This is a genomic window from Paenibacillus massiliensis subsp. panacisoli DSM 21345, from assembly GCF_000426545.1.
Taxonomy (GTDB): Bacteria; Bacillota; Bacilli; order Paenibacillales; family Paenibacillaceae; genus Paenibacillus; species Paenibacillus panacisoli.
In genome coordinates this window covers 115,344-164,162 of record NZ_KE384536.1, presented here as the reverse complement: position 1 = coordinate 164,162, position 48,819 = coordinate 115,344, and the positions used below count along the sequence as shown (strand labels likewise).

The 48,819-nt window shown below is 50.1% G+C and carries 39 protein-coding genes and 1 pseudogene (1 of these 40 cut by a window edge); 22 read left to right on the top strand and 18 right to left on the bottom strand.

The window, feature by feature from the left end:
- Positions 1-376: pseudogene (locus K331_RS32905) on the top strand (pectate lyase); the annotation flags it as partial.
- A 184-nt stretch (positions 377-560) separates the two neighbouring features.
- On the opposite strand, the gene K331_RS0127790 reads toward K331_RS32905, so the two are convergent.
- Together K331_RS0127790 and K331_RS0127785 are read right to left on the bottom strand one after the other, a co-directional pair.
- Positions 561-1,709, bottom strand: coding sequence for a glycosyltransferase family 2 protein (locus K331_RS0127790; protein WP_028592858.1), 1,149 nt, complete (start codon positions 1,707-1,709; stop codon positions 561-563).
- A gap of 211 nt (positions 1,710-1,920) precedes the next feature.
- Positions 1,921-3,921: a methyl-accepting chemotaxis protein gene (locus tag K331_RS0127785; RefSeq protein ID WP_028592857.1), complete on the bottom strand. Its 2,001-nt coding sequence runs from the start codon at positions 3,919-3,921 to the stop codon at positions 1,921-1,923.
- 269 nt (positions 3,922-4,190) lie between these two features.
- On the opposite strand from K331_RS0127785, the gene K331_RS0127780 reads away from it, so the two are divergent.
- Complete coding sequence (locus K331_RS0127780; RefSeq protein ID WP_028592856.1) at positions 4,191-4,412, top strand: hypothetical protein; 222 nt, start codon at positions 4,191-4,193, stop codon at positions 4,410-4,412.
- 143 nt (positions 4,413-4,555) lie between these two features.
- On the opposite strand, the gene K331_RS0127775 is transcribed toward K331_RS0127780, so the two are convergent.
- Both K331_RS0127775 and K331_RS0127770 read right to left on the bottom strand, forming a co-directional pair.
- Entirely contained in the window at positions 4,556-5,215 is a 660-nt protein-coding gene (locus K331_RS0127775) for a L,D-transpeptidase family protein (protein ID WP_028592855.1), read from the bottom strand.
- Between the two features lie 170 nt (positions 5,216-5,385).
- On the bottom strand, positions 5,386-5,784 hold the full coding sequence (locus K331_RS0127770; RefSeq protein ID WP_028592854.1) for a DoxX family protein: 399 nt from the start codon (positions 5,782-5,784) through the stop codon (positions 5,386-5,388).
- Between the two features lie 606 nt (positions 5,785-6,390).
- On the opposite strand from K331_RS0127770, the gene K331_RS0127765 reads away from it, so the two are divergent.
- From K331_RS0127765 to K331_RS0127750, 4 genes are all read left to right on the top strand, one after another.
- Positions 6,391-7,266 carry a GGDEF domain-containing protein gene (locus tag K331_RS0127765; RefSeq protein ID WP_028592853.1) on the top strand — a complete coding sequence of 292 codons (876 nt, stop codon included), beginning with the start codon at positions 6,391-6,393 and terminating at the stop codon, positions 7,264-7,266.
- A gap of 18 nt (positions 7,267-7,284) precedes the next feature.
- Positions 7,285-7,431, top strand: coding sequence for a hypothetical protein (locus K331_RS32405; protein WP_018887032.1), 147 nt, complete (start codon positions 7,285-7,287; stop codon positions 7,429-7,431).
- The gene (locus tag K331_RS0127755; protein WP_028592852.1) at positions 7,424-8,722 is read left to right on the top strand and encodes a glycosyltransferase family 2 protein; all 1,299 of its coding nucleotides are present in this window, start codon (positions 7,424-7,426) and stop codon (positions 8,720-8,722) included. Before K331_RS32405 ends, K331_RS0127755 begins: the two co-directional genes overlap by 8 nt.
- Before the next feature lie 253 nt (positions 8,723-8,975).
- Positions 8,976-11,813 (top strand): glycoside hydrolase family 3 C-terminal domain-containing protein, encoded by a 2,838-nt coding sequence (locus K331_RS0127750; RefSeq protein ID WP_028592851.1) that lies wholly within the window; start codon positions 8,976-8,978, stop codon positions 11,811-11,813.
- A 123-nt stretch (positions 11,814-11,936) separates the two neighbouring features.
- On the opposite strand, the gene K331_RS30765 is transcribed toward K331_RS0127750, so the two are convergent.
- The 3 genes from K331_RS30765 to K331_RS0127735 all read right to left on the bottom strand — a co-directional run bounded on the left by K331_RS30765 (position 11,937) and on the right by K331_RS0127735 (position 14,156).
- Entirely contained in the window at positions 11,937-12,785 is an 849-nt protein-coding gene (locus tag K331_RS30765; RefSeq protein ID WP_051290082.1) for a M12 family metallopeptidase, read from the bottom strand.
- A 33-nt stretch (positions 12,786-12,818) separates the two neighbouring features.
- Positions 12,819-13,445: a hypothetical protein gene (locus K331_RS0127740; protein WP_028592850.1), complete on the bottom strand. Its 627-nt coding sequence runs from the start codon at positions 13,443-13,445 to the stop codon at positions 12,819-12,821.
- 87 nt (positions 13,446-13,532) lie between these two features.
- The gene (locus K331_RS0127735) at positions 13,533-14,156 is read right to left on the bottom strand and encodes a hypothetical protein (RefSeq protein WP_028592849.1); all 624 of its coding nucleotides are present in this window, start codon (positions 14,154-14,156) and stop codon (positions 13,533-13,535) included.
- 285 nt (positions 14,157-14,441) lie between these two features.
- Between K331_RS0127735 and K331_RS0127730 the strand changes: the two genes are divergently transcribed.
- The 4 genes from K331_RS0127730 to K331_RS0127715 all read left to right on the top strand — a co-directional run bounded on the left by K331_RS0127730 (position 14,442) and on the right by K331_RS0127715 (position 20,320).
- Complete coding sequence (locus K331_RS0127730) at positions 14,442-15,089, top strand: hypothetical protein (RefSeq protein WP_028592848.1); 648 nt, start codon at positions 14,442-14,444, stop codon at positions 15,087-15,089.
- Between the two features lie 154 nt (positions 15,090-15,243).
- Complete coding sequence (locus K331_RS30760) at positions 15,244-18,360, top strand: ATP-binding protein (protein ID WP_211237368.1); 3,117 nt, start codon at positions 15,244-15,246, stop codon at positions 18,358-18,360.
- Position 18,361: 1 nt separating this feature from the next.
- Positions 18,362-19,033, top strand: coding sequence for a response regulator transcription factor (locus K331_RS0127720; protein WP_018887024.1), 672 nt, complete (start codon positions 18,362-18,364; stop codon positions 19,031-19,033).
- 339 nt (positions 19,034-19,372) lie between these two features.
- Positions 19,373-20,320, top strand: a complete 948-nt coding sequence (locus tag K331_RS0127715) for a ring-cleaving dioxygenase (protein ID WP_018887023.1) — start codon at positions 19,373-19,375, stop codon at positions 20,318-20,320.
- Between the two features lie 136 nt (positions 20,321-20,456).
- Here the strand turns inward: K331_RS0127715 and K331_RS0127710 are convergent, their stop codons facing one another.
- The gene (locus K331_RS0127710; RefSeq protein ID WP_028592847.1) at positions 20,457-21,356 is read right to left on the bottom strand and encodes a glucose 1-dehydrogenase; all 900 of its coding nucleotides are present in this window, start codon (positions 21,354-21,356) and stop codon (positions 20,457-20,459) included.
- Between the two features lie 152 nt (positions 21,357-21,508).
- On the opposite strand from K331_RS0127710, the gene K331_RS0127705 reads away from it, so the two are divergent.
- From K331_RS0127705 to K331_RS0127675, 7 genes are all read left to right on the top strand, one after another.
- A complete protein-coding gene (locus K331_RS0127705; RefSeq protein WP_028592846.1) occupies positions 21,509-22,240 on the top strand; it encodes a PspA/IM30 family protein in 732 nt (243 codons plus the stop codon).
- A gap of 110 nt (positions 22,241-22,350) precedes the next feature.
- Positions 22,351-23,382 carry a hypothetical protein gene (locus tag K331_RS0127700; RefSeq protein ID WP_028592845.1) on the top strand — a complete coding sequence of 344 codons (1,032 nt, stop codon included), beginning with the start codon at positions 22,351-22,353 and terminating at the stop codon, positions 23,380-23,382.
- Positions 23,382-24,179: a TPM domain-containing protein gene (locus tag K331_RS0127695; RefSeq protein ID WP_028592844.1), complete on the top strand. Its 798-nt coding sequence runs from the start codon at positions 23,382-23,384 to the stop codon at positions 24,177-24,179. The genes K331_RS0127700 and K331_RS0127695 overlap by 1 nt, the downstream gene beginning before the upstream one ends.
- 57 nt (positions 24,180-24,236) lie before the next feature.
- On the top strand, positions 24,237-25,322 hold the full coding sequence (locus tag K331_RS0127690) for an SPFH domain-containing protein (RefSeq protein WP_028592843.1): 1,086 nt from the start codon (positions 24,237-24,239) through the stop codon (positions 25,320-25,322).
- Between the two features lie 177 nt (positions 25,323-25,499).
- Entirely contained in the window at positions 25,500-26,339 is an 840-nt protein-coding gene (gene licT, locus K331_RS0127685) for a BglG family transcription antiterminator LicT (protein ID WP_028592842.1), read from the top strand.
- Between the two features lie 164 nt (positions 26,340-26,503).
- A complete protein-coding gene (locus K331_RS0127680; RefSeq protein ID WP_028592841.1) occupies positions 26,504-28,420 on the top strand; it encodes a beta-glucoside-specific PTS transporter subunit IIABC in 1,917 nt (638 codons plus the stop codon).
- Positions 28,421-28,868: 448 nt separating this feature from the next.
- Positions 28,869-29,654, top strand: a complete 786-nt coding sequence (locus tag K331_RS0127675) for a methyl-accepting chemotaxis protein (RefSeq protein ID WP_051290090.1) — start codon at positions 28,869-28,871, stop codon at positions 29,652-29,654.
- Between the two features lie 230 nt (positions 29,655-29,884).
- Here the strand turns inward: K331_RS0127675 and hxlB are convergent, their stop codons facing one another.
- From hxlB to K331_RS0127660, 3 genes are all read right to left on the bottom strand, one after another.
- Positions 29,885-30,442, bottom strand: coding sequence for a 6-phospho-3-hexuloisomerase (gene hxlB / locus K331_RS0127670; protein ID WP_028592839.1), 558 nt, complete (start codon positions 30,440-30,442; stop codon positions 29,885-29,887).
- A gap of 4 nt (positions 30,443-30,446) precedes the next feature.
- The gene (hxlA, locus tag K331_RS0127665; RefSeq protein ID WP_028592838.1) at positions 30,447-31,082 is read right to left on the bottom strand and encodes a 3-hexulose-6-phosphate synthase; all 636 of its coding nucleotides are present in this window, start codon (positions 31,080-31,082) and stop codon (positions 30,447-30,449) included.
- Between the two features lie 448 nt (positions 31,083-31,530).
- Positions 31,531-31,863 carry a winged helix-turn-helix transcriptional regulator gene (locus K331_RS0127660; protein WP_018887012.1) on the bottom strand — a complete coding sequence of 111 codons (333 nt, stop codon included), beginning with the start codon at positions 31,861-31,863 and terminating at the stop codon, positions 31,531-31,533.
- A gap of 216 nt (positions 31,864-32,079) precedes the next feature.
- Here K331_RS0127660 and K331_RS0127655 point away from each other — a divergent pair, with 216 nt between their 5' ends.
- Positions 32,080-33,147, top strand: coding sequence for a chymotrypsin family serine protease (locus K331_RS0127655; RefSeq protein ID WP_028592837.1), 1,068 nt, complete (start codon positions 32,080-32,082; stop codon positions 33,145-33,147).
- A 311-nt stretch (positions 33,148-33,458) separates the two neighbouring features.
- On the top strand, positions 33,459-34,877 hold the full coding sequence (locus K331_RS0127650; protein ID WP_028592836.1) for a flavin-containing monooxygenase: 1,419 nt from the start codon (positions 33,459-33,461) through the stop codon (positions 34,875-34,877).
- 5 nt (positions 34,878-34,882) lie between these two features.
- On the opposite strand, the gene K331_RS0127645 is transcribed toward K331_RS0127650, so the two are convergent.
- The 5 genes from K331_RS0127645 to K331_RS0127625 form a co-directional block, all read right to left on the bottom strand.
- Positions 34,883-36,481 carry a helix-turn-helix domain-containing protein gene (locus K331_RS0127645; RefSeq protein ID WP_028592835.1) on the bottom strand — a complete coding sequence of 533 codons (1,599 nt, stop codon included), beginning with the start codon at positions 36,479-36,481 and terminating at the stop codon, positions 34,883-34,885.
- Entirely contained in the window at positions 36,459-38,249 is a 1,791-nt protein-coding gene (locus tag K331_RS0127640; protein ID WP_028592834.1) for a sensor histidine kinase, read from the bottom strand. The genes K331_RS0127645 and K331_RS0127640 overlap by 23 nt, the downstream gene beginning before the upstream one ends.
- Before the next feature lie 283 nt (positions 38,250-38,532).
- A complete protein-coding gene (locus K331_RS0127635; RefSeq protein WP_036636059.1) occupies positions 38,533-39,873 on the bottom strand; it encodes an ABC transporter substrate-binding protein in 1,341 nt (446 codons plus the stop codon).
- Between the two features lie 152 nt (positions 39,874-40,025).
- Entirely contained in the window at positions 40,026-40,865 is an 840-nt protein-coding gene (locus tag K331_RS0127630) for a carbohydrate ABC transporter permease (protein WP_028592832.1), read from the bottom strand.
- Positions 40,866-40,892: 27 nt separating this feature from the next.
- A complete protein-coding gene (locus tag K331_RS0127625) occupies positions 40,893-41,846 on the bottom strand; it encodes a carbohydrate ABC transporter permease (protein ID WP_028592831.1) in 954 nt (317 codons plus the stop codon).
- A gap of 417 nt (positions 41,847-42,263) precedes the next feature.
- On the opposite strand from K331_RS0127625, the gene K331_RS30755 reads away from it, so the two are divergent.
- From K331_RS30755 to K331_RS0127610, 3 genes are all read left to right on the top strand, one after another.
- Positions 42,264-44,249, top strand: a complete 1,986-nt coding sequence (locus K331_RS30755) for a heparinase II/III family protein (protein ID WP_051290080.1) — start codon at positions 42,264-42,266, stop codon at positions 44,247-44,249.
- A 273-nt stretch (positions 44,250-44,522) separates the two neighbouring features.
- Positions 44,523-46,421 carry a glycosyl hydrolase gene (locus tag K331_RS0127615; RefSeq protein WP_156897732.1) on the top strand — a complete coding sequence of 633 codons (1,899 nt, stop codon included), beginning with the start codon at positions 44,523-44,525 and terminating at the stop codon, positions 46,419-46,421.
- Positions 46,422-46,505: 84 nt separating this feature from the next.
- Complete coding sequence (locus K331_RS0127610) at positions 46,506-47,621, top strand: glycoside hydrolase family 88 protein (protein WP_028592829.1); 1,116 nt, start codon at positions 46,506-46,508, stop codon at positions 47,619-47,621.
- A 293-nt stretch (positions 47,622-47,914) separates the two neighbouring features.
- On the opposite strand, the gene udk is transcribed toward K331_RS0127610, so the two are convergent.
- Positions 47,915-48,547, bottom strand: coding sequence for a uridine kinase (udk, locus tag K331_RS0127605; RefSeq protein WP_028592828.1), 633 nt, complete (start codon positions 48,545-48,547; stop codon positions 47,915-47,917).
- Between the two features lie 206 nt (positions 48,548-48,753).
- A protein-coding gene (locus K331_RS0127600) for a hypothetical protein (protein ID WP_156897731.1) crosses the window boundary here: on the bottom strand, positions 48,754-48,819 show its final stretch. Its footprint extends 321 nt past the window's final position; 66 of the gene's 387 nt are visible here — the last part of the coding sequence; the start codon falls outside the window, past its right edge — the gene reads right to left on this strand; its stop codon occupies positions 48,754-48,756.

Genomic DNA, 48,819 nt, shown 5'->3' with positions numbered 1-48,819 from the left:
ACCGACACCAGAACCAACACCAGAACCAACACCAGAACCGACAGTCGGTGAGTACCATGACTTTACTGCTTCTGGAATGAACAGTGACTTCTTCAATATTAAAGGGAATCTTTCATCTACGAAAGGGACTGTAGAGTACAACGGATTAACACTGACGCAGGCTCTCAAGATTGAAAGCTCCACACGCATTGGGTTCACGACTACAGAAGCTGCAACATTAACATTAGTATTCAATTCTGCAGACGGAACAAAAATCATGATTGACGGGACCAGTTATTCCATGACGGATGGCATTGTCAGCGTATCTCTTGCTCCTGGTGCGCATACCATTACCAAAGATAATACTGCGAACCTCTTTTACATGGAATTGCGTTAGTCTAAGAGACATCCAAAGACATACTTAAGCTAGATAACCAGTTGCCGGCGCTGAACCGGTGACTGGTTTATTCATTTGGATAAGAACAGAGTGATCACATTCGTGCGTCTGTTAATTCAATTCCGTCTAGTGAAAAAGCGATCCTGCGAGATCGCTTTTATTACTTTTTATGACAAAGATATATCTAGAGCAGTTGTTCAGCTTTCGCCAGCATTTCTCGTAGTACATGAGCAACCCGACTTTTCCTTCCTCTTGCACTGCGACTGATGCGACTTAATGACTGTCGGTATGCCATAGTATGACCTCCATGACAGAATTGCTTGGCTGCCATTCGCAGTGTTCTCCTCAGCAAGCGTGCAGAGGAACGAGTACGTGTATATCGAACCGCACGACGCAATATTCGCAGTATATCCTTGTATTTATCGAGGTCCTCGGATGGGGGCACAAGAGCGAATAAATTCAACGACGAATCATGAAATCCATAGTTTTTGAACATAATCTTCAGATTGTCTGTATTTAAGGTATCTCCTCTCATGAGACTAGGATGCTCCTGGTGATACCCGACAGTCTCTTTGATCGTACGGAAAGGAATGTTCATTCGATGTAGCCTGTAGCCCAGGTCCCAGTCTTCGAGTCCATAGAGTACAAATTGTTCATTGAACCCTCCACTCCGTATCAAATAGCTGCGCTTCATAGACACACAACGAGTGACGAGCAGCATCCAGGGTGCTACGTCTGTCTTGGCGAACTGGGCCTGAGTGTTGTGCGGAATTCTGGATGGGAACACGGCCTTGGACAAGGCATCAGAGCGATGAAGGATATCCTCTGGTGTAATTAATGGAATAATGTCGGTTGCCGTCTCAAAATGGGGGTTCCATAGGCCGGAAGGTGTAATGATATTGCGAAAATGTTCCTTTTCCTCAGGAGAGAACTCCGGGTAATAGTGGGTGTAAATATTGTCCCATGAGTATGGAAAGCCTGACAGCACGGACCTCGGAAAACTGCGATGGTAGCGGTCTACCACCTGAATGAATTCGGGCAGCAGCAGGAAATCTGAGTCACAGAAGATGACGTAATGTCCTTTGGCATAACGTAGCCCTAAGTTCCTAATCGCTGAACGGCCACGCTGTTCCCCCTGTGATGCATAGATTAGCCGATAGGAAGTGTGGAGGTCTGCTACCATGTCTTTTGTTCCATCAGTAGAGCCATCATCAGCCACAATGACTTCAAATTGATGCTTCGGATAGGTCTGTGTCTCCAATGAGGTGAGTGTCAGCAGCAGCTGATGGAGACGGTTATAGGTCGGAATAATGATGCTGTAGCGGATGGACAATGTAATCCCCTCCCCAGATCATATTGAGAACTCTTGAATACGAATTGATAACATTATATTCAAGGACGGTAGCCTGACCTGGTCAATAGCCCTCAAGTTACCAAATAGGCTGAAGTCATTGCCGTTATGCCAAAAAAATCCCCATTACCCTATATAGAGTAACGGGGATTTGTACGTTGTAGGCTGGCATGGACTGACTGGGTAATGAGGGTTACAGCTTGAACTGGCTGACCAGATTTTGCAGCTTCTGCGCCAGATGGGCCAGTGAATCTGCTGCGGATGTAATCTCCTGCATGGAAGCAACCTGCTCCTCGGTCGCCGCCGAGATGCTCTCCGTACCGTCAGCATTTTGCTGTGAGATAGATTGAATATGTGTAATGGATCCTACGACCTCTACTGTGCTGGCGGACATCTGCTGGGAGGCCGCTGCGATATTCTCAAGCTGGCTGTTCACGAATCCGAACGCTTCATTGATCTGGGCGAAGGCCTGGTCTGCTGACTGCACAGCAAGTATGCCATTATCCACGTCTATCTTGCCGCTATGCACGCGCTGATGCGTCTTCGCGATCTCTTGCTGAATGGTTGATACCAGCTCTACGATCTTCTCTCCAGCGAGACTGGATTGCTCGGCAAGCTTGCGCACCTCCGTTGCCACAACGGAGAAGCCACGTCCATGCTCACCAGCTCGCGCTGCTTCAATGGATGCATTTAGTGCCAGCAGATTGGTCTGGGCGGCAATATCGGTGATCGCGGACACCATCTCCCCAATCGAAGCGGAATGCTGTCCGAGCTGCTCGGCAGTGTGCTCCATATTTTGCACAAACCGGCTCACGGAGCCCATTTCCGAGACAGCTGTCTGGATGGTCGAATTTCCTTGCTGTGCCAATTCACTGGCCTGCATGGCAGCCTCGGATACCTGCTGGGTGCTGTCCGTTACTTGTTTTACCCCTCCAGCTAGCTCATTCATCTGTTGTGCGGTGTGCTTCAGGTTTCCTGCCTGCTTCTCAATTCCTGCAGCCGATTCCTCTGTAATGAGTGCGACGGATTCGGTTGCCTTGGTTGTCTCCGAAGCGTTAACTGCTAGTTGGGCAGAGGAAGCAGTCAGTTCATCGGCGGTGGAACGGACATCTTGGATGACGCCTCGCAGAGAGCGGCTCATCTTATTGAAGCTAGTGCTCAGCTTCCCGAGCTCATCGTCTCCTCCTACAGGAACTTCAATGGCCAGGTTCCCGTCACTAATGGCCTCGGAGGCTTGGACGATCTGATTCAGTGGTCGTGTAATGGATCTTACAATCCAGAAGATAATTACAGAGCTCAGGATGATGGATATAGCGATGACGATCACGGTAGTGTTCAGAATCGAACGTACCGAATTGACCACCTCATCGTTATCTACAACACCAACAATAATCCAGCCCGTAAGCTCGTTGGTGGCGAAGACAGCATGCTCGCGGTTACCATCCAGCGTGTAGGCCAGCTCCCCGTTCTTCTGGGCAATGATGTCTACATAAGGAGGAGTGGTTGCCTCTGTTCCTGGCTCAATCGTAGGATGAATAATGATTTTATTTGCGTTATCTATGATATAGAAATAGCCTTTTTCGCCAATCTTGGTTGCGTTCACGGTCTGTGACAGACTTGCAAGCGACAGACTGACAGACACGACACCATGTCCATCGGCAGTGGTCTGGGCGATAGATGTCACCACATTTCCTGTATTGCTTGATATATAGGGTGTAATTACAGTAGGGTTATTCTTATTCTGAGTGGCAGATTGATACCAGGGACGCTCACGTGGATCATATCCGGGCTTATTCACGGCCGTGACGGGAGCATTAATATACACACCCTTGTCTGTACCGATGGATGCCAGCTCTACATCATCATGGGTATCCTTATATGCGTCGAGCAATGTTCGAATCGTCTCCGTCTCGTCACCTTGCTGAGGGCCTACTTGACCTGCGTCGAGCTGGCTAGCCAGGAAGTCCACATTCTTTTGCGTGGCTCCGATGATCTGATCAATCGTCTGATTCAGCACTTGAACACTGTTCTGGGCGTTCTCAAAGGTCTTGTCCTCAACTTTCGCACGGGCGGTCTGAAACGAGATGATGCCGAGGCCAATCGTGGGAAGCAGTAATATGACTGCAAATGATAAGATCAGCTTTTCTCTGATTAATAACTTCCTTCTGGTCTTACGGTTGCTGATTTTGCTCATGTAAACGCACCCTCTCTATCTTATCCTGAACACCCATATTGCAAGAGCAATACGGAATATATCGGTCTTTGAGTGGGCAATAGTTAGACGGATACACGATCCAAATTCAAACAAATTTTAAGGAAGTAAGGACCCCTTTTTTCAGAGGGCTCACAATAAGCTGTGATATAGATCACGGAATGCACGATGTTTCATTTCAATAATAAGGTAAGTAGTATTAGATGCTGTGCTAGAAGTTAGCGATAATATCGTGAGCAAGGAGGTATGGAATGATGTCAGTCAATCGAGAAGCGGTGAATCAGGATTATATAATTGAGCGTGTGTGTGTGCTGTTCAGGTGCAGGGTGCTGTGGAGCGAGGGTCGTCCTTGTCTGGAGTACGAGAGTGAGGAAGAACTAGGCGAGATTGTTCTATATGTCAAAGAGAACTTTGCGACAGAGTTGCTGGATGTATTTTTTACTGCCATACCGAGCTTGCCGGTGGAAGACTAGGAAAGCGACCTCTGAGGGTCGCTTTTTTGGCACAGTCGGCACTCCGCTTCTGCTGCGTGCCACCTCGTCTATGAAGTTAACTGGATACGGAAGAGTGCCGGGCCGGTTCTGACTAGTTGAAGGATACGCTGCGATTCACCAGCTTACTCAATCAGTCCGAGACTCAGATAATCCTCGTAGCCAGCAACGCCATCTACAGGCAGATTGTGTTGCTGCTCATAAGCCTTCAAAGCAACCTCGGTAGCATAGTTGAATTTTCCTTTGCACTCACCTGAATATAGTCCCTCACTTCGTAGTCGCCACTGAAGGAGCTGGACATCTCCACCGCTATCCCCCATGGCTATCAAGCGAGGATTATCCAGCGGCTTGCCGAGTACATGTCCGCCAAAGCTTACCGTTGTTCCTACGCGTACCCACTCGTACAGCTCCTCGACGTGATGGTTGTACATACGAATACAGCCATGGCTGGCACTGTGGCCAATGGAATCGGGCCTATTCGTGCCATGAATGCCGTAAATGCCCCAAGGCACATTAAGACCAATCCAGCGGGTGCCGAAGCCCTTGCCCCAATTTTTGTATTTATTGATAACCATATATTCGCCTACAGGCGATGGAGTGTTAGGCTTGCCCAACGCGATCGGGAAGGTCTTCATCAGCTGATCATCTGCATACAGGCGTAGTCGATGCTGGATAGGGTCCACCTCAATATAGGTATTCTGATAGGCCTGAAAAGGCTCGGCAGCTGGAATCGGATCCATTGCCGTCAATACATGAATGGTTAACAACAGCTTATGCAAAAACATGACGTCCGTCCAGGCTCCCTTCTGATGTCTGGTTATGCAGACAAGCGATAGCTAGTGTGTAAATGTAGTTGTAATGTATGATGCGAAGCCGAGCAGGATTCTATGCTAAAAAAGGCCACAATCCATCGCGTATGCAATGGACTGTGGCCTGAATTATATTCATTATTTGCTTAGAACAACAATGCATCCAGTGAATAGGCTCCTGCCCCGGTCAAGGCAACGCCTGCAGCTACAGCAAGCAGAACCAGATTGTACTCGTAGCCGTTAGCTGTTGACCACAGGCCGTTCTGACCATGCACGGTCTTGATTGCACCAATCATCGTCAGGATAATCAACACCGCCCCCACAGGGGTCAACAAGCCAAGAGCGAACAGAAGGCCACCCACTAGTTCCATCAATCCTGCCACGACTGCCATGGTAACACCCGGCTTCACACCAATGGATTCTAGCCAGCCACCAGTTCCTTTGGGCCCATAACCACCAAACCAACCGAACAGCTTCTGCGCGCCATGTCCTACAAATAACAGACCTACAATCACACGAATTACCAACAAACCTACTGCCATCATCATTAGAATCATCTCCCAATTTTTAATAAATATTATTATTGTTATTCTTAATATAAAGATATTAGACCTGAATAAAGTTCATGATTTCGATTCTTTATACTTGAGTTTCTTAACGAACAAGTGAATCCTTACTCACTAATGTTCGCAATAGCCGATAGAACCGTAATGGCCCGGAAACACTGAATGGATTCGCTAATGGTTACTCCAGATGATCTGGAACATAGCCCTAGCCTTTCGGCCCAGAGTATGCATCTGTTCACCTACTATTTTTATCTCAATTTATTTAATCTTTAAGTTAAGATAAATATAAATCAGGATAAATGAACTGTCAATACCTTTTATAAATAAATGTTTGAGTCCTTAGACATATATTGGATTGAAATAAATGGAATTTACCAATTTTTTGTTGAAAAAAGATGGGGCCAATGTATAGTTAGTGTAGATATCCAATATGACATGTGGTCTAATATGGATGAGAGTATAGAATAAGAATTAGATCATAAGACATAGAGCCCCTCTCGAAATGTGGGTAAATGTATAGAGAGGGCTTTTTTTGTGATTCCAAAAAAGAAGGGTGAACTGATGGCGGCGGAAAAAATGACTCAGATGGAAAAAAAGACACCTTTGCATGGCTTGAAATGGGGATATATTCTGCTCATTGCAATGGCACTCTTACAGGAAGTATTGGTCTTCTGGAATATTTATAATACCCAATCCTTTACCTTGAAGGATTTGTTGTTTAATGCGCTGGCTTTGCTGGCTCTGCTCATCGGTATGCTGCTGCCAGTCGGGGTGTCTGTTGTCGCAGTCTTCGTATTTTTCGTATTGTATCTCGTATGGCTGGCTACCTATGCACCACCAGAGGTCCTGGTCATCTCATGGCTGCTGCTCATTCCGGCGAATATGCTGGTCGCGGCACTGATTAAGACGTTCATGATCCGCAGCAATCGATTCATGGAGCGACTGGAGGAGCTGGAGCGCAGGAACCCGCAGGTTGATCCACACACTACGCTGGGCAATAAGGAAGCTTTCGCAGACGCCATTGTCAAGCAGTCCAATCTGGCTCGTAGATATCCGGACAGATACGGCTTTTGTGTGGCGATGTTCAAGATTGAATTTTTACCGCTGGTTCAGGAATCTTTGGGTTCCCAAGGATACTCTACCTTACTGCTGGATCTGTCGGACACGATTCAGAAGCAGCTGCGGTATGAGGATTACAAGTTCTTCATCGACGGTGGTCGCTTTGTCATTATCTGTCCGATGACTCGTCCCGAGTTCCTTGAATCCATGACGGAGCGGATCAAGCGGGCGATGATGGAGATGTCTGTAATGGATTTGAAGGGAAGGCCCCTCAAGCTGGTCATTCGCTCAGGTGCTCTTGTATTTCAGCCAGATCAATTCAGCAAGTACGAGAATATCAATGGTGTCATTAGTGCACTGGAGAGAAATACCGAGACCGATCTGATCGGGGAATTTATTTAGGGGAAGAGGTCATCAGCTATGGTAAGTTACTTGGACTGGTTTATCCCGCTCTGTATTGTTGTCAGTACGTTTTTTATTATTACGATCCTGGGCTTGACCGTGGCTACCTTGGTATTCCGTGCACAGGTCTATCGAAACTACGATCGGGGGAAGACCAGTGACTGATTTTGTACTGCTTGTCACCATTATTAGTATTTGGACAGCTGTTACCGAGGCCATCATAATTATGGTGGGCGCGATTCGTTTTCTGAGCAGGCAAAATCGGAATAAATTCGTGGTTCCTGCGTCAATGGAGGATTATCCATCCGTTACCGTACTTGTGCCTGCGCACAATGAGGAGATGGTGGTCGCTATTACGGCAGAGCATATCCTGCGTTTGAACTACCCTCATGATAAGGTGCAGATTATTGTCATCGCGGATAACTGTACGGATCAGACGGCGGCGAAGCTTAAGGAGCTGAAGAGCCGACCAAGCTATCAGCACCGTGACTTTGAAATTATGGAACGCAAAGGCACAGGCGGCAAGTCTGGGGCCCTCAATGATGCACTGCTAAAGACGAAGGGCGAATGGATATGTGTATATGATGCCGATGCGGCGCCCGAGAAGAATGCATTAATGTTCCTTGTGCAGAAGGCACTGGAGAAGCCGGGCCTATATGGAGCCGTTTTCGGACGCAACAAGGCACGCAATCGGGGACAGAACTTCCTGTCCAAGTGCATTAATCAGGAGCTGGTCACGATTCAGCGGGTACACCATACTGGATTGTGGGAGCTGTTCAAGATCGGCACGATTCCGGGCACGAATTTTATTGTCAATACGGCATTGATGCGCGAGATTGGCGGCTGGGACGAAAATGCGATTACAGAGGATACAGCGGTATCCTTTGAGATCATGAAGAAGGGCAAGCTGATTGCGCTCGCTCCACAGGCTGAGGCCTATCAGCAGGAGCCGGAGCAGCTCAGTGTGTATATGAAGCAGCGCGGACGCTGGTCGAAGGGGAATTTTCATGTCATTATGGATAACTTCCATCATTTATTCGATCGAACCAGCTGGCGAATCAAGCTGCATATCATGTATTATGCGGCCAGCTACTTCTGGTTCATGCTCGCGATTCTTGTGTCCGATGTAATCTTCCTTGCGAATATTGGCTACCAGATTGCGCGCTTGTTCGTGCCAGATGTACAGAGTCCATTCCAGTTCTCGGGTGATGTATACGTCTATCTCGTCATCGCGTGGGCGCTGATGTACTTCATCTACGTCCTGCAGATTAATCTGGCGCTAGCTTCGGATATCGGACAGAGCAACACGGAGAACTTTGTAATATCCTGTCTATCCTATTTCACTTATGCCCAGCTATTCCTGATCATCTCGGTCAAAGCCTTCTGGACAATCTGTGTCGACAAGATTACAGGCCGCCAAGGAAACAAATGGTATAAGACGCAGCGCTTCGGCTGAGACTCTGATTCAAGGATCTCCTAATATGGAGCTTAGATGCAAGGCCCCTTCCAGGTTCAACAATCTGGTAGGGGTCTTTTCTCATCTGCAAATCTACAGATTACGGATACTACGGTTACTACGGATATTACGGATACGATGGATGAAAAGCAGGCACAAGCGCCTTGTAATTGTAACCGCATTCTTTTCCTTTTTGACCATATATATTGGTATAATATGACTTGTAGCTATGAATACACGGGAGGGAAACCACTTGAGCGTATCACAAAGAGGTGTACCATTATCGGGCTTTGCCGAGTTCAGCAGGAAGGTGGCAGCCGAGGGAGCTGTATTGCTAAAAAATGAGGGGCAAGTACTACCACTACGACAGGGTGAGCGTGTCTCCATCTTTGGCAGAGCTCAGGTGAACTATTATCGTAGCGGGACGGGCTCGGGCGGTAGTGTCAATGTCCCCTATACGACGAATCTGCTGGATGGCCTTCGCAGCAAGCGTGGAATCACGGTGGACAGGGAGCTGGCTGCGGTCTACACGCAATGGATTGAAAAGAATCCATTCGACAACGGTGGCGGCGGCTGGGCAGCAGAGCCCTGGCATCAGCGGGAAATGCCACTCACGGACTCGCTGGTGGCTGCAACTCGTGGGCGTTCCGATAAGGCGGTTATCGTCATTGGCCGCACGGCGGGAGAGGATCAGGATAACGCTACTGAACCTGGGAGCTATCTGCTGACGGAGGAAGAGCAGACCATGCTACAGCTGGTGACGACACATTTTGAACAGACGGTGGTTGTGCTGAATGTATCCAATATTATAGATATGAGCTGGTTGGCGGAGCCTGAGGATAGCGGTAATGCGGTTCACCCCATTTCCAGTGTCATCTATGCATGGCATGGGGGGATGGAAGGTGGACATGCGATAGCTGATGTTCTCGTAGGCGAGGTCACACCGAGTGGCAAGCTGACGGATACGATTGCTTATACGATCGAGGATTATCCGTCCACTAGCAATTATGGTAATGAGCTGAAGAATCTGTACCAAGAGGACGTGTATGTAGGCTATCGGTATTTTGAGACCTTTCGGCCAGAGCGGGTACAGTTCCCCTTCGGCTATGGCTTGTCCTATACGCAGTTCCAGCTGGAGCCTGGAGAGGCCCAGCTTCTGGAGCAGGAAGGAGAGCGCTATCTGTCTGTAGACGTCACGGTAAGAAATATCGGGGGGGCGTTCGCAGGCAAGGAAGTTGTACAGCTTTATTGTGAAGCTCCACAAGGCAAGCTTGGGCAACCGGCGCGGGTACTGGCGGCCTTTGGCAAGACTGGTGAGCTGCAGCCTGGTGAGTCGGAGCGCCTGGTGCTGACCTTCCCGGTACATTCGTTATCTTCTTATGATGATGGTGGTGTGACAGGCTATCGTTCTGCTTATGTGCTGGAGGCTGGGACCTATCATCTGTATGTAGGGAATAGCGTTAGGGAGCTTGTACCGCTTCAAGTCGAGGGACAGCCTGGCTATGTGGTGGAAGAGTTACTGGTCGTGGAGCAGCTGGATGAGGCGCTTGCGCCGACAGAGCGCTTCACGCGTATGAAGCCGGGTGCCAGATTAAGCAGTGGCGCTTATGAGCTGGCCTATGAGGAAGTACCCATCAGGACGGTCTCATTGGAGGAGCGTGTCCGAGCTGGACTTCCTGCCACATGGGAGCAGACAGGGGACCTGGGCTTCCGCCTGCGTGATGTCCATGAGGGCAAGGTCCGTATGGAGGAGTTCGTGGCGCAGCTCAGTGATGAAGAGCTGGCCGCGATCGTCCGTGGTGAAGGGATGAGCAGCCCGTTAGTGACACCGGGCACGGCTTCCGCCTTCGGTGGAGTGAGCGACGGCTTGCTGCAGTACGGTATTCCGATTGCCTGTACAGCAGATGGACCTTCAGGTATCCGCATGGATAGCGGAGAGCTGGCAACACAGGTACCGATTGGCACCTTGCTGGCTGCTACCTGGAATCCGGGGCTGATTGAGGAGCTATATGTGCTGGAGGGACGGGAGATGTTAAGCAATGAGATCGATGCGTTGCTTGGTCCGGGGCTGAATATCCGGCGCAATCCGCTGAACGGACGCAACTTCGAATACTTCTCCGAGGACCCACTGATTACGGGGTTATTTGCAGCTGCCTGCACCCGTGGTATCCGGCAGGGGGGCTCACATGCCACGCTGAAGCATTTTGCCTGCAATAATCAAGAGCAGCATCGTCATATGGCGGATGCGGTCGTATCCGAGCGCGCGCTGCGGCAGATCTATCTGAAGGGCTTCGAGATCGCGGTGAAGCAGGGAGGGGCCAAGGTAATTATGACCTCCTACAACCCGATTAACGGTCACTGGGCTGCATCGAACTATGACCTGAATAGCCATATTTTGCGTAAGGAATGGGGCTTCAAGGGTGTTGTGATGACGGATTGGTGGGCGAAAATGAACGATGTTGTCCACGGAGGGCACGCCGACAGAACCTATACCAACTGGATGGTTCGGGCCGGGAATGATCTGTATATGGTCGTTCCGAACTATGGGGCAGAGACCAATGCAATGGGAGATAATACGCTCAGTGCCCTCAAGGAGGGGACATTGACTCGTGGGGAGCTGCAGCAGAGTGCTGCGAATATATGCCACTTCCTGTTGGAAGCACCGGTATTTGCACGTGGGCAGGTTCAGACGGAGACTATGGTTACCTTCAAGGCTCAGCCCGGGCTAAGCGGAGATGCTATCTCTGCTGAGTCTCATCTTCAAGGTACGTCTGCTCACGGGAATGAGCAACCGGATATCATACGCTTGGAGCCAGACGCAGCTGGGAATGCTGTACTAAATGTAAGCGCAGCCGGGAGCTACCGCATGTTCGTCCGTATCATGTCTCCAGATCATGAGATGGCCCAGAGCGCCTGCAATGTAAGCTTGAATGATCAGTTGGTAACAACCGTCCAGACGAATGGAACTGAGGGCGCATGGATTACCCGCAAGCTGGTGAAGCTGGGCCTGGAAGCAGGCCACTATGAGGTGAAGCTGGATTTCATCAAGCCAGGGATTCAATTCGAATGGATTGAGCTGAGGAAATTATAGTATTTCTTCTAAAATGAAATGACCGGAGCCGCCGCTCCGGTTTATTTTTTATATAGCCATTGTATCGCTGCAAATAGTGTCGTAGTTAATAATATTGTCATCATTCAGCCACGTAGTCACAGCTTACAGGGAGTCCTGATACACATTTTTGCCTGTATACAATGCATTGATGCCTTCCTTATCTAGCTTGGATAGCTGAGAACGCTGCCCGATACTAGCACCTGCTTGTGTCGGTGTCAGGGTCTCTGTTCCTTTCGTCTTCGCAAAGGCTGTTCGCCCATAATGCATAATGGAGCCATAATCATAGTCCATGGATTTGAAGAGCTTGGGATGGTTCACAATATCAAAGTTATGAAGTGCGCGGGCAATAATATTGTCTTGATGGACTTGTACATATTGATCGCGGTTAGGCTTGGTATGCTCATGAAGCAATCCAAGAGCGTGGCTGATCTCATGAATGACATTTCCGATGACATACCCGTTACGGCTCAGCGTTATCGCCTGCTTGCCGCCCTGCATTCCGACATAGGAGCTACAACCGTCGCCCATGGTGAACGAGATATAATTGGGCTGCGTTGTCCTTGGGGTGAAGCTTACGCCTTTGCAGGAAGCCGCAATATTGGCGATAGCTGTGTTGATTTTCTTCTTGTTGGCCTCATCGACGGAGGTGTCGAAGCTATAATAGACCTTCCCTTGTGGCCACAGGCGACGCATATCAATGATGACCTGAGGATGAGGAACTTCGTCGAGGCCCTGAGCGAGCAAGCCTTCCACAAGGGCGGTATTCTGCTTCATTCGAGCGGACGTTGCTACGACGATATCTCCATCGAATACCGCTAACTGATCGTATTCCATATAATCCACTTTGATGGGAGTCTTGTCATCCGCCAAGAATACATAGCCGGTTTCAGGAATTCCTTTGTCTAGCAGATCCGGGGCGTAGATTTCTGCAGATTCATTTTCATATGGCATATACTTACCCTCCATAACTTCAAATTTTGTAGATCAGGAGCGGTCTGTCACATGCAGCTCGTTCAAGGAAGAGATAGTGACCGCCAGATGTGTCGAGATCTCGTAGTCGAGCCTAAGGCTGTATTCTGCATACATGTCAGGAGTAATGATCGCGCCCGCCTGCCAGAAGCCGTAGGTCAAATAGAGCCGGGGTCTCGGGTGGAAGGCAGTCATCGTGTTGGGATGCGCCTTCACAGCTACGAGGGGAGCTCCGTTCTGAGCCATTCCTACAAAGGCATTATCCTGTGCGACGATGGTGCGGTCTGTTGAAATATAGTATCGATCCCGATCAAAGGCAGCGAAGGTGGGGGAGAGCTGGTATCCACCCGCCGTATTGCGAGATAAGGTCACGCCATTGCTACGTGTAAGCTGCGCATCGGTGACCTGCATCTGGTTCAACTGTATGCCATGCTCCGTTCCACGAATGGATTCTTTGCGCCACATGAACTGTAGCCCTGGCTCCCAGCCAAGCTTCAGGTCGGTCGTCTCAGGACTGGAGGGAACGGACATGTAAATGTAAGTGAGTGCACTAGGGTCCTTAAGCTCCTCGAACACGTAGTACAGACATATATTGGCGCTGAAGGTGGCGTGATTGGTCACAGAAAGAGTGTAGTTAGGCACGATCCTCGGACTCCTCGCAGGAATTTGCTTCTACCTTGTAGAGGAAGCTACACGGGATAGATTCCCGCATAGCTCCCTTCTCTTACCTTAGACCAAGTGCAATTGATTGCGCTCATTCAGCACCACATTGTGCTCGGTTACACCGTCGAATGTGATTTTCAAAGCCTGATCGGAATATTCGCTTACATCAATGACAGCTCCCTGCTCAATGTCGCCATAGATCAGATAATAAGTAGGGTGTGGTGTGAACTCTGTAATGGTACTTGGTTGAGCTCTCTTGGCAACAACCGGTTGGTTGTCGATCAGAATGCCGATGAATGCGTTATCGTCCACCTCAATTGTCTCGTCCTGGTGTACATACAGAATATTCTGATGGCCAGCTGAGCTTGTCTCCGAGAGAACATAGGTACCACCTGTTAACTTGCTGAACCCGATGGAGTTGTTGCTCTTCAGATCGGCGTCTTTAGAGGCTGTGGATGTAATGGTGGTTCCGGGCTCCGGACTCTTGACCTTGGTCCAGTAGAAACCATAGTCCACGGTCCAGGAGATCGTAGTCTCTTGTCCGTTGGCAGATGCCTCTGCGAGCCAAGCCAGAATCAACGTGTCAGGGTTCATCATGTCCGGATCTTCCTTGTAGAGGGCGAAGCTTCCGGGATGAGTACCATTGTTTTTGATCTTTACAGAGTAGGTTGTGCCTGTAGCTGTTGACATGTGTAATTCCTCCTAAAATGTTTTTGGGTATGAAGTGCGTGCATCCTGTGAGGTGCACCTTTACTGTAATCCAGCTACAGGAGTCGGGGTTAGTAGCCAAAGTCATGACTTGACATGACGCTATATGCTTCGAATATGGAATGTGTACATGACCGAAGTCATATACATTTTGAATGTTTTATGTTACCGATTTCCTTTTGAGCTCTTTACGGCCTTACTCGGTAATCCATATAATGAAGTCAAGCATTTCGTACCAGGAAATGCCATAAAAAGGAGGTAGGCGCTATGAAAAAAACGGTAAAATATGCAGACATTGAGCCCCGTCTGCAGACCGGCGATATCCTGCTGTGTCACAGTGTCATGCATGAAAGCATTATGATTGAATTCATCGAAGGGTCACCCTGGTCCCATATTGGTATGATTGTCCGATTGCCCCAATATGACTATCCCTTGCTGTGGGAATCGACGACATTTGACAATGTGAAGGATGTCTTGCTTGGCAAGACCAAGAATGGTCCGATGCTTGTACCACTATATGAGCGCCTCCGCACAGATATTGATAATCTATGGGACCCCATGTTCGCCTTCAGGTTACTTGATATGGAGCGTACTCCAGCGATGGAGCAGGCGCTGCTGAAGACCATTCAAGAGGTTCATGGAGCTGTCTTCCCGAATGAGGTGGAAATGCTGGAGATCGTAATGGCTGGCAAGCTTGGAGTGAATCCGGGGCATCACAGCATGTTCTGCAGCCAGTTATTCGCCTACACGTCTATGCAGCTCGGTCTGCTACCAGCTTCTCCAGTGCCGAACAGCTATTGGCCTGTTGACTTCTCCAGCGAAGGCAAGGTACAACCGCTGCATGCCACCTGGTCTGAAGAATATTATCTGCTGGCAGACGGAATGCCGACTGTCGAAGAGAATGAAGCCATGTGACACAGGTCAGGTTATTGACCCTGAGATTCGGCTAAGAACGACCAGACGAGGCTCGTTATGGTGGATATGCACGATATTCTCCATATGCCTGTTCATGACTCTGCCTCAGCCTCAAGCTGCAGCTTCGTATACTGCCGAGCAGGGAGTTCTGGACTTGAAATCTTGGGATGCAGAGCATGATGGAGCCGTGCGATTAGACGGGGAATGGGCCTTGGATTGGCAACAATATACGAACCCGGCACTCTCGTCTGGAGCCGAAGTGAACTGTGAGAGCTGTAATACAGGCTACGTCCAAGTGCCGGGTATATGGAAGTCGGGTGCCGGAGCCCCGCTCGGAATACAGGATAGAGGCTATGCTACCTATCGCTTGACGATCCAGACAGCAGCAACGGATGGGCTGTATGGTCTATATTTGAAAAGTGTCCACTCGGCCTACCGACTGTACATTAACGGTACGCTCGTCTCTAGCGTCGGTGAGGCCGGAACAAGTCCGGCATCGACAACCGGGCACTATGGTAGGCCAGTCGTGTTATTCCATCATCAGGGTACAGAGCTTGAGCTCATGCTGCAGGTCGCTAATTATTCATTTCCGACCGGAGGCATTGATAAGAGTGTTCTCTTCGGTACCCAGGAGCAGATCACAACCCTGCGTCAGCAAGGCTTGGCAAGAGATCTGTTCTTGTTCGGAGCCATGTTCACGATTGCCATCTATCACATGGTGCTGTATGTCCTACGTAGGCATAATTGGTCAACGCTGTATTTCTCGCTATTTTGCTTCATGATGGCAGCACGTACCTTAGCAGTGAATGAACGATTTATTCTGATGCTGTTCACCGACATGACGCAGGAGATATTCGTCAAAATATCCTATGTGACCGTGTATCTGGGTCTTCCTCTCTTGATCCTGTTCATCTACAGTCTATATCCGTCCTATTACTCTCTGCGCATTGTCAGAGCGGTGTGTGCGATCAGTGGGGTCCTGTCATTATTAATCTTGCTCACCCCAGTTCGTGTCTATCATTTCACGCTGCTCTACTACCAAGTGTTGATTCTTGTGGTCCTGATCTACATCCTTGCTCGATTAGGGGTCGCTGCCTTGCAAAAGGAGGCAGGCACGACTCTACTGTTGATTGCCTTCGCCAATCTTTTCGTCTTCGCGTTGAATGATGTCCTCTATAATAACAATCTGACGCAATTTGGCACACTTGTCCCGTTTGGAATGTTCGTGTTTATTTTGCTGCAATCCTTGCTATTATCGATTAATTTCTCCAAGGCATTCACGCGGATCGAGCAGCTCTCGGATCGTCTGCTCCAGCTGGATCGCTCCAAGGATCGGTTCCTGCATAACACTTCACATGAGCTGAAGACACCGTTACAGGGGATGATCGGCTTGGCTGAATCACTCGCTGCGGGGGCAGCGGGCCCGCTTCCTGCTGAGGCTGTGCGTCAGCTGCGTCTGATTCAATCCAGTGGACAGCGGTTGTCCCATTTGGTGCATGATCTGCAGGATTTTACGCGTCTGCAGGATAAAGAGATCGTTCTGCAGCCGACGGTGTTGCATATGCATCAGGCTGCCGAATTGGTCATCAGGCTACTGAAGCCTCTGGTGGAAGGGAAGACGGTTGTCTTCAACAATCAGATTCCGGCTGACGTGCTCGTGTATGCTGATGAGAATCGTGTATTGCAAATCATGAGCAACCTCATTGGCAATGCACTGAAGTTCACAGATGCTGGCTCCATCACGCTGGAGGCGTCTACACTCGGTCAGTGGCAGTGCATAACGGTACGAGATACGGGCATTGGGATACCTCATGATCGACAAGAGGCTATCTTTGAAGCCTTCGAGCAAGGAGACGGCTCTATCACCAGATTATACGGTGGTACAGGCATCGGCTTGAGTATCACTAGACATCTGGTGGAGCTTCATGGAGGTCGCATTTGGGTCAGATCGACAGAGGGAGAAGGGGCAGCATTCAGCTTCACGCTTCCATTACACGATCCAAATTGCCAAGCTATGCCTATGGATGCCGAGACTAGGACGGATGTGAAAACTCAGCTATACAAGTCATCTGGTCTAGCCCTTGCTGAGCTACATCAGCAGCTGGAATCCATGCCGCCCCCGTACTTGGAAGGCATGAGGGAAGAGGAGAACACGGAGGAACAGAGGAGGGAGGGGCATGAATCGCCTTGTATTCTGATTGTGGACGATGATCCGATTATATTGCAGATTCTGCATAATCATCTCTCCTCCGTAGGCTACATCGTTGTACAAGCCAGTAGCGGACAGGAAGCTCTTGAGCAGCTGACTGAAGGCTGTGAGCCGAGTCTCATTATTACGGATCTCATGATGCCCCGCATGTCAGGCTATGAGCTATGCCGAGTTCTACGGGACCAATACGGGGAACGAATCCCTATTCTGATCCTTACAGCCCGTAATCAATCAGAGGATATCGAGCTGGGCTTTGACGCAGGCACTACGGATTATCTCATCAAGCCGATCACGCGAGCGGAGCTCCTCTCCAGAGTAGAGCTGCATCTGAAGCTGGCGACCTGGAACCATAGTCTGGAGAAGGAGGTCATCAAGCGCACGGTGCAGATGCGCCAGACCATGAAGGAGACAGCGGTAGCCATAGCCGATATTAGCGCTGAGGAGGAGAGAAAGCGCATTACGAAGGAGATTCATGATGCGCTGGGCTATTCCCTTACGACGACCCTGCTGCAGCTTGAGGCTGGCAAGAGTCTGATCCCGAGCAAGCCGGAGGAAGCGCTCAAGTACATGAGTAATTCCCAGGAGCTGGTGCGACGTGGTCTCAGCAGCATCCGCAGGTCGCTGAGGCAACTGAAGGAGCATGGGGATGAGCAGCAACAATACGAACGAGAGCATGGGCGTCCTTTTGCGGAGCGAATTCAGCATCTGATTCAGGAGACGGAGGCGTATACGGGAATTCAGGTGCAGTGTGAGCTGCAGGTGGGTGAGGCATCATTGAGCCCTGAGCAGCAAAGGGTTCTATACGATGCGCTGCAAGAGGGAATTACGAATGGCATCCGACATGGACATAGCCGTGCCTTCCAGCTGCAGTTACTTGAACAGGATGATTGGATCGAATTCAGCTTAAGAAATACAGGCCATCCCTATGCTCCAGAGCAGCCCGGTATAGGGCTTTCTTCGATGAAGGAAGCTGTGCATCGTCTGGGAGGCCAGATAACCGTTGGCTCCGATGGGGGGAAGGGCTGCCTTATTACTATACATTTAAAGAAGGAGCGAGATTGACGTGGAGCGAATTCGAATCATTATTGCAGATGATCAGCGGCTCCTCAGAGAAAGCCTGCATACCGTACTGGAGCTGGAGGAGGATCTGGAGGTGATCGGGTTGGCGGAGGATGGCCAGCAGGCTTATGACCTAAGCGTCAGACTGCAGCCTGAGCTGGTGTTGATGGATGTACAGATGCCGATTATGGACGGTATTCGTGCGACTCGCAAGATCAAGGCGCGCTGTCCTCACACCCAGATCTTGATCCTCACGACCTTTACGGACGACGAGTATATTATAGAAGGACTGGCTGCCGGGGCCATGGGCTACTTGCTGAAGGATATGGACAAGGCTACGCTCTTGAAGGCGATCCGTGATGCTGTAGAAGGGCGTCATCTACTGACACCTGAGATTGCAGCCAAGCTGGCGGCACGTCTGTCCTCCATGTCCAAGGTAGAGCCCGTTGCTCTGAACCAGGAGAAGCTTCACGGCATGAGCATTGAGTTCACCGAGCGTGAGAGACAGATTATTGCACTGATGGTGCATCCCATGACCAACACGGAGATTGCGGAGACGCTATACATTAGCGTGGGCACTGTGAAAAATTATATCAGTGTCATCTATAGCAAGCTCGGTACGAGCGACCGGATGCAGGCTGTTGCCTACCTGAATAAGCTCATGACCTCTGGCTAGCCAGCTGATGGTGAGGCTAGATTGCTCTTGGGAATAAGCGTCCCTACGTAAGCATCGAATAAGCATGGAGCTTACATTCCGCATAGACAAGCCTGGCCTGTAGGTCAGGCTAATTTTTTTGCAAATAAGATCAGTGAATAGTCGTTCATTATAGATTGAAACAGAAGCAGCTTGAGGAAGAAAATGATTTTTAGAAAAGGTGTTGACAACAATTACGAATTGTTATATCTTTAAATCAAGATAAATGAAATTGAGGTAAACGCAATTAAGGTAAATGCAATTGAACATACATGATGAGCAGTCTAATCGGCATTCTATAACCTATGGGAGGTTTTTCAAATGACAATTCAAACAACAGGTATTCATCACATCACTGCTTTTGCAGGCGATCCACAGCGTAATGTTGATTTCTACGCCGGTATTCTTGGCCTGAGATTGGTGAAGAGAACAGTGAACTTCGATGCCCCGGATATCTACCACCTGTATTTTGGTGACGAACACGGTAGCCCGGGTACAATCATTACATTCTTCCCGGCTGCAGATACACCGAAGGGGAGAGTCGGCGGTGGACAGGTGGGCGTTACATCGTATGTAGTGCCTACAGGGGCGTTGGAATTCTGGCGGAATCGTCTGGAGAGCTTCGGGATCGCAGTGACGACTGCTACTCGCTTCGGAGAGACTTATCTGCAATTCGAGGACAACGAAGGGCTGAAGCTGGAGCTTGTCGAGCGTGAGGGTGGCGCTAACGGCACCTGGACACATGACGGCATTACTTCGGATACAGCGATCAAGGGCTTCGGTGGTGCAATTCTCTATAGCACGAATCCTGTGCGCACCATGGATGAAATGGAGAACCTGCTCGGAATGACCAAAGTAGGGGAAGATGGCGAGTATGCACGTTATCGTGCAAGCGGGGACATCGGTAATATCGTTGATATCCCGCTGGCCAGAAAGGCTCCAGGGTATGGTGGTGCAGGTACGGTTCACCATATCGCTTGGCGGGCATCGGATTTCGATCAGCATGAGCAGTGGAGAGCGGCCGTTCAGGCTTATGGCTACCAGCCTACCAATGTAATTGATCGTCAGTATTTCAACGCGATCTACTTCCGGGAGCAGGGTGGAATTCTGTTCGAGATTGCTACAGATCCTCCAGGGTTCGCCAATGATGAGCCTAAGGAAAGCCTGGGCCAGAAGCTGATGCTGCCAGAGTGGTTCGAGCCGAAGCGTGAGCTGATCGAAGGCAACCTGCAACCTATTGAAGTGCGCATTCCACCACGGCAGGGTTAATGAAGAGGGATTGTAGCTTCTAAGCAGGCCAAGACCAATTCATCTTGTGTAAGACGTAAAAGAGCCTCCATTTCCACTATGTAAGTACAGTGGATGTGGAGGTTCTTTTTGAATCGAGCAGAAGTAGGAAGCGGGGTCAGGTCGTGACCATGTCTCCCCCGTTGATATGGACACATTCCCCGGTGACATAGGATGAATCCCGGGAGGCCAGATATACATAAGCCGCCGCCAGCTCATAGGGCTGTCCGGGTCGGCCCATAGGGGTCTCGGTCCCGAAGACCATGACATCCTCAGCGGAGAAGCTGGAAGGAATCAGTGGCGTCCAGATCGGGCCAGGCGCTACGGCATTCACCCGAATTCCCTGAGAAGCAAGTGATTTGGCCAGCACGCGGGTCAGGGACACGACCGCCCCTTTTGTAGAGGAGTAGTCGATCAGCTGCACATTTCCTTTGTATGCCGTTATGGAGGCTGTATTAATAATGGAGGCACCACGGCTCATGTGTGGCAGTGCCGCTTGTATCAGGAAGAAATAGGAGAAGACATTAGTCTGGAACGTCTGGTACAGCTGCTCCTCTGTGATATGTACAATGCTGGATTGGACATATTGCACCCCATGGTTGTTGACTAGTATATCAATCCTGCCGAAAGTATCTAACGCAGCACGAATGACAGCCTCGCAATTCTGCTTCAGCCTCAGATCGATCTCAAGCAACAGACAGCGCCCGCCGACCTCCTCAATCCGTTGCCGTGTTCGTTCTGCATCTGTCCGTTCATAGAGATAGGCAATGACGACATCGGCACCCTCCTTGGCAAAAGCGATTGCCGCTGCTCGCCCGATCCCGCTATCACCACCCGTAATAATAGCCACCTTGTCTTTAAGCTTGCAGCTACCGATATAGGCGGGATCTTCACTGATGGGCTGGGGTACCATAAGGGTCTCTAAGCCCGGCTGTCGATCCTGATGCTGTGGTGGGAAGGCAATGTTCTGTTCCTTACATACCGTTGTTTTACTGTAAAATGGGTATACCGGATTCATGCAGCAGTTCCTCCTTTATTGGACGTCCTCAGGTCATACGGTTAGCCTATGCATTCGCCCAGGAAATGGTGAGTGCGACAAGATATGAATCCTTTTAGGCCTAGTTCGAGTATTATATAGGTAGATACAACCTTTGGAGGAGGGATTACGATATGGGAATCCTATCGAGGTTCAGAGATGTAATGAAAAGTAATGTGTATGCTTTGTTGGAACGGACGGATGATCCAGAGAAGGCCATTGAACGTTACATGCGAAGTATGCAGCAGGATTTGGGCCAGGTCAAAGCAGAGTCCGCTTCGGTGCAAGCACAAGAACGCAGGACAAGGCGTGCCATGGAGGACTCCCAGGCCGAGATGGATAAGCTTCATAGGTATGCCGAACGTGCGGTTAGAGACGGAAATGAGCAGCAGGCTCGCACATTTCTGGAGCGCAAGAGTGATCAGGCCCGGAAGCATCAAGCGCTGAAGGCAGCTTATGATCAGGCAGCAGCAGCGGCAACAGGAATAGAGCGTATGCAGGATAAGCTTACCGATGACCTGTCGCGTCTGGAGGAGCGCCGGGCTCAGCTGAAGGACAAGATGGCCGAGACGAGACAACAGCAGCGGCTGAATGCCATGAATACCGGCGGTGAAGGAGCAGGGTCTGTATTCGGTGAGCTGGAGGAGAAGGTCAATCAGGCCTATGATGAGGCTATGGCACTGGCGGAGCTTCGGAGTGAGCCTAAGGATGATCTGGATGAGCTCATTGCCGAGCTGGAGCGGCAGGAGGCTGGCAAGAATGCGGAGCGCGATGGGAAGGATCACTTCACGCAGGCAACAGACGTCGTGCTGGACCCCGAGGCAGAGCTGGCTGCACTCAAGGCTAAGGTCGAGCGTGGAGAATAGCGGATTATCGCGTTGTTTGGAGGAAGGACCTTCCTTCAGGAAGGAAATTCACGTCTATGCAACGATTATATGGACCGTAATAGGCATGAACGGAGAATGTGAGGTGCATAATGCCGGTTATTGATTATAAATGCCCAAGCTGCGGGGGCAGCATGGCCTTTGACAGCAAGAAGGGCATGTTGGCTTGCAGTAGCTGTGGGAGAACCGAACGGATCGAGGACATTCCCGATCCCCTGAAGCAGTCTGTTTTTACAGATAATGAGGCCAGAGAGTATCACTGTAATAGCTGTGGTGCGGACTTGATGACCGATGCAGAGACGACAGCTACCTCTTGTAGCTTTTGCGGCTCGCCGGTCGTGCTTGCAGATCGTCTGACGGGGCGGAGAGCCCCAGTGAAGATCATTCCGTTCTCCATCAGCAAGGAGGAGGCGATTGCGGCCTTCAAGAAATGGTGCCGGAATGGTTTGCTTACGCCAAGAGGCTTCATGACAGCGGACCGAATTAAGGGAATTACCGGGATCTATGTGCCTTACTGGCTGTATGATCTGGATAATGATATTGAAGTACAGGCCCGAGGTACGAAGGTTCGCAGCTACACGAGTGGCGATTACCAATATACCGAGACAAGTCATTACGATATTTATCGCAAAATACGTCTTAACTACGTCGATGTGCCGATTGATGCCGCCGCCAAGATGGACGATCATATGATGGATAAGCTGGAGCCATTCCCTCTCAGGGAGCTTAAGAGCTTCAAATCACCTTATTTGGCTGGATTCATCGCGGAGAGCTACAGCTATGATGATGGAGAGCTGCTGCCGCGTGCCAAGAGCAAGATCAGCTCTTATATTGATTCCTATATTCGTAACTCCATGGGAGGCTATGCCACCGTGACGAATGTCGATAGACAGATCGATACGCAGCTGAAGAATGCTGACTATGTCCTGCTGCCCGTGTGGATGGTCGTCTATGATTACAATCGCATGGAGCATGCCTTTGCCATGAATGGTCAGACAGGCAAGGTGGTCGGCAAGCCGCCGCTCAGTAAAATGAAAATGGCTACATGGTTCGCCGGCATTGCCGGAGCAACACTGCTTACCTTGAAGATTGCATCCTTCATGATGGGAGGAGGCTTCTGGTGATAAGAAGATTCGGTTTATTGCTGACGGTACTGATCATATGGACAGTCGGAGCATTACATGGGCCTATAGCTTCTGCAACAGCTTCTACAGTTACTTCAACAGAGCACAAAACCTTGATCTATGACGAAGCGGGCTTGCTTAATCCGCAGGAAGTGGAACGACTGGGGATACTGGCTAACGAATACAGCGCGAATCGTGAGACGGATATGATTGTGTATACGACCAATAATCCTGAGAATACCGATGTAATTCTGCTGACGCAGAATTTCTATGATGAGCGGGCACCTGGATATGACCATGCGCATGGGAATGCAGTCATTCTGACGCTGGATATGTACAATCGTGATGTCTATCTGGCCGGCTTCTACAAGGCTGAAGAGTATCTCGATAATGGCCGACTGGATAAAATACGTGCACGCATCACACCGAGATTATCAAGCGGTGATTATGCTGAGGCGTTCCAGATCTATCTGCAGACAGCAGATCGCTATATGGGGTACCCACCGGGTATGAATCCGGACAATATTCTCTTCAATGGCTGGTTTCAGCTCATTGTATCCTTGGCAGTTGGAGGGGGAGCTGTAGCGATCATGGCCTATCGGTCTGGCGGGCGAATTACCGTGAATGGTAGCACCTATGAGGATAGTGGCACATCAGGCATACTGCAGCGCCGGGATCAATATCTGCACACGACGACGACAAAGACCCCAATACCGAAGAACAATTCTTCGGGTGGCGGTGGCGGTGGAACGACGGGCGGAGGTCATTCCCATAGTGGCAGCAGGGGTTCATTTTAAATGTAGGAACGAGTTCAGGATACATTCACAAGGTTGACGACGAAGGGATGGATAATTGTGGGATTTTTCAGAAATCAGTTTGCGAATGTAGTGGAATGGGAAGAATTCAGAGATGATATGATCTTCTGGAAGTGGAGCAATCGAGAGATCAAGAAAGGGAGCAAGCTGATCATCCGACCGGGGCAGGACGCTATCTTCATGAATAACGGCAGGATTGAGGGCGTATTTGAGGATGACGGGGAGTTCAATATCGAGTCGGAGATTATTCCTTTTCTGTCAACGCTCAAAGGCTTCAAATTTGGCTTTAACAGCGGGATGAGGGTTGAGGTGCTCTTCGTCAATACGAAGGAGTTCACCGTGAAATGGGGTACGCAGAATCCAGTGCTGATCCCAACTGCGCAGCTTCCTGGCGGAATGCCGATTCGGGCAAATGGAACCTTTAACTTCAAGGTAAGCGATTATGTCACGCTCATTGACAAGATTGCCGGTGTACGAAGCAGTTATCTGGTAGATGATGTGAAGCTGCGTATCACGTCGGTGTTAGACCAGCTGCTAATGAAGTGGATTAGCCGAGAAGGGAAGGATATGTTCAACCTGCAGGCTAACGCTTCGGATATTGCCCGGGGAATACGGGAAGACCTCGATATGGAGGTTATGGATAATGGCATAACCATTACAGGCTTTCATGTGATGAGCTTCAACTATCCGAAGGAAATACAGGATATGATTACGAAGACGGCCTCACACGAGATGGTGGGCAATGTGCAGAAATACCAGCAAATCTCTATGACGGATGGTATGGCCTCTGGGAAGATTCAAGGTGGGGGCGCCGCTGCGGATATGGCTGGAATGATGATGGGGATGAACATGGCTAGCGAAATGCTGAAGAATATGAATCAACAGGGCCAGCAGCAAGCTAACTCACAGCAAGCCAACCAACAGCAGGGTAATCACCAAGGTAGCTCACAATCGGGTCCACAGCAGCAAGGTGGACAGCAGTCCGGAGGTACTACGAGCGGTCAGACGTCAGGTTCTGCTTCAAGCGGAGAGGGTGTAAAACGACCGAACTTTTGCCCCAATTGTGGTACGAAAAACGAGGGAGCGAACTTTTGTCCTAATTGTGGACATAAATTAAGTTCGTAACTGTGAATTTTTTACTTGCTAATCCTGCAGACATAGACTATGATGTACATTATAAGTAAGCGTATACAGTTTGCGGGTTGTAACTGTTGAATCAGGCAAAACCGACTATCTTGGAAAAGGTAGGGTTCTGCCTTTTTCTATATACTGGAGCGATTTCTGTATATTGGAGTGGATAAGGTGAAGATCGAGAAAGTGCTTAACAATAATGCAATCGTGGCCCTCAAGGACAACCAGGAAATGATCGTGATTGGCCGCGGCATCGCCTTCCAGAAGCGCCCTGGTGATGTCGTCTCTGAAGAGCACATTGATAAGATATTTACTTTACAGAACGAAGATATACAGGAGCATTTCAAGACGCTAATCTCCAGTATACCGATTGAATACATGAAAGTGTCGGAAGATATCATCGCGTACGCCAAGCTTAAGCTAGGAAAGAAGCTGAATGACAGCATCTACCTGCACCTCACGGATCACATTTATTTCGCGATTGAGCGGTATAAGAATAACCTGCCGATTAAGAATGCCCTGATCTGGGAGACCAAGCAACTGTATAAGGAGGAGTACGAGATTGGGCTTGAGGCGCTGAACATGATATGTGACCGCTTTGGCGTTATTCTTCCAGAGGATGAGGCCGGATTCCTGGCACTTCACCTCGTCAATGCAGCCTTGAATGAGGAGATGCCCAATATTCGCAGCATGACACAGGTCATGCAGGAGATATTGACGATCATCAAATATCATTTCAAGACGGATTTGAATGAGAACTCGCTGAATTTTTACCGGTTCGTCACACATTTGAAGTTCTTTGCCCAGCGCTTGGTTAAAGGGAATCATTACAAGAGCAACAACGACGATGAATTATTCAAAATGATTCAGAAGAAATACCCCGAGGCCTATAAATGCACGCAGAAGATTAGAAAATTCATCGAGAACAACTACACGTATCAACTGACGGATGAAGAGATGATGTATCTGACCATCCATATCGAAAGAATGGCCTATAACACAGAAGAATAATGCTTGTAATTAGCGAACAGGGTTGTAACTTATGAAGGCAAAACCTGGGTTGCTGGTATGAAGACAGACTCGGATATTCCGGTTCTGTTGCTTCAGACCAGTGGCTCAGGTTTTTTTTGAAGCTCAAGGTAATACTACAAACAAAAAAAGAGGGAGACATTCCAATGAAATACGATCAATTGGCGAAAGATGTCCTGTCCCGAGTCGGGGGCAAGGAGAACGTAAACAGTGTATTCCACTGTGTAACACGGCTTCGTTTCAAGCTGAAGGATGAGAGCATTGCCAAGACAGAAGAGATCAAGGCGTTGCCAGGTGTCATTACGGTTATGCAAAGTGGTGGCCAATATCAAGTCGTTATTGGTAATGAGGTACCTGATGTGTACAATGCGCTGATTAAGGTAAGTGGACTTCGTGCTGAGGGTCAGGTAGAGGCAGAGAAGGAAGAAGGCCCTAAGGGCAGTCTGCTCAGCCGCTTTATTGATATTATCTCTGGCGTGTTCACGCCATTGCTAGGTCTACTGGCCGCAACAGGGATGATTAAGGGCTTCAATGCCATGTTCAGCTCCTTCGGCTGGATTGAACAGACCTCAGGGACGTATCAGCTGTTAAATGCAGCAGGGGATTGCTTGTTCTACTTCTTCCCAGTCTTCCTTGGTTACACCGCGATTAAGAAATTCGGCGGTAATCCATTCCTGGGTATGGCGATCGGGGCCTCCATGGTCTATCCGACACTGGCTGGACTAAGAGCTGGAGATCCGCTGTACACGCTGTTCCAGGGCACTATCATTGAATCACCGATTCATGTGACGTTCCTTGGCATTCCAGTCATTCTGATGGATTATTCATCGACGGTTGTACCGATTATCATTGCGACTTACTTCGCAACGAAGGTCGAAGGGCTGATGAGACGTATCATCCCGAATGTTGTAAAGACCTTCCTTGTTCCGTTCTTTAGCGTTCTGATTGTAGTTCCAATTACGTTCATCGTAATTGGACCAGTAGCGACTTGGCTCAGCCAACTGATTGGTGCTGGTGTCGTAGGCGTATACAACCTGAGTCCGACAATTACAGGTCTCTTGGTGGGTGGATTGTGGCAGGTTCTCGTTATTTTCGGTCTGCACTGGGGCCTTGTTCCAGTCATGCTGCTTAACCTGTCCCAAATTAAAGAAGATCCACTTCTTGCTATGATGTTCGCGGCTTCCTTTGCTCAAATTGGTGCTGTATTGGCCGTTATGATCAAGTCTAGAAATTCCAAGCTGAAGACGCTAAGTGTACCTGCATTTATTTCGGGACTATTCGGTGTGACGGAACCGGCCATCTACGGTCTGACTCTGCCGCTGAAGAAGCCGTTCATTATGAGCTGTATTGCAAGTGCTGTCGCCGGGGGCTTCATGGGTCTGATGGGAGTCAAGGCTTACATGCTCGGCGGACTTGGAATCTTTGCAGTGCCGGCATTCGTTAGTGAGACTATTGGGGTTACTTCTAATATGTACTATGCCATTATTGCCGCAGGCATTGCTTTTGTACTCGGTCTGGTACTGACTTATGTGGTGGGCTTCAAGGACCCGGCTGAGCCGACTTCGGCTCCTGTACAAGAGTCCAAAGAGCTGGAGCCTAATCCGAATGTCCGTCATGACATCTACAGCCCGATGGAAGGCGAAATCGTGGATCTGAAATCCATTGATGATATCACCTTTGCTGGTGAGCATATGGGTAAAGGGATTGCGATCCGTCCGACGAGCGGTAGAGTAGTATCCCCTGTGAACGGGGTTGTACAAACTGTATACCGTACCAAGCATGCGATTGGTCTGGTTAGTGATGATGGTGTGGAAATGCTGATCCATATTGGTCAGGATACGGTTCAACTGAAGGGTAAGCATTTCACAGCCCACGTAAAAGATGGCGATCGTGTTCAAGTGGGAGACCTTCTGGTGGAATTCGATCTGGAGGCGATCAAGCAAGAGGGCTATGAGACCGTAACACCGATTATTGTGGCAAATACCTCCAACTACCTCGATGTAGTAGGTGTTGAGGCGACTGCAGTAAAAGAAAAGGATAAGCTCCTTACGGTTATGGGATAATCCCGTAGGTTGAATAGAGGATGCCAGATAGATCGCATCAATCCAACAACATGATTAGTCAAAGGGCAGCCTCGGGAGGAGGTTGCTCTTTGGCTATAACGATACATAGCAAGATGAAGTGTCATGTGGCACCTATCTATACCATCTACAGTACCATCTGCACCTATTTTCACCCATCTACAGCCATCTCCACAGCATGAGGAACCGCTCTGCAAAAGCAAATAAAATCAGATTATTGAGCACGATAAAATTTTTTGCTATGTTTTCTGCAAAATCTGTAACTTTTTCTTCGACAATTACCGACAATATATCTTATACAATCTTTATGCAAAGATTATGAAATTACTCATTGAGAGGACAATAATTATTTAGGTAATAAGCGAAAGGTAGGTTATTCCCCGTGGAAATTGTTGAAGCTATACTGAAGTCTATTCCTTATTTTAAAACTATGATGCGTGAAGAAGTGACCATTACCGTTTTTGATCGGACTCATGTTTTAGGTTACTTTGAATCAGAGGGTATTCGACTGGGTTTCAATGTAGGCGATCCTATGGCTCCAGGCTTTGAGAACTTTGCGTCTCTCAAGAATGGACGAGAAGCTACATTGGTGCATCTTCCTGCGGATCTGTTCGGCGTACCACTCGATATGATCAATATCCCAATCTTTGACGATAATAATGAGGTTGTTGCTGCCTTCGCTGTCAGCTACAATGTCACTATGCAGAATGAGCTGGACAAGGTCATTACTAATAACCGTGAGAGCACAGAGAACCTGGTTGAGATGGTGCAGCAGGTAGCCGCACATTCCGAGGAGCTGCAGGCGACTAGCGAGCAGATTCTGCAGAATACCCAGCAGGCGGTGCAGAACTCCGCCAAAATTAACAAAGTAGCCGAGTTCATCAAGGAAATCTCTGAGCAGACGAACCTGCTTGGCTTGAATGCAGCAATTGAAGCGGCACGTGTAGGAGAAGCGGGTGCAGGCTTCGGCATCGTCGCCCAAGAGGTACGCAAGCTGTCTGTAGAGTCCAAGAAAGCGACTGTCGATATTGAGGGTGCGCTGCGCGATGTACAGGAGTCGATCCGTCAGATGGAGAAAGAGCTGGAACAGGTCGTAACCTCATCCCAAGAGCAAGCCAAGATGGTATCTTCCTTTATCGACATCACCGAACGGATGCACAAGAGCAGTGAAGCGTTGCAGCAGGTAGCCAATAATCTGACCTCCTATCAGGTGTAAGCTCTTTAGAAGCGTGCTTTAGAACTCAAAAGTGGGTTAATGAGCAAGTGGTTAATGGATCTGAGTCAGAAGAGGATAAGAAGGAAAAAGATAAGATAAGAGCCCCACATCCCCAGTACGTGAGCTATGAGCTACAGGGTGGATACTTTGAGACAAAGTAATCTGCCTGAGCCATATTTCTGTGATAGGGAGTGGGGCTCTATGTCTTGGAGCTGGAAAGTTTGCTCTGCCTATTCCAGATTGGCATGCATGCCATACATGCGTTGTCCAGTCTGATGGGTGAGCTCCATAATTCGAAGGATAAGTGCATCTCCGCATAGCAACAGGGATTGCTCGAAAAGTGAGCCCATAGGCTGGATGGTTACACGGCTACTGTCGTTATTATCCTTGGGTGCTCCTGGCAGCTGGATGGATATATCTGCCATCTCTCCAATTCGTGAATTGGGAGCGGTCGTCAGGAGCGCAACGGAGGCACCGAGTGCCTTGGCCTTGTTCGCCATAGCAGCCAGACCTGCCGTCTCGCCTGACCCGGAGCCAATCAGGAGGAGATCACCCGCTCCGATTCCTGGTGTCGTTGTCTCCCCGACGACATAGGCCTGCTGACCAGCATGCATGAGTCGCATGGCCAGTGAGCGCATCATGAAGCCGGAGCGACCTGCCCCGGCACAGAAGATTCGCTTGGCACCCAGCAAGGCCTCTACCAATGGCTCGGCTGCTCCATCCTTCAGGAGCCCGGGAGCGGTCTCCAGTTCGGAGATAATATGTGCCAAATACTCATGTGTCTGCATACTCTTATGCCTCTTGGCGGACCAGCTGCTGCATGCGGCTTGCTACCGCTGCTTTGTCCTCTACACCTGTAATGCCACCGCCAACAATGACGAGGTCTGGCTTGGCTGCAATGACCTCTTGCAGGGTGTGCTCTTTAATGCCGCCAGCTACAGCAGTTTTGGCTTGGCTAACAGCCTTTTTCACCGTCTTCAGGCCTTCAAATGGGCTCTCACCCTCAGCCTGCAAATCATAGCCGGTATGAACACAAATATAATCGACGCCGAGTGCGTCCACTTCGCGTGCACGTTGCTCCAGGTTTTTAATACCGATCATGTCTACCAGAATTTCTACGCCACGCTTACGCGCTTCCTCGACCGCACCCTTAATCGTCGCATCCTCAGCTGCAGCAAGAATGGTAACAATGCCAGCACCTGCCTCAGAAGCCTTCATTACCTCATAGCCACCTGCGTCCATGACCTTCAGATCAGCGAGAACAGTCAGTTCAGGAAATGCTTCCTTCACAGCCTTCACCGCGTGCAGGCCTTCATTAATAATAACTGGCGTACCAATCTCAACGACGTCAATATAGGATTCAACCTCACGAATCAAAGCAATGCCTTGTGGGATATCTACCAGATCCAGAGCCAATTGCAATTTCATATTTGTCCACTCCTTCATTATTTGTACTTTAGGTTTACCGTTCTGCCAGCGACCAATGCAGTCCTGACCGGCTTGGACATTATTTTAAGTTCATAGCCGTGATAAAGAAAGTACGCACTATTTTGTAACGTAGTCACCAAAAAGAAACTATAGAGGACTGAAATATCTCGTGAAGCCGTATGTTTGTGCTCCTTCAGAGGCTGCCGGCCTCATATTACAATGCTGTGAACGCAAAAAAGCAGGCCACCCATTCAGGGGGACTGCTGTGCTGACTTGCCTCAAAACGTGTAAACCTCAAGGCTGTACGTACTTCAGGGCGGTGCGTGCTTTCAGAGCTGTCAGTGATTCATGACTGTACGTACCGTGGAACTATACATGCTGTAGAACTATACACGCTGTAGAGCTATACATATTTTAGAGCTGTACATGCTTCAGAACGGTATACGCTTCAGGGCTGAGCATGCTCCAGATGCTGCTGATGACGACTTCCCCACACGGCCATGACATCCAGCAGATCGCGTACACTTGAGCCATATTCGGTTAAAGAATATTCTACTTTGGGCGGGACCTGAGAGTATACCTTACGATGGATAATCCCGTCATCCTCCAGCTCCCTTAGCTGCTGGGTCAGCATTTTCTGGGTTATTCCCGGCATATCACGGCGCAACTCGCCAAAGCGCTTGGTGCCATCTGTCAGATGGCACAAAATAACTGGCTTCCATTTTCCGCCGATGACCTTTAGCGTTAGTTCAACCGCACTTTTGAATTGTTGATCTCCCATCCTCATTACTCCTTCGTCCTGTCTTATTGCATTCATTGTATCGGACTGTACGAGGTTCTGCAAAACAAGTCATGAGCCCACGCATTTCTCTGGCTAGACCAATATGCTGTGTTGAGCATTTTGCCTGAATAGGAATCTGAGTCAGCCGCAATCAAATAACTACCACAAATCTAAGCAGTCAAATGCTGAGTCCAAATATAAGAATGGGTGAGCTGATTGGCGACATTTGCAGAGGCACTCGCGTCGAAGACAAGATTAGCCCCGAAATTATTGAAGAACGTCCTGGTGCAGGCCGTGGGGGTCGGATATGCAGATCCCACACGGCCAAGCAAGGGAGCGGCTGTCATTATTTATACACATAAAGGAGTATCTTACTCTTCATTAGGGATGAGCCTCGGGCCGACGGTATTGAAGCAGGAGAAGTCAGGTCATGCTGTGCGGGTGGTTCAGGCCGCGAGACTGAATGCGCATGCCTGCTATCGCAGCCGAATACGTCCAGTTCCAGCAGGCTATAGCGTGGGGACGGTTGATGGCTCCGGGACCGCAGGACTGATCGTTGTCCCTGTAGCGGACAAGGAGCATCGGTATTTACTCAGCAATAATCATGTACTAACCGATCCTGTGAATTCACGTCGCTGCGTGGCAACAATCCAGCCTGGTGGCGCAGATGGTGGGCGGAGCAGAAGAGACCAGATTGGAAGACTGTACCGCATCATAAGATTGAAGCGTCGCGGTAAGAACTATATGGATGCCGCGTTGTCGAAGCCCTTTTGCAGCAAGCTTCTGAACCCGAGTTATGCGACGGTAGGTACCTTGCCGGGCTATGTAACATCTTACCGAGTCGGAGATCGCCTTGTGAAGGTAGGGCGCACTACGGGAAGGGTGTCTGGAAGGGTCGACTCTGTCCATACCGATGTACAGGTCAGCTATGGAGAGGGACTCGGCATCATTACCTTCCGGGATCAGACCATTATCGCGGGTAAGTGTGCTGTCTCTCTGTCGGGAGACTCGGGTTCAGTCTGGCTGACCTGCCGAGATCACTATGCGGCAGCTGTGAATTATGCGGGCACAGACGATGGCAAGCTGTCCATTGCCTATCCGGTGAGTTGGTTCATGCGAGCCTTTCTAATGCAGGTGGCGAGACCACCAGGGAAGGGAGTAGCGAAGGTCAAGTGCATTCATACAAAGGGAAATCCCGCCTATGCCCGGCAGCTGAGCAAGAAGGAAATGCAGAGCTTGTGCATGACCCGACCTTCCAAGCTCCGATGTGTGGAGCAATCCTGAAGTAGAAGGGCGGAGGGATCATGGAATAATAGCTTAATGCGGGAATGAATAGCATAATGAGATAAATGAAGTGATGGGATATGAGGTCATGCGATTATAATGTAACAAATGTGACCGTAATATTGTGCGGGTAGGGATAATGAATAATTTCGCTACTCTATTTTGGTACAACACACAATTCAGCTTCCAGCTCATTGCTAATCCATAGTAGAAAATATAACATATTGTATAAAATTCGCAATAATTATGACATGTTATCTAACATTGAATACTAGGTTAGAACAAGAAGCTACTGATGGGGGGCGGAGTAAATGAGTGTGGAAGCGTTAAATGAGCGTGTGCGGACAGACCTTGGGTACCTGGCCTACCGTGGGGCAAATTGGGTACGTGAGCATCGCCATCCGGAAGGGCACGTCTACGATGTTATTGTAGTGGGTGGTGGTCAGAGCGGCTTGGGCATCGCATTTGGACTGCTGCGAGAGCGTGTGGCGAATATTCTGGTCATTGATGACAATCCAGAGGGGCAGGAGGGACCGTGGGAGACCTATGCCCGCATGATGACGCTTCGTACACCGAAGCATATCACCTCGATCGACCTCGGGATTCCTTCTCTGACCTTCCGCGCATGGTGGGAGGCTCAGACGGGCACTCAGGGCTGGGAGGAGCTGGACAAAATTCCGCGTCAGCACTGGATGAGCTATCTGCGTTGGTATCGTCAGGTGCTCCAGCTACCTGTACGCAACGAGGTCAGGCTGACCTGGATTGAACCACTCGAACGTGGGCTTCATCGTCTACATGTAGACGGTGCTGGTGCTCCCGCCGAGACGCTGCTGGCTCGCAAGGTTATTCTGGCTAATGGCATACAAGGCGGAGGAGAGTGGCACATCCCGTCTATGATCAAGGAGCAGCTGTCTTCTGAGCTGTATGCCCACACCTCACAGCCTATAGATTTCAATACGTTGCGGGGAAAGAAAATTGCTGTCCTTGGTGGCGGGGCGTCTGCGTTCGACAATGCCAACTATGCGCTTGGTGAGGGTGTGGCTGAGGCTCATGTGTTCGTACGCCGCGGGGAGCTGCCACGGATCAATCCTATCCGCCAGATGGAGCTTTCCGGGATGATCGAGCGTTACGCTGTACTCGGGGATGCCGACAAGTATGCAGTAATGTCACACTTCTTCAGGCATAATCAGCCCCCGACGAATGATACCTTCGAACGTGCATCCTCCTGGCCGGGCTTCCACCTGCATCTTGGTGCGCCTTGGGAGGCTGTGGAACAGACCGACGCTGGGGTGCGCATTACCACGCCTAAGGGAGTGGATACATTTGATTATCTGATCATCAGCACAGGACTTCTGACGGACCCGGCACTGCGCCCAGAGCTGAGAAGTGTGGAGCCAGTTATTACACGCTGGGGTGACCGATACACGGCTCCAGAGGAGGTAGCGAACCAGCTATTGGATCTGCACCCATATCTGAGTCCGGGCTTTGCCTTCATCAGCCGAACCCCGGAAGGGGAAGACAGGCTACATGGTCTGTTTAGCTTCAACTATTCGGCGCTGATCAGCTGTGGCTTGTCGGCCTCGGCGTTGTCAGGCATGCGCTTTGCCATCCCCAAGCTGGTCGGCGCCGTGAGCGATCAGCTCTTCCTGGATGACCAGGGGGAGATTCTGGCTGATTTCTTCGCATATAGCGAACCGGAGTTCACCGGAGCCTGGCCAATAAGAGCATAGTCTAGCTAGCGACCAAATCGGTATTCCTTGGGGGAGTACCCCGTATGTGTGCGGAACAGCTTGATGAAGTAGCTGGTATTGTCATATCCCAGTGACTGAGCCACCTGCTGTGTCGTAATGTCCGATTGCTCGAAGGCTTCCTTGGCCTGCTCCATCTTGATGCGTGTCACATATTCAATGAAGGTCTCGCCCGTCTCGCTCTTATAGATTCTGCTAAAATGGCTCGGGTTCATGCCGAGATGCCTCGCAACGTCCTCCATGCTAATTTTCTCATGCAGCCGTGCCGAGACGTACTTCTGAGCTTCATGGATGACGGGACGCTTGGATTGCTGGGCAATGGACTCTGCCAGTGTAATCTTGTCGCGTACATACCCGTCAATGAATTCCTGCAGCTCCTCCAGTGTATTGAACTGGAGGAGCTTCTTGTGCAGCGTCTCAGCGGAATGACCGTGGAAATGCAGAAGAGAGCTGTACTTGACCTCGATATCCATCAACAGCTTGAGCAGGAAGGCTCGCACGGCATCGACCTGGAAGCGTCCATCCCGAATGTACTGTGTCCATTCGCGAACGATACTGCTGCAGCGATCGCGATCCTGTACAGCAATGACCTGTTTGATATCATCCAGCGCCTGCTGGTAGCTACTGAAGATATCCTCGCTCGAGGTTGCAAAATTTGTACGCTTGTAGATGCTTCCCTCTGCTGCATAGAAACGTTGATTGTCTGTAACCAGTAGCTCCTGCATCCCCTTACGTAACTCCGCCGGGGAAGAGAAGGGCTCGGACATGGCAGCTGACATCCGGATGTGCAGCCGCTGAAATGCACTCAACAGCGAGGTTAGATGCCCACGTACGACCTCGTACTGGTTCTGCTTAATAGTCTTCGGGAAAGGAAATAGCAGCAGTGTCTCCTGCTGGCTGAACTGGAAGCTCACGCCGATCCCTGCGCGGTCGATCAGCTCTTCGATGACATTATCGAAAGCATAGCCCATGAGAGTGCCATTCTGGAACCGTCTTTGTAGCAAGTGGGCGTTGTTAGGATATAGCAGCACAGGCATGTAAGGTGTCGTTTGGATATGAACGCCCAGCTCCTGCAGCTCACGCGTCCAACCTGCCTCGTTAATCACGGGATTATGCAGGGATTTGCGCATGAATTCGGCTTTGTACAAGGAATGAGTCTCGTGTACGATGCGTTGCATCTGCAGCTTCTTTTGCTGCTCGGTCAGTTCCCCCTGCAATTTGTCCACGATATTGCGCAGCTGTGTCGTAATCTCCTCAGGCTGCATGGATTCCTTGAGTATATAGGCGGTTACTCCGATGGATACGGCTTGCTGTGCGTACTGGAATTCATCGTGGCAGGAGAGAATGATCGTCTGCAGCTTAGGATTTCGTTCCTTCAGCTGACGAATGAGCGCCAATCCATCTACCTTGGGCATGCCGATATCCGTGACGAGAATGTCTGGCAGCGTCTGCTCGCAGCATTCCAGAGCTTCGCTGCCATTGTGGCAAAGGCCGATGATCTCGATACCAAGCTCCTTCCACGGAATCGAGTGCTGCAGGAATTCCAACACAGGGTAATGATCATCAGCCAGCAGTGCTTTCATCATACGTATCCCATCCTTTCCAGGGAATGTAGAGTTGGACACATGTCCCTTCCCCCGGTGAGCTATCAATTCTCATATCACTGTCCTTGCCATAGATAAGCTGCAGACGGTGGTACACATTGTTCATGCCGATCCCTGACATGCCCTGACGCTGCGCGGAGAGCGTGTTGGTATCCAGCCTGAGATTCCGGTTCAGCTCCTCCAGCTGCTCAGGAGGAATACCCTGACCGTCGTCTGAGACAGTGACGATGAGGAGGTCTTCTTGTATTTCCGATGTAATGCAGATTGTGCCGCTACCCTTCTCCAATCCATGGATGAGCGCATTCTCAATAATGGGCTGGAGTACAAAGCGTGGCATCATGACGTCCAGCGTCTCGGGAGCGAGCTCCGTCTCGTAGTGGAATGGTTCACGCAGCGTTACCTGCATGAGCACCATGTATTCCACACTGATGCTGATCTCTTCATCAAGTCGTACCATACGGTCCTGGCGTTGGATCGTCATGCGCAGTAGCCTGGACAGGGAGCTAAGCAGATCGGCGCTCTCCCGATCGCCTCTCAGCCATATTTTCATACGGATCGAATTGAGAATATTGAACAGAAAATGCGGGTGAATCTGGGCTTGCAGCATGGATAGCTCAGCCTTGCGCTTGTTCTCTTGCTCTGTCGTGATTTCCTCTACCATTCCTTCTACGCGGTCCAGCATTTTATCAAAGGATTTGGCCAGCATGCCTACCTCATTCTCCCCGCGAATGCCCGAGCGCACGGAGAGGCGGTCTGCTTCGATACTGGCAGCAACCCGACTCAGCGCGACAAGCGGCTTGGTGAACTGGCGCAGTAGGTAGATCAGAATCGTGACGAACAGGACCATGAACCCAACCTGCCACAGGAAATTAATCCAGTAAATCCGGTTCGCTTTGGACACCGCGTCATCATAAGGAATAAGACTGACGATCGACCAGTTCTCATAGGGCATTTTCTCCATGGCATACAGATAGGAGACGCCATCAATGGAGATCACGGGTGATTCCTTGGCACTGTGCTCATTCATAACATTCAGATGTGGGAAGGTCTCACCCACACCCTCCTGTCCGGCCAGAATTCGACCGTGGTCATCTACGAGTAGAATCGTCTGCTCCTTGTAGGCCTCGAAGAGCTCGGAGATTCGTTTCTCCGAAATGCTGACGACGAGGTACGCGTAGGGGCGTGTGCCCGATGTACGGAGCGTACGCACGAAGGTAATGACCTGGGGATTACGCTCCTGTTGATTCTCTACATAGTTGGGCTGAATACCCAGCCATTTGTTCTGATAGGCAGGCAACTGGTCCATCGTCTCGAACCACGGCTCCTCCATGAATTGGAGAGGAGTGAACTGGTTCATGAGCAGATAATTGGTATAGAAGCGTTGATCTGGCGTGAGCACGGTCACGAATACCCCATCCTTGTCATGCGTCAGCGAGTTGATCCGTTCGGTAACATTATAGGTGCCGCGATAGAAGGTATCCTTGTAATTGCCGCTCTTCAAAAAAGGGGTGATGCTACTGTCGAACTCCAGATGATTGGCAATGCTGAACAGACCCTGTATGGTGTTCTGAAGCTGCAGCTTGACGAGCTTGAGCGATTCGGAGGCATTCGTCACAGCCTGCTCCTTGATCAGATTGTTGGTGAACATACCGCTGATATAGACGACAAACCCAAAGGGAATGATCAGGCATATTAACGAGGTCAAAATAATCTGGTGTCTCAGCTTGGAGTTGCGAATATATCGAAGCATATTGTTCATCCTCTTCAGGTAGTTCGGCATCATTTCCTATTTTTATTATAAAGCGCTTCCAAAAGGCATGCACCCCAAATTTTTTGTAAGGGGCCATAGAAGGCTGATATTCCGCCTGTGAATTACGATGCAGAGCACTTCGAAAAGCAAGTCTCTAGACAATTCTAGCATTCATGGCACTGTACTTGAGAGGTCAGAATGGAATATTGGCTGAATGCAAGGAATTAGGACACCGCATAAGCGGGTCCTAATCCGTGGGATGAAGCTATGAAGATGTAGTGCGCTATTGATTCGCGCTAATCAGGTTCTTAATGTTGGTCTGCGCATTGGTGACGGCTGTGTCCAGATCCTGGGCACCCAGCAGCATTTTCTCCATTTCGTTCATCAGGGCTTTATCCAGCTCTTCTTGATAAGGTACGGAGATGTACATTTTAGCCAGTTGTGTGGCATCCAGTACGTGCAGCAGGGATTCCTTGTCGATCAGCTTCTCTGCATCAGGACCAGAGGTCATCTTGTCAATCAGAGCCTGGGAGTCCGATTTAGCCCAGCCGTTCAGGTATTTACCTTGCAGCTCCATACCTTCTGTAGTGAACCATTTTGCGAAGGTGTAGGCTTCTTCCTTGTGCTTGGATTTAGCATATACAGTTACAAAATCACCATCAGCCTTACTGGCAATCGGATCGCCAGCTTTAGCTGTCGGATAAGGAGCGAAGGCTGTCTTGAAGTTCTGCTTGATCGGTCCGTTACCAGCTGCTTCTGTAATCATCCAGGAACCGATCATCAGCATGCTAGCTTGACCGTTCATGAATACATTCCGATAGTGCAGCTTCTGGCTAATAGTATCCTCATAGGGTACAGCGGAGCCTTCCTTGGCAGCACGATCACGAATCGCGAGCCCTTGGCGGAACAGGTCGTTGTCTACATTCGGTGTACCGTCAGACTTGATTACGTTGTTGTTCTCCAGTTGACCCATCAGTGGCAGCATGGAGTAGTCTACCCATGTGTGGAAATAGGTACCGTATTGCTTGGAAGGGCCTTCACCCTTGGTCAGCTTCTGGGCATAGTCGAGATACTCATCCCAAGTCCATTCGGTCGGTACAGGCAGGCCTGCTGCATCCAATTGGTCTTTGTTCAGCATGACGAAGTATTGATTGACTTTACCAGGGAAGGCATAGTGCTTGCCATCAATGGCCGTGTCCACTTGATATTCATCGTTGAAGGTCAGGCCGTCCTTCTCCAGATACTCATCGAGCGGCTCCAATACGTCAATCGCAGCACGCTGTGCATAAGCAGTCGGGTTGTTCATAATCATAACGTCCAGCTCTTCGCCAGAGGCGATCGCAAGGTCAATCTTCTTCATCGTCTCATTGGCGTCATTCAGAACACCTACGACGGATTCTACTTTAATATTCGGATGTTGCTTCTCGAATTCAGCAATTAGCTTGTCGAAGCCCTCGATTTTGTCATCGTACCAGTGGAAAAATTTGATTGTGACTTGTTCATTGCCACCCTCACCAGACCCGGAGGAGCTTTGCTCATTCGAAGAGCCTCCGCAGGCAGTCAGTAATAGAGAGAGAAGCAGCACCGCGCAAAGGCTGATGGAGACAGAGCGCCGTTTTTTCATGGATATAACCTCCCTGTGTGTATGCTTTCTTTATAATGGATGAAACGCTTACATTGATCATCCTATCATTTGCACTGACATGCGACATGCAACTATCTTTTTAAAAAGCAAAATATTTTGACTTCATGTAACTTTATTCGTTGTTAAAGTTGTCATCCCTTAACGCCGCCAAGTGCGATGCCTTCAATAACCTGCTTCTGTCCGATGATGAACATAATGAGCAGTGGAATGATGGCGGATACGGCCCCGGCCATAATCAGAGAGTAATATTGCCCGTACGCATCGGCGAATTTATTAATACCGAGCTGCAGTGTGTACAGATGGTCGGAGCGCAGGAAGATCAGCGGATTCTGATAGTCGTTCCACGTCCAGATGAAACGCAGGATTGCATAGGTTGCAATGGATGGACGTACGAGCGGGAACGCAATCTGAGCGAAGATCCGAATATGGCCCGCACCGTCAATCTTGGCTGCCTCGATGAACTCCTGATTAATCCCCAGGAAGAACTGACGCAGCATGAACGTCCCCATAACACTGAAGCTACCCAGCATGATGAGTCCCAGATGGCTGTCGAACAGGCCGAGCCAGCGGTACAGGATGAACTGTGGTACGAGAATCGCCTGTGCCGGGATCATGTAGGTGGACAGGACGATCAGGAAGAGGAACTCCCGTCCACGGAACTGGATTTTGGAGAATCCATAAGCCGCCATACTGGACACGATCACCGAGATCGCCGTCGTGAGCAGCGTTACCTTAATGGTGTTCCAATAGTACAGAGCGAAGGGATAATTCCCGGCCCATACCTGTGAATAGTTCTGAATGGCGTTCCAGGTCGTCGGAATCCATTCGATTGGATATTTGAAGACATCCGCTTCGATCTTGAAGGATGTGGATAGCATCCAGATGAATGGCATCAGGAATATGATTCCGATAATCAGCATAATCACGGTCATGATCAGCTTGCCGGCCTGCCCTTTAATCGATTGTAGCATAGACATGTTCCCTCCCTTGGAGCCTCATTAGTAATTGACCCATTTCTTCTGTGCGACCCATTGAATACCCGTAATCGCCAGTACCATGAGCAGCAGGACAATCCCCATGGATGAAGCATAGCCGGTCTTCAGATTCACGAATGCTGTGTCGTAGAGATAGTACACCATTACGGAGGTGGAGCCAGCTGGTCCGCCCTCGGTGAGGACCTTGATCAGATCGAAGATCCGGAATGTAGAGATGACACCAGTTACCAGCAGGAAGAACGATGTTGGTGACAGCATAGGAACCGTAATGAATCTGAATTTGTGGAAAGCATTGGCTCCATCAATATCAGCGGACTCATACAGGTCCTTCGGAATGTTCTGCAATCCTGCCAGATAGAGGATCATGTAGAATCCGATACTAGTCCAGACGTTGATCATCATGACTGAGATCAGAGCGAAGTTCGGATCAGCAAGCCATTTCGGCGGGCTGCTCATTCCGAGGGACATCAGGAACTGGTTCACTGGTCCGTAGGAAGGGTGGAACAATACTTGATATACGATAGCTACAGCTACTACGCTGGAGATGTAAGGCATGAAGAAAATGACCTTGAACATCCCTTTCAGGAATACCTGCTTGTTCAGTACGACGGCCAGCACCAGCGAGACAATCATGGTGACCGGAATGACGATCAGGAGCAGCAGGTTATTAACTAAGGATTGAATGAACAACGGGTCCTTCGTTAATTTAATAAAGTTGTCCAGACCCACGAATTTGATCCTGTCCAATCCGGCGACGAAGTTCCAGTCCGTCAAGCTCAGAACGATTGTAGCCAGAATCGGAATGAGTGTGAATACGAATAAGCCAGCCAGCATCGGACCGACAAATAGATATCCCATGAGTGTTTCTTTGCCGTTTTGACCAGCTGAACGGACCTTTGTTTTGCGCCATCCGGTCTGTTGTGTTTCTGCCGCGGCCGTGTTGCGATTCCCTTTCATAGTCATCCCTCTCTCTATAGAATTTAGCAAATGAGTTCATTACGCATCTGCGCTGCAGCGTCTGTGCCTGGTCCCAATGTGTTGTGCCAGGGACAGCTCAGCGCTTGCTCTATACTCCACATTGTAGGCAGGGAGGGGTGTCCATACATGAAATATATTTTTCAGTTTTGGAATTTTTGTGCGCGACTGTGCGCCGCAGGAATAGAAGGATGCTTGATATAGACCCATTTGGGCCAAGAAATCAAGGTCTAATCAAGCTCAGAAGATGGTGTACACCGGTAGCTTTTATGGCAATGAACGCAATAGCTTCTATAGATAAGTCAAAAAGCTTTGTGAAAAGAAAAATATGTTCCATCTGCAGCAAGAACAAGCCGAGTATAATGGGGGCATAACCTCAAGATTAAGGAGGAAGAATGCATGTTCACGTCTGCCGAGATACGTCAGGCCCTGCAGGATGGACCTCCCGCTTCGTTCCCTGTCATGAAGAACAGAGAGCGCTGGGAGATGATAGGCAGAGCGGATGTATTGCAAGCATTAACGAACGAAGTCAGGGAAATGGCTCACCAGGATGCCCACAGCGTGCCACCTCGCCTGACCTACTCCCTGTATCGGCTATTCGCTGAGACGGGTGACCGGACGAACTATCAGGAGGCTTACTTCGAACGGAGACGCCGTCTGGCGAGTCTGGCATTGAGCAGCTTGTTGGAGAATAGTGAAGAGCTGATCGCACCGCTGGAGGATATGCTATGGGACATTTGTGAGGAATTCACCTGGAGCCTTCCCGCGCATGTATCCTCCACCCAGGATATTAGCAGTGTCAGCACGACGGTCGATCTGATGGCCGCAGAGACAGCGCAGGCTCTGGCCGAGATTGCGGTCTGGTTGGAGGATCAGCTAAGTCCTGAGCTGGTTCGAAGAATTCGTTATGAGGTGGACCGGAGGGTGCTGCGTCCAGCCTTCGAGGGTCCTGTCCCGTTTCACTGGGAGCAGGCGACGCATAACTGGGCGGCAGTCTGCGCAGGAGCTGCGGGCATTGCCGCATTGCTGCTCGTGCAGGATCGAGCCAGACTAGAGCGGATATTGAGCAGAGTGTGTGGATCAATGGCCTGCTTTGTAAGCGGATACGGTCATGATGGCGGATGTGCTGAAGGGCTGGGGTATTGGGTATACGGGTTCGGTTACTATGTGTATTTCGGCGATCTGCTATATGAATATACGGATGGCAGGCTGGATCTATTAAGCCAACCAAAGATTGCTGAGATTGCCTTGTTCCCTGAGCGTATTCACTTTGCTGATGGTATATCCGCGAACTTCTCGGATAGTGGCGAGATCGAGCTTCTTCCTTCAGGGTTGCTGTCCAGACTATCCGTACGTATACAGCATCGTTATTCGCTCCCGCTCACGGTTCCGGCTTTTGGCGAGGATCCTTGCTACAGATGGTGTCACGTCTCACGTAACCTGCTGTGGACGAAGGAAGAGGCTCTGGGACGGGCACAGGCTACAGAGAGCCATTACTTGCCGGAGCTGGCCTGGCTTATTACGAGAGGTATCTTGGAGAACTCGCAAGGCGAGAGACTGACTGCAGGTATGGCCGTCAAAGGGGGACACAACGACGAGCCACACAATCATAACGATCTGGGCCATGTGACCGTGCATGCTGGAGGAGAGAACATCCTGTGCGACCTTGGAGCGGGCGTGTACACGAAGGCGTACTTCTCAGACCAGCGTGATGAGATTGTGAATATATCGTCACGTTATCATTCTGTGCCCATCATTAACGGACAGGTCCAGCACTCGGGCACGCAGGCAGCCAGCATCGTCCTGAATGTGCAGCATGAGCCCTGTAGCAGCTCTATCGCATTAGATCTGACGGCAGCATACGAGGTGGATGGGCTGCAATCGTATATCCGCTCTCTGGATTGGAAATGTGCAGAGCCTGACACGAGGCGTGGAGATCGTGCGGATTCGGGAGATGTGCTTACGGGTGCGAACGGAAATGATGCTGCCCTGACCAAGCAGGGAAAATACACCTCACATGCAGCGTCGGGGCCGCAACATCCCCCTGCAATGGCCTCACTGACGATTCGGGATGTATTCACCTATACAGGTTCTGCGGCACCGCTGGAGGTAGAAGAGCGATTCATTAGCTGTCATCGGCCTGAAGTGACTGCTAGCAGCATATGCTGGACAGGAAGCAAGGCAGAGGTTGAACTCACTTATGATGGAGAGCAATCCAAGGTGGAGGTTACCCCGGTAGCGCATCTGGATCATGACGGGCGGCTCTTTACCTTCTACGTTACTGCCATAACAAGGAGTGGAGTAAGCGGGCCTGCTGACCCGGCAAGATCAGGGCAGCCGATGGTTGAGACTTGGGAGATGAATATGACGATTCGGGCGATTTGAGCGATTTGCAGCGGATGATTGAGCCTGGACCTGGCAATTGGTGCATGACGATTAGTGCATGACGATCAGCTTGGACCCAGACTCGCCAGCGTGAATCCTATGTATTACCAATGAATATTTCAACAATGCAAATATTGAAGACGAGATAGAAAAGGTAAATAGATAAAGCAAATAGATAAGTATACAACTTTTTGCCCAAGCAGATAAGTATCACCACCCTTTGCATGGTGCCATGCAAAGCAACAAAAAGCTCACGAAGGAGCGGTTATGACGATGAAGCATGTGACAGAAGTTACCCGAGAGGATTACCCATGGTCAGTCCAGGCGCAGGAATACCTCACAGCACTATCCTCGACTGAGGAGTCTGTATCCAGTGGCTGGGATCGTCAGCGGAAGCTGGCATTACTTGAAGGCTTGGTCAACGCCTATAAGCGGCACCAGGATCAGCACGGGGCTGTTATTGACCCCTATTCGGATCAGGAGCGATACTACTCTACGCCTTGTTATGCACTTGCCGCGGCAGTGCTAGTAAATGAGGGGAGAACAGAGCTGCTGGAATCCGCAGCCTCGGCACTGGAGAGCAGCATCCAGAGCGTGGTGACTCGCACCGCTCCCGACGAGCACCCCGATTTCTTTCCAGTCATGATTATGGGGGCTTACCGACTGCTCAAGACACGGCTGCCTGAGCGTGCAGCTCATTGGCATGAGCAACTGCAACAGATTCAGCCAGAGGAGTACTATCGGTTCACCATGAGCCATATGAAGAATCCGAATCGGATGATTAACTGGAACGCCATTATGATCTCCGGCGAATATGTTCGCTATCTGGAAGGAATGGCATCTGAGGCAGGCTGGATGGATACCTATCTGCGTAATTATCACTTGCCACGCTTCACGGCACTCGGACTGTACCAGGATGGTCCGCTTAATCTTCCGAACAGCCCCTTCTCCTATGATGCTGCGACGAGATACCATCTTGGTACGATGCTGAGAGCCGGCTATCATGGGGAGTGTCTCGGGGAGCTGGAGAAGCATCTGGCCCGCGGAGCCTTCAGCTCACTGCTCATGCTGTCACCACAAGGCATGATCCCACCGCGGGGAAGAAGCGGACAGCATCAATGGAATGAAGCAGCGGCGGCCTTCACCTTCACGACATCGGCTCAAGCTGCCTACGAAGCGGGAGATGTGGCCTTGGCTGGAGCCTTCCGCAGAGCTGCCGCATTATGCTGGGATGCGATTGGACGCTGGGTTACACCTGAGGGGAATTTGCGCATCGTCCGCAACTATTACGAACCAGAGGCACGGCATGGCTTCGAGGTGTACAGCAATCACACCTGCTACAACCTATGGACGACCGCGGCCTTGGCTTACACGATCCTGCATGACGGCGTGGATGTGCCGGAGCGGCCTATACCTGCAGAGCTTGGCAGCCGCGTGCTCGTCGGGGATGGCTGGTTCCAGACGATCCTGGCTGCGGTGCCTGGACAACAGATGGTCATCCAGACCTCGCTCAATGATCCCTATCATATTCCAGGTATCGTCCGTATCCAGCATCAGCAGCTTCCTGAGCTGATCGGTCCGGCTGCACCGGGACATAAGGATAGCGGCTTCACTGAATACGGAGAGGGGGAAATTCTTCCCATCAGCTACGCTCCAGCTTGGCGAACCTTGGATGGACAGTGGCACAGTCTGGCAGAGGGTCTGGAAGGCTCCAGCCCGTTTGATCGGGACGTGGGCATTGATCCCGCGGACGGTGGGGGCGCCGTTCAAGTGAAGCATGAAGCAGCTGGTGAGCAGTTCAGTGAGCTGGAGCTCTCCTGGAGCGGTCCATTCAAGGGCGTATCCGAGGTACTGACTCGCTACAGACAGGAGCCAGGACGCATTACCGTGACCTATGAAGTGAGTGGAGAAGTTGAAGCTATCGGCGCTATCATACCGCTAATGCACTTCGACGGACAGGAGCATAGCCATATTCGCCTTGAAGGCCAGACAATTACCAATGAGTTCAGAGGTGCGGCGGTGACGGTGACAAGTGACACCCCACATGCGGTAATTGAACTCCAGGAGGAGAACGTTGCCTGTCGAAACGGATTGCTCAAATGGGCGCGCATCGAAGCGAGTGGACGCGAGATTAGCTTTCAGATCGTGCTGGCTGAGAACGCTACGAGTTGATAGCGTGTGGGATGGTTAGAGTTAACGGCAAGTAGGATGACTTATGAGAGCTGACTATATTAGCAAATTAAGGAGTGATTAGAGTTGACTTCGACTTGGATTGATGCTGCCTGGCAGCATACAGTAGATAGTACGCTGCGAACGGCTCAAAGAATCAGTGATTCCTTCCCGCATGTTGTCTTGGATGGGGCCTATGACCAGCGCGAGGCAGCTTGGTGGACAGCGGGCTTCTGGCCCGGACTGCTATGGCTCGTCTATCGCTCAGAGCAACGTAATGAGCTGCTACCTATACTGGCAAGCTGTGAGCGACAATTGGAGGAGTGCCTGCATGATACAGAAGCTGTGGACCATGATCTTGGATTCATTTGGCTACTGAGCGGAGTAGCCAGCTACGGACTGACTGGAGAGCAGGACTCAAGACGGCGCTCGCTGCTAGCGGCGAATCTTCTCTCGGCTCGTTTTCATCTGAGCGGCCGCTTCATTCGTGCCTGGAACTTCGAATCTACGTTCATGGATACCCGTTATGTTGCGATTATCGACAGCATGATGAATCTACCGTTGCTGCACTGGGCATCCGCGGAGAGCGGAGACTCCAGATTCGCAGAGATTGCCGTAGCTCATGCCGATACGGTCGCAAGCGAGTTCGTCCGCAGTGACGGCTCCATCTCCCACGTCATGGAGTTCCTGCCAGGGCAGACACCAATTCAGCATGGTGGTCAGGGCTACGCCCCGGGATCAGCATGGGCGAGAGGGACCTCTTGGGCTGTGTACGGCTTCGCGCTCTCTTATGGCTGGACCCGGAATCCGCGTGATCTTCAGGTGGCCGAAGGAGCAGCAGACTTCTTCCTGGCCGAGCTGGGCGATGATATCGTGCCGTATTGGGACTTCCGTGCTCCCGAGGAGCATCGAATCGCTTGGGATTCATCAGCGTCTGCTATTGTAGCAAGTGGATTGCTGGAGCTGGCGCGTTATTCGACCAAGGGCAAGCAATATAAGGAAGCGGCTGAAAGAATCCTTAAGGGACTCTACGAGCAGTATACTTCACCAGCAGATGAGGAAGGGATCATCACGAAGGGGACGGTTCATTACCCAGAGCAGAAGTACCTGAACGTGCCGATCATCTACGGAGATTATTTCTTTGCAGAGGCACTCGCGAAGCTGCGTGGTGAAGAAGGGTTTTTCAGTCTAAGCAGCAAGTAAGGGCAAGCGAATAGAGGCTGCCAACTATATATCAACGCTACAACAATGGATACGCTAATTAAGCAGTATCCGTTGTTTTTGTCTAGGCATCTTTGGATAGTCATCCTACTTGGCTTTTGACTAGGAAGTAAAGGTCTTGGCATCCCAATAGGAAAAAGAGCATGCTTTTACCTGCTCTCACAGCTCGTATGTCACAGCCAAAATAGGAAATGAACGATACATGCTGCGAAGAGATCAGGAGAAAACAGCTCTTCTGTACGGAAATTGCAGTAAACTATGCTTGTTGAACCAGTTTAGGCGCTAGGCCACTTTTTATCACCAGTCAGATACTTCTCGGTCAGCACGGACAGCAGCTGAATGCCGACTTCATTTTGCCCACCCTCGGGAATAATCAGGTCTGCATATTTCTTCGAAGGCTCGATGAAGGCCTCGTGCATAGGCTTGACGGTAGTCAGATATTGCTGATGAATGGATTGAATCGTCCGCCCGCGTTCCTCAATATCACGGAGTACACGACGCAGAATCCGCACATCAGGATCAGTATCGACGAATACCTTGATATCGAGAAGTGTACGGAGCTTCTCATCTGATAACACATGAAGCCCTTCCAGAATGACAATGTTGTTAGGCTTCAGCTTGATCGTCTCCGTAGAGCGTGCATGGCGAGTAAAATCATAGATAGGTGCGTGAGCCGGCTCACCCTGCTTAAGCTGTGTCAGGTGCTCCATGAGCAAGTCGTTGTCAAAAGCGAAGGGATGGTCGTAGTTCGTCCGTTCGCGCTCCGCGAAGCTGAGGTGAGGCTGGTCTTTATAATAATTATCCTGAGAGATGAAGGTAACCTTCCCTGATCCCAGGCGGTCAATAACTGAACGAGCAACGCTGGTCTTCCCAGAGCCGGTGCCGCCGGCGATACCAATAATGAGCATGGTGATTCAATTAACCCCCCTGAAGTTATAGGCTGTACAATTCATGTATTGTAGCACAAGCTGCACTTTTTTTCACGCACTGAAGCAAGTTATTTCAGGATTAACCCATCTGGCGCACCCTACACATCAAGACAGCTGATTGTAAGAATCACTTGTGCACGATATCACGGTATATAGTGCCGTAAACGGGAGTTTGGAGGTTAGACTTACTTGCCTTTCAATATTTCATTGATTTCCTCTTTCGTATGACTGTAGTGTCTCTTGTTGGGATA

Coding starts and splice junctions, on each gene's coding strand:
- K331_RS0127785 (WP_028592857.1), bottom strand. CDS start 3,921: ATGAGCAAAATCAGCAACCGTAAGACCAGAAGGAAGTTATTAATCAGA.
- K331_RS0127780 (WP_028592856.1), top strand. CDS start 4,191: ATGATGTCAGTCAATCGAGAAGCGGTGAATCAGGATTATATAATTGAG.
- K331_RS0127775 (WP_028592855.1), bottom strand. CDS start 5,215: ATGTTTTTGCATAAGCTGTTGTTAACCATTCATGTATTGACGGCAATG.
- K331_RS0127770 (WP_028592854.1), bottom strand. CDS start 5,784: ATGATGGCAGTAGGTTTGTTGGTAATTCGTGTGATTGTAGGTCTGTTA.
- K331_RS0127765 (WP_028592853.1), top strand. CDS start 6,391: ATGGAAAAAAAGACACCTTTGCATGGCTTGAAATGGGGATATATTCTG.
- K331_RS32405 (WP_018887032.1), top strand. CDS start 7,285: ATGGTAAGTTACTTGGACTGGTTTATCCCGCTCTGTATTGTTGTCAGT.
- K331_RS30765 (WP_051290082.1), bottom strand. CDS start 12,785: ATGCCATATGAAAATGAATCTGCAGAAATCTACGCCCCGGATCTGCTA.
- K331_RS0127735 (WP_028592849.1), bottom strand. CDS start 14,156: ATGTCAACAGCTACAGGCACAACCTACTCTGTAAAGATCAAAAACAAT.
- K331_RS0127730 (WP_028592848.1), top strand. CDS start 14,442: ATGAAAAAAACGGTAAAATATGCAGACATTGAGCCCCGTCTGCAGACC.
- K331_RS0127715 (WP_018887023.1), top strand. CDS start 19,373: ATGACAATTCAAACAACAGGTATTCATCACATCACTGCTTTTGCAGGC.
- K331_RS0127710 (WP_028592847.1), bottom strand. CDS start 21,356: ATGAATCCGGTATACCCATTTTACAGTAAAACAACGGTATGTAAGGAA.
- K331_RS0127705 (WP_028592846.1), top strand. CDS start 21,509: ATGGGAATCCTATCGAGGTTCAGAGATGTAATGAAAAGTAATGTGTAT.
- K331_RS0127700 (WP_028592845.1), top strand. CDS start 22,351: ATGCCGGTTATTGATTATAAATGCCCAAGCTGCGGGGGCAGCATGGCC.
- K331_RS0127680 (WP_028592841.1), top strand. CDS start 26,504: ATGAAATACGATCAATTGGCGAAAGATGTCCTGTCCCGAGTCGGGGGC.
- K331_RS0127675 (WP_051290090.1), top strand. CDS start 28,869: ATGATGCGTGAAGAAGTGACCATTACCGTTTTTGATCGGACTCATGTT.
- hxlB (WP_028592839.1), bottom strand. CDS start 30,442: ATGCAGACACATGAGTATTTGGCACATATTATCTCCGAACTGGAGACC.
- hxlA (WP_028592838.1), bottom strand. CDS start 31,082: ATGAAATTGCAATTGGCTCTGGATCTGGTAGATATCCCACAAGGCATT.
- K331_RS0127660 (WP_018887012.1), bottom strand. CDS start 31,863: ATGGGAGATCAACAATTCAAAAGTGCGGTTGAACTAACGCTAAAGGTC.
- K331_RS0127650 (WP_028592836.1), top strand. CDS start 33,459: ATGAGTGTGGAAGCGTTAAATGAGCGTGTGCGGACAGACCTTGGGTAC.
- K331_RS0127645 (WP_028592835.1), bottom strand. CDS start 36,481: ATGATGAAAGCACTGCTGGCTGATGATCATTACCCTGTGTTGGAATTC.
- K331_RS0127640 (WP_028592834.1), bottom strand. CDS start 38,249: ATGCTTCGATATATTCGCAACTCCAAGCTGAGACACCAGATTATTTTG.
- K331_RS0127635 (WP_036636059.1), bottom strand. CDS start 39,873: ATGAAAAAACGGCGCTCTGTCTCCATCAGCCTTTGCGCGGTGCTGCTT.
- K331_RS0127630 (WP_028592832.1), bottom strand. CDS start 40,865: ATGCTACAATCGATTAAAGGGCAGGCCGGCAAGCTGATCATGACCGTG.
- K331_RS0127625 (WP_028592831.1), bottom strand. CDS start 41,846: ATGAAAGGGAATCGCAACACGGCCGCGGCAGAAACACAACAGACCGGA.
- K331_RS30755 (WP_051290080.1), top strand. CDS start 42,264: ATGTTCACGTCTGCCGAGATACGTCAGGCCCTGCAGGATGGACCTCCC.
- K331_RS0127615 (WP_156897732.1), top strand. CDS start 44,523: ATGAAGCATGTGACAGAAGTTACCCGAGAGGATTACCCATGGTCAGTC.
- udk (WP_028592828.1), bottom strand. CDS start 48,547: ATGCTCATTATTGGTATCGCCGGCGGCACCGGCTCTGGGAAGACCAGC.